This is a genomic window from Loigolactobacillus rennini DSM 20253 (assembly GCF_001436505.1).
Lineage (GTDB): Bacteria > Bacillota > Bacilli > Lactobacillales > Lactobacillaceae > Loigolactobacillus > Loigolactobacillus rennini.
On sequence record NZ_AYYI01000044.1, the window covers coordinates 1 to 43,975 of the forward strand.

A 43,975-nucleotide genomic window follows, 5' to 3' on the forward strand; every position below is an offset into this window, starting at 1 on the left:
TCTATACAATTCAGAAATCTTTTATGCATTTACACAAAATATTTTACGCTCTCAGTAATCTACTTTAACAAAGTACATATTCGCCGATACGGCAGAACCAGTCAAGGATGTCGTCTGGTTTTGAAAGGGTTGCGTATAAGATTTTAATGGTGCTGCTTGGACTGTGGTTTGCCACCAAAATAATCCTGCCAACATGCCTAAAACGAGAATTAACTTATTGATAACGCTTGGTTTTATACCAACGTGCTTGCTGATGAAAGACTTGTTCACGAATATACCCCACCATTCCATAAACCGCCACTGCTAACCACATTTGACTATATGTAATGTACATTAAAATAATAATCAATAAATTACTGAAACTCATCTCACCTTTTTCAGTAGTGATGGTGATATAAGTACTAACAATAAACAAAATAATCGCTAATAACCATAACCAGTTGCTAAAACCTTTTAGATCAGAATGCACGTAACCGGCAACGGATAACACGAACACAGTATCCGACAAGACTAGTGATGTCATCAACAAAAAATAAATCGACAAAAAGTACAACAAATCAAAGCGAATCGGCCGACCTACTTTTTTAAACAACAACTTTGTGTTTTTCAAAATGACATAAATATTGCCCTTAACCCAGCGTGTGCGCTGATGAAACCAGACTCCCAATGTTTGAGGCTCCTGTTCCCAAGTGACCGCTTTAGGCTGAAATTTAATCCGATAACCACGCATGTAAACTCGAAAGCTAATTTCGGTATCTTCAGCTAACGCTTTTACATCCCAACCACCAACTTTTTCAAGCAAAGAGCGACGAATCACATAATTTGTTCCGGGAATTGTACACAAATGAAATAATTTTTGCCGCCCAGCTTGTGCCATCCACTGAAAGGAAGTGTTTCGATATTGATGAACCGGGTCAACAGCGTGGCATTTTTGTTTCGCGTCCGGAATTTGCCAATTACAGCGCCTAATTGCGGATCTGCCATCAATTCACCTACCAAAACCCGTAAAGCAGGTTTTTCTGGTGTATTATCCGCATCATAAATCGAAATAATATCCCCTTTAGCATGCGTCAATCCAATGTTTAACGCATTAGATTTACCCTTACCACCATTAGTTTTATCTGTGTTAACCACTTTTAAATGCCGGTTAGGGTGTTTAGCCTGTAACTGCGCCAGCAATTCTGCTGAATTATCATCTGAGTTATCGTTGATCACAATGATTTCATAATGATCGTGGGGATAATCAAACCTTAACAAGGCTTCCACTGTTTTAACGATAACCACACCTTCATTATGCGCAGGTACCATAATCGACACAAATGGCACCTTTTTTGGTAACGGACGGGGTAAGCGGTCTACTTGTTGTAAGTAACCGATATACCCGGCGATAACCAAAATAACATTCACCACTAAAATTAACCAGATTGCAATAATTGAAATGAATAATGCAAGATCTAACACTCCCATAACGCACCTCCTCAACACATACTCATTTTATTTACGGCGAAACATATTACGGTATACACGTCGGCCAATGAAAAAGAAGACCACTAATATGACCAGCACAATAATAATAAAAACGATTAATACCTGACTTTGAAAGTCAAAGAAACCATTCATTGCTGCTTTATAAGGCTTGGGTTGTGACTGTTTCTTTTGCTCAACTTGCATAGCAGGAATTACAATTTGCTGATTATTTACAAAATAAGAACCACTTTGATAGCGAAAGGCTTGGTTACCAATCTGCAAATTAGTTTTAAAATTAGCCGTTGCTGGATTATACCAATTCCAACGTGTCCGCTTAATTTGTCGCTTTAAACTGGCCACTCCCTTTTTTGTACTAGGTAAGCTAATTGTTACCGCTGTAGGAACATTAAATTGTAGCTCAGATTGTTGTGTCAAATCCGTCCCACTTTTTACTGTTGCTAAAGACCGCGCCGGCAGTGCGTAATAAGCACGGTGGTAAACACCACCAGTATTGCTTTGCCGCGCATAGACTTTGGCTTTTGCTTTAGGATTGGCCAATAACAGTACATAATCACTAAAATCTAGTGCCCGAGCACGGTACACATCATCTTGATTCCAATAATTCACCGTGCTAATCCCCACTGGAATCACCTGATGACGCGTTAAATCCGTTAATTGGCGGTACATAACTTTGCCTAATTTAGGCCCTGTTTTTTTAGTCGTATCGTAAATTTCTGGTGTTTGCAAAAAAATAATGCCATTGCGGTTTTCAATTTTTTGTAATGCCCGCATATAGCGATTAAAGGCTGGCATATCTGTGTTCACTTGAATACTAGTCGCACTTACCGCAAAAGGAATTCCTTGCTGATATAAAAATTGACTCACTTGATTCAGATACTTTAACTTGCTTACAGGTGTCACATGTGTCAATGTCAGCAATGGTGCCTGCTGGCCAGCTTGTTCACCAAACAATTCGCTGATTAACTGACTAGCCGCCAAAAAGCTTAATCCTTTGCGTTGATAAAAAGGCAAAAAACCGTTGTGACCATTTAAAACACCATAAGGGTACTGAGACTGCTGCGTTGGTATCTGGGTTTTTAACGTTCCAATAGCTCGCCCTTGATTTTTTTGTGTGACTACTTGTATGGAATCGCTAAAGGGTAATAACTGCTGGTGCCGGTTAGCCGTTAAATAAAATTGCTGGTGGTGGACCGTTTTAACCTGCACATCTAAAGCCTGTTGCTCATCTGCAACTAATTGCGGACCAATATGTAATTTAACACCAGCAAATTGTTGCCGGTCTTTCACAAAATGATGACTGGAAAATTTCATCTGCGGCCAATTAATCATGGTGATGACACCTTGAAAATCATAACGAGCTAAGTCACCTTTATGGTACTGATCAATCGCAATGGTATGCACTTCAAGATTTAAACTGGTCAATAAACGCTGAACTGAATCAACTTTCCGTTCTGCCTGTTCATTAATATTTTGACTATCGTAGGCTAAAAGTACTTTAGGCGTTACCGCTGCTTGCGCTGGCACTACCCATAACAACCCTAATATTAAAAGTAATCCGATCAAAAATCGACGCAAATTCTCACTTCCACTTCAGCGTGCTTTCCCAGTTTGTTAAGAAGACACAATCGGCTGCCACAAACGATGATTGGCAATATCACTACCCAATAATAATAACAGCAAATCACTTGTAATAGCGACCATAAATACATGCTTGGCCAGATCGGCATCACCATCACCAACAATTGCAACCACCATCACACCTAAAATAATTGTGGTGGCGGCTACTACAAAACTAAAACGCATGATCATCTCTGGCTGGTGTTCTTTAAAACCTTGATAGGCACTAAACGCATAAACTAAAATCAAAGTAAAAGTGTAAAGAACATAAAACGCAAATTTACGCGGGAAAAAAGCGCCCATCATAGTACTGTACAAAGTGAAATAATGCGTTTGTGCGCCTTTAGGCTGACCAGATGCCGCAACATAATCGCCTACTGCTTTAACTTGAGTTAACTGACCATCTTTAGCAACCAGATTTAACATTGTACTAAATTCATCTGGATGACGTAAATAATGCTTTAATACCCAGGTGAAATTATAGCGCTGAATTAAATTCTTTTGCATGTAAGCGGAACGCGTCGATAGTGGCATATAATTTTGATAATAAGTTGTGCCTTTCAGCAACGCAAACTGGCGGTCAATACCGCCTTCACTTAACGCTTTTTCAGGATTTTTAGATTTTAACAAAACACCGCGAGTCATAGTTTGATAACCATTGATATCATTAAAATCCTTGGTAATCAGCATGTAAGTTGCCACACCAGATCCTAACACCAACAACGTTGCTAAATAAATGAATAAACGGTTATGCCGTTTTTGGACTAGCGCGAGCAACGCCAGTGACATAATGGCGAAACTTAATGCTAAAGGTGCATTTTGCTGTTTTACTGTGATCAATAAAATAACACTGACGAAAAAAGTCAACATTAAGGGCCACCTGCGGCGATAACGTCCACGTGCAAGTAATAGAAATGCAGAGAATGCATAAAGCATTCCCAACAACATCACTGGCTCTGCAAATAAGGAATTAAAATATAAAGTCAGAGATGAATCCGCAAAAACAAAAACTACGGCCAAAGCAACTAAATAATTTTGGGACCGTTTAGCCGGAAAAGTTAACGCCTCAGTTAATAAATAAAGCGCACCTAAGTAAAACAAATAATAAACTAACCCAAGAAAACGGATGTCGAAAATAGTCCGACTATAAAACAACTTATTCAAACCAATGGCCAACTGCACAAACAACGGTTGCGAGGAGAACAGCGTGGCTTGATGTTCGTTAAAATAACGCATAATCCCGTAAGTTTGCACCACATAAGCATTATGGTTATAAGCTTGACCTAAACGATGGTACAACCCATTACTGTACATGACCCGATAAAAATCACCATTATCAGCATAACCGTGAATTGGGGGCACAAATAACAACCAGCCAATAATTAACGCCGCTAAAATCACGGCGAACTGTGCTGGTGAAATGTGACGAGCAAACCAAGAATAGCCCAGTTTTAATTTACTTTTAAACTGCTGAATTACCATCTTGTCTCCTCACCTATAAACCCATTACCGTTAAATTAATATGATGATTGAGCTAAATCATAAGCCACTAATGCGGTTAAATTATCAAACGAATACGCCTGCTTAGTCGCCGCATCACCTAAACCACCAAAGAGCGGGGAAGACTTGGACGTCACCTGAAAAGTTGCCACGTGTTGTAGTGCTGAACGATAAAGCTTAGCGTTGCCGGTGGTTTTACCGATCATCGCTGCCAACGCATACCCACCAGCAGATTGATCCGTCGTCAATGCTTGCCCATTTTGATCATAACGATTATATAACTTACCTGCACTTACTTGCTGCTGCACCCAATTTTCACTGGCTGCAGGTAGTTGTTTCACCTGCGCTAAATGTAGCATGGTCAGCAATGATTCCACAACATTCAGTTTCTTACTGGCAACATACCGCTTTTTAGCATAGCTAAATCGCGTTTTATAAAGTGGTACTTGTGCGCCCAGGTAGCCCTTTTTAACCAGTCGCAATTGCTGTTTGAACTGTCGGTTTCCTTTGCGTCCACGTGCAAAATGCTGTAATGTCTCTAAATCCAAGTAACACAAGGTAATTGTCTTTGCGTGCTGGCCAGTTTTGCCATCGGCATAATCATATAAGCGACCGTCTACTAAACTATTTCGTTTAAGGCCGCGATATAAAGCATTGGCTGTTTTTTTATACCGTTTACTGTGGAATTTCTGATTATATAGCAATAAACTATTAATAATCCGCAAGTCATCGACACTGGCATTGACTGGTGAACGTTTTTTTGTTTTAGGATCGTAGCGGTAGCTAAATTGATGATGGGCATAAAACGTCTTTTTAGTTTGCTGGTAAAAGCGCCGGAATTTCTTCTTTTTCCCGGTCAATGCAAGATGCTGCAAATAAAGTCCTGCAGATTCACTCAACATTTCATGGCCACTAGCTGTGTCTGCACGCTGATCAGTTTCTAAGTAATTGGTATAGATGCCCTTTTTTGCCACTAAACGCTGTTTAACAAAGTGCTGCAGCTGCTGTTGCTGTTTCACTTGATTGCCAGTTAATTTTGCTGCCCTTACTGTTGGGCCTGGCAGTACCAAAGTGAAACTAAATAAAATGGTTAAAAGTAACCCAATTCTTTTAAACATCACATCATCCCTTTACTCACTTACTTAAATGCTTCTGCCGGCTGGGTTAGTGCGTTTGAAGTAATAACGCAGCGCCGCTAAAATCCGTTCTGCCGCTTGTCCGTCACCATAAGGATTTTTAGCCTGTGCCATTTTCTGATAAGCGTCAGTATCATCCAATAACTGCGTCATTGCCGCTTTGACTGTTGATGCCGTTGTGCCCACTAAACGCAGTGTCCCTGCTGTCACACCTTCAGGTCGTTCAGTAGTGTCACGTAAAACTAACACTGGCTTACCTAACGAAGGGGCCTCCTCTTGCACACCTCCCGAATCAGTCATCAAAAAATAACACCGAGCAGCTAAATTATGAAAATCAACCACATCTAACGGTGCAATCAAATGAATGCGCGGCTGATTGCCTAAAATTGCTTGAGCAGCTTCTTGCACCACCGGATTCAAATGAACTGGATAAACTAGTTCAACATCTGGGTGGGCAGCCACTACTTCTCGCATTGCTTTAAATACACGCTGCATCGGTGCGCCTTGATTCTCATGCCGGTGCATCGTCACTAAAATCATGCGTTGCTGGGGTGCAATTTTTTGCAAAACTTGGTGGTGATAATCCGGGTCAACGGTTTGTTTTAACGCATCAATTGCCGTATTACCAGTGACAAAAATGGTTTTTTCTGGATGGTTTTCCTGTAATAAATTGGCTTTGCTCTGCGGTGTGGGCGCAAAATACAAATCACTTAGCACATCCGTTAATTGCCGGTTCATCTCTTCTGGATAAGGTGAATATTTTTGCCAAGTGCGCAAACCTGCTTCAACGTGCCCCAATGGTACCTGATGGTAAAAGGCACTGATGCTGGCTGCAAAAGTTGTGGTAGTATCGCCGTGAACCAAGATAACATCTGGCTTAGTTGTTGTGATGACTTGATCTAAATGTGTCAATACCCGGGTGGTAATATCACTTAAAGTTTGCCGCTGCTTCATAATGGCTAGATCATAATCTGGTTTAATCTTAAACACGTTGAGTACTTGATCCAACATTTGGCGGTGCTGCGCTGTGACTACCGTGACCGGCTCAAATTCACTTGATTGTTTAGCTAACGCTTTAACCAGTGGTGCCATTTTAATGGCTTCTGGTCGGGTACCAAAAACTAACATGACTTTTAATTTTTTCATCGCTAAAATTCCTTTTTATAGGTTAGGCATTAATATCTAATTATAACGAAATTAACCTGAAATGCCAGCACCGGATCGCTTTCACCAGAGTAATTCCAACAACACTTTTAAAAAAGGTTGCGACGATTCTCTATTGCCGCAGCCTTTTTTGAAAGTGTCATCAAGCTAAATGATTAAATAGCACTTACCGTAATTAATGATTTAATCGCCTGACGCTGATCCATAGCCTGATAGGCTTCTTCAATGTGATCCAAGTCAAAACGTTGCGTAAAGACTTTGCCCGGATTGATTTTACCACTTAAAACTGCTTCTAACAAAACCGCGCGGTCATGAGTGGTTACCGCTGCAATTCCACCACGAAGCCCAATGTTGCGTGAAAAAAGATAATCCGTATCGACTTCAGCATTTTGTGGTAATCCCACTCGGCCGACGACTGCACCTGCATGGCCAACCCGAATTGCGGTATCAATTGATTGTTTAGAACCCACGCATTCTAAAACAGCATCTGCGCCACGTTGATCTGTCAAAGCCATTACCCGTTCAACTGCTGCATCATCACGCTCCGGTACAATATCAGTTGCACCAAATTCGCGGGCTAACTTTTGTCGTTGTTCATGGCGGCTCATCGCAATAATGCGCTTGGCTCCCAATAAATTAGCGGCAATGACGCCACACAATCCTACAGCACCATCACCCATGACAACTACTGTTGACCCAGGCTTCACTTCTGCACTGATAGCTGCATGGTACCCTGTTGCCATCACATCAGCCAAGGTTAATAGTGAGTTTAATTGCGCATCTGAATAGCTTTTCGGGTCCCCCGGGATTTTAACTAACGCCCAGTTTGCGTTGGTATATCTCAGGTATTCTCCTTGGTACCCGCCATTACTACCAGATTCTTTGTTTAAACAATCACCGTCAAAACCAGCTAAGCAAGCTGAACAGTGCCCACAACCATGCGTAAACGGTACGATGACAAAATCACCTGGTTTAACTTGGTCCACTGCCGAACCTACTGTTTCCACAATGCCAATTGCTTCATGTCCAATTAGTGAGTTTGGTTCACGTTCAGTAATTCCTCGGTACCACCAAAGGTCTGAACCACACACACAAGCACGTACAATCCGAATAATCGCATCAGTTGGTTTTTGAATCTGTGGCTTAGCCACTTCTCGAACATCAACCTTTCCCGGTTCGATAAAAACAGCTGCTTTCAAGACATCATCTCCTAAAAAATTTAATGGTCCATCTACCTTTAAGGATATCATTTTAAGTGCTTAAAAGTTTGCTTTTCTGATTAATTAAAGGTCACTGCGCATAAAAAAGTGCGGGCCAATTTGTGATTAACAAATCGGCTCGCACGTGATTTAAACTGACTTTACCATTATTTAATCAATTAAAATTTTGCCAAATATGACTTATCTAATTTTTTAATTGTTCAGCACTTTGACTCAGCGCAGTTGCTAATTCCGCACTATATGCCTGGCCAATCACTTTTTCATAGGCTGCATGTAAAGCACGCCACGCTGCCTCAACTTCAGCCGCCTTTTGAATGCCAGTTTGCGTTAAGTAAACTTTGGCTAAACGACCTTGGCTTTTAACGGTTACTAAATTTTGATACTTTAGTCTTTCTACAAAGCGGGCAATTGTTGATGGCGCAGTTGCTAAAGTTTCTGCGATATTTTTTTGTGCTTGCCCATCCTTTTCCCTTAGTACAAGTAAAATAAAGCCATAGGTAGGGGCCAAACCAACCGATTTAAAAGCTTGTTCAGCGTATTTATTCAACACTCGGTCTAGCTTCTTAACGGAAAAGAATAAACAGTGATTCAGCTGCGTTTTAATCGACTGCCCCACCTTGGCCATCTCCTTCAAAATCCAACGCTAAACCTTGTTGGTGCAAAACGGTCACGATTTCATCCCGTTTAAGCCAACCTTTAGCTAATTTTTTACCATTAATCTGATGCGTGAAGGAATCGATCCGCCGATTAGCATCACGTAAATCATAATAGGTACGAACAACTTTGTCATAAGCTTTTAAATCCGTTGCCTTAAAGCCAGTTTGGTAGGTATTTTCAAACGTTGTAAATGCCAAAGGTAACCGAGGTTTTAACTGTGGTTTCTGTGCTGGCACACCAACCTGTAAACCTAGCACTGGTAAGGTTAGCGGCGGCAAATTCAACAAGCGTACCATTTTTTGCGGATCATCATTGATTTTGCCCAAAATAACCCCACCTAACCCCATGCTTTCTGCTGCATTTAAGGTGTTTTGAACAGCAAGGACAGTATCCTGTAAAGCTTGGAAGAAAATATCCGTGGTGTGTAACCGACCATCATCGTTGCCAGATTGTTGTCGAATTTGTTGATTCCGATATAGATCTAACACAAAAATAAACAAATCACCGTTGCCACCAGCATAATTCAAAGCAGTGACATCTTGAATTGCTTGCCGCTTTTTAGCATCCGTAATGTGTACAATACTAAACTGTTGCATGAACATACTAGTAGAAGTATGCCGCGCAACTTCTAATAACGTCGTTAATTGTTCTTCAGACAGTGACACATCCTTAAATGCCCGGATGCTTTTGTGATTCAATTGATGTTTAATCGTTTCATTTTCAATCATCAAAACTTACCCCTTTCATTAAAACACATACCAAGTATCAGTTATAGCCTAGCATTAATTGCATGTACACACAATTAAACGACTAAAAAATTAATTAAATAACCTAAGCCGTTTTAATTTTAAAGTAACGAAAGTAACTAAAATTGCTTTAAGGCAGTCGCCTGGAATAAAAATTAAACTGCCTAGCAATGCTGCTTTTAAATTAACTGCTGTCACAAAAGTTAGATAGATTGCGCCACAAAAATTCACCCATAAAATACCGCCTAAAATATTACTGCCTAACAACCACCAAAAATTTAATCCGTGACCGCCAAGCTCACTTAAATAGCCAATGATAAAAGCAGCCACTGGCCAAGCTAAAAAAATAGCCCCCCGTCGGCCCCAGTAAAACAGCCCAGCCACCACGACCACCGGCCAAAAATGGCAACCCTAATAGCACTAAAATCGCCACAACGCTCACACTAAGCGTGCCATCTCGCTTACCTAACAAACTGCCTGCCAGCATAATGCCCATGGACTGTAATGTAATCGGTACTGGAATAAACGGTAAAGTCAGTGGCGGCATTAAACCTAACACAATGATAATTGCCGCGACTAGTGCTGCATACACAATTGAACGTGTCTTCATAAACAATTACACTCCGATTTTCAATTAGGATAATTGTTATTTTATAGGAATGTGCTTTTTACTGCAATGTGTTCCTTGCGGTTCAATAATAGTTGGAATAAAATGTACCGTCTAATGTACCGTCTGTAAATCCAGTTTGATACTTTTTAATCCATTTAGTTTAAAAATAAAACAGTCCTGTACTAACCTTTTAAAAGGTTAGTACAGGACTGAACTGGTTTAAAATCCTTTTATTCTATTCCCATTCAATCGTGGACGGTGGCTTAGAGGTTATATCGTACACAACGCGGTTAACGTGGTCGACTTCATTAACAATCCGGACTGAAATCTTTTGCAGCACGTCCCAAGGAATCCGAGCAAAATCAGCAGTCATGCCATCAATCGAGTTAACTGCTCGAATTCCGATAGTGTAATCATAAGTGCGGCCATCGCCCATAACCCCGACACTGCGGAAACCGGGCAAAACGGTGAAATATTGCCAGATGTCACGCATTAAACCGGCTTTTTTAATTTCATCGCGTAAAATAAAATCACTGTCGCGAACAATTTTTAATTTGTCCGGCGTAATTTCGCCAATAACACGAATACCTAAACCAGGACCTGGGAAAGGTTGACGCCAAACTAAGGTTTCTGGCATGCCTAATTTTTCGCCTAATTCTCGGGCTTCATCTTTAAATAATGTCCGTAAAGGTTCAATCAGTTTAAAGTGCATGTCTTTAGGTAACCCCCCCACATTGTGGTGTGATTTAATGGTTTGCGCAGTATCGGTACCACTTTCAATCACGTCGGTGTACAAGGTACCTTGCGCTAAAAAGTCGATGTCTTTTAGTTTAATGGCTTCGTCATTGAAAACTTGAATAAATTCATTCCCAATAATTTTCCGTTTCTTTTCTGGTTCGGAGACACCGGCTAGTTTATCCAAAAAGCGTTTTTGGGCATCAACTTTGATGATATTCAGACCAAATTTACCAACCAAGCTGTCCATGACTTGCTTGGCTTCACCTTTACGCAACAGGCCATGATCGACAAAAATACAAGTCAACTGTTTGCCAATCGCTTTGTGCAGTAAAACACCGACAACGGAACTATCAACACCACCGGAAAGTCCTAATAACACTTTACGAGAGCCTACTTCTTGGCGGATTTTCTCAATTTGCATCTCAATAAAATCATCCATGGTCCAATTGCTCCGTGCACCGGCAATGTCAAACGCAAAGTGGCGTAAAATCTCCCGGCCGTATTCCGTATTGCGGACTTCTGTATGAAATTGTAGTCCGTACAACTTATGTTTTGCATCTGCCATCCCAGCAATTGGACAATTTTTACTGGTTGCAGTCTGAACGAAACCATCCGGTACTTTAGTGACCAAATCACCATGACTCATCCACACCGTCTGATCAGCTGGAAGGTCTTTAAAAATTGGTGTACTTGAATTTGTTACATGGATATCAGCGTGGCCGTATTCCCGACTAGCTGCAGACTCTACCACACCACCAGGTAAAATTTGTGCCATTAGCTGCATGCCATAACAAATACCTAAAATCGGAATGCCTAAATTAAAGATTTCAGGATCGACCCGAAACGCGTCTTTGTCGTAGACACTATTTGGCCCACCAGAAAAAATAATGCCTTTAGGCTGCATCGCTTTGACTTTAGCTGCTGATATATTGTGTGACAGCAGTTCTGAATACACGCCAAACTCACGAATACGTCGTGTAATTAATTGATTATATTGACTACCAAAATCAAGGACGATAATTTTGTCAAAATCTTGCATTTTTGTCGTTGCCACCGAAGCCACCTCACTATAGAATTATTGTACTAATTGAACTTTCATATTATTTTCAATAAACACATTCTACTGATTACCATTGAGTTGGTCAACAGTTTACCCTAAAACTGTGTATAAAAAATGCTTGACATTAGAATTTGCGTAAATAAATTTGATTGATTCGATGATTCTCCGTTTTATGTAAAATTACATCTGCCCGACTGCGGGTAGGTAAAATGTAGTCGCGTAAATTAGGCAAATCATTAGTTCGCCAAACCCGTTTTGCCATCGCTAAAGCCGCACTGCGATCACCAATAGCATAAGGATAATAATAATTTGATGGATCGGTAAACGCGGTATCCAGCAACAATTTAAACCGATCTAAATACCATTTTTCAATTAAAGCGGGATCAGCGTCAACATAAATCGAAAAATCAAAGAAATCACTGACATAGATCTGTTGATTACTAGGTAATTGTAAAACGTTGATCCCTTCCACAATTAAAATGTCTGGGGAATCAATAATATCATAATCGTCCGGCAACACATCATAACTTTGATGCGAATATTTAGGGGCTTTAATCGGGCCTAAGTTATTTTTCACTTCATTCATAAAAGTGATTAAATGTTCCATATTATAACTTTCTGGAAACCCTTTGCGTGCCATTAATCCGCGCCGCTTTAACTCAGCGTTTGAATATAAAAAACCATCTGTGGTAATATTTTGGATTGTTTTTGTAGGGTAAGCCCGCGTCAGCAGAATTTCCAACAAACGGGCCGTTGTACTCTTTCCCACCGCAACGCTACCGGCAATTCCCACAATAAAAGGCGTTTTATGTAAATGCAGCCTTAAAAAGTTCGCGCGGTTTTGTTGCTGATTTTGGTACTGATTGTAATAAACATGAATTAAATGTCGTAAAGGCAAGTAAATTTCTTTCACATCAGCTAATGAAATCCGGTCATTTAATGACTTGGCCTGGTTTAATTCAGCTTGTGATAGTGGTGCCATGCCATTACGATAGAATCTCTTCCACTCTTTCCGATCAATCTTGTAATAATTCATTTCATTTTGCAAAACTAACTTCCCCCGATATGACCCCGGTTTTCCATAATTGTTTTAATGTAAGCATTATCAAAATTATAGCACAGCCGCACCATAAAATTAATCCTAAATCAGAACTAACTGTCTTAAAACATTTGCTAAATTTTCAAGCCGGTAATATCGCAATTTACACCATTTAAGCGTAAAATAAACCTACAAAATTGTTTACTTATCTATCCAACAAACAACACAAGTGAAAGGTAAAAGGGAGTTCATTATGAAAATTGCTGTGGTTACTGATAGTGCCAGTTACCTGACAAAAGAGCAGGCAGCGGCTAATCAGATTACTGTCGTTCCAATCACTGTCATTTTTGGTCAGCAGACTTATAAAGAAAATATCGATATCACCAATAAAGAATTTTATGAAAAATTAGCAAGTGAAAAAGAATTGCCCACGACAACACAAATTTCGTTGGGTCAAATTCAAGCAGTTTATGACCAATTGGCTGCCCAAGGTTATGAAGCGGTAATCAGTATTCATTTATCCAGCGGTATCACCAGCTTTATCAATAATTTACAAGCCTATCTCCCCAACATCACGAACATTAAAGTTTACCCTTTTGATTCTAAATTAACCAGTGCTGCTGAAGCCAATCAAGCGTTATTAGCTGCTAAATTAGTAAAAGCAGGTAAATCAGTCACTGAAATTTTAGCAGCCTTAACTGACTTACGGGCAACTCAGCACGTTGATTTTGTAGTGGACGATCTTAGCCATCTGGTCAGAACTGGCCGTTTAAATAATGCGTCTGCGTTTTTAGGTAATATGTTGCGGATTAAACCGATTTTAAGTTTTAATAAAGCAGGCCAAATCGTCGCGGTGGCCAAAGAACGTACCACACATCGGGCGTTTAACCACATCAAAAAAGACATCACTGATTTTATGCAAAAGGCCACTTATCCTGTACGACTTGATGTGGTTGATGGGGATAACCAAGCGACTAGTGCACAGTGGGTAGCCGATCTTAAAAAGAACTTTCCAAACGCTACCATCGATACTAGTAGCTTAGGACCAGTGGTTGGCGTCCATACTGGCCGCAAAGTGATGGCTGTGGTTTGGTCTCGCGATTATCAATCAATTAATTAAAAGCATCTGAAAGCAATTGTGCTATCAGATAGTGGCTTTCGTATAGTAATAAACATGGGGTGATTCATCGTGAATCACCCCATGTTTTCAACTATTAAGAAGTAACTAGCCATCTATTTGGTACACTTTTATATTTAACCTTTGAACATAACGCAAGTTATCATTAAAAAGCTCAGCCAATCCGAAATTCTTGTTCAAATTTAGTATCAACCACCGTCTCACCATCAACCACGTGAGTAGGCACACTGTACAGTAATTGTTTATCCATTAGATAGCGGGTGAAAACTTGCCGTTTAGGAACATTGAGAATATCGGTATTTTGTGGCTGTGCAAAACTAACTTTAACTAATTGATATTGACGTTTAAGACTTAAAATGACCTGTTCAATCGCACGTAGCGCAACTTCACCGCTTTGCAACAATAATGGTGGTGTTGCTTGCCGGTTAAATACAGTCTCACCAGAAAATAAAATTTGCCGCTGACCATTTAACGCTGTTTGTACGGCAGTGTAGCCGATAGTGACAGTATTTGCTCTAATTTTATTTTTAAAGTTAATTTGATACTTCTCCATAATTCCCAACCCCTATATAATCCTAGCTATATTTTAGCATATTATAGCAATTAGGCAGACAGCTTGGTTAGAATTACTACCGATTAATCATCCAACTGATAAGTTGTGTATGGCACTTTAGTTAGCAAAGGAGAGAGTGTCCCTTGCACTAATAAAGTTAATCGGTGCATCGCCCGTGAAGTAATGGTATATAGCAGCTGTCGTTCATCTTCCGCATGGTAATTATCAGCATTGACTTGCCAAGCAATGACTGCATCAAATTCTAGTCCCTTTGCCAAATACGACGGCACAATGATTGTACCACTGGCCAAGCGTTGGTTTTCTGATTGAATTAAAGTTGTTTTAATCCCTTGTGCTCGCAGTTTTTCGTAGAGCGCACGACTTTCAGGTAATGTTTTGGTAATGATTGCAGTGGCCTTATTAGCAGTCGTATTGGCCGTTAATTGCTTCTTCAGTGCCGTCAGCAAAGCGCGCTCTTGTTGGCGTACCACAATGTTTGGCAACGGTCCTTGCCGTTTAAAAGCATTCACTGCTTCGCCATTGCGTAAAATTGCTTTAGTAAAAGCGGTAATCTGTTCGGTAGACCGGTATGATTGCGTTAACTGTACAACACGTGTGTCTTCCGGCTGAAACATTGTTGCCAATTCCTTTAGTAAACTATGACTACTTTCCTGCGTAAAAATAGCTTGGTTTAAATCTCCCAATAGTGTAAAGCGCGCCTTTGGAAAGCTAAACTTCAGAAAACTTAATTGATACGGTGTGTAATCTTGAATTTCATCAATGAACAAATAGCGAATGTCACGGTCCCCATGTTTACCGGTCATTAAGTCATATAAATATAAATATGGCGTGACATCGGCCATCGCTAATTTTTTAGCACGCAATCGTTCTAGCACCTGATTAACATGCAATTGCCAATCATTTTCTGTTAAACTAAACTTTTGCAACTCAAGATACTGCGGTACTTGCCGTAAGAAATCAATGTACTGTGCTTTAATGTTTAAAAAGCGATTGCGGACAATTCCCCGCCGAACACTGTTAAAAGCCGCGGTCACAACTCGACGCGCTAAAAAGCGGAATTCTTTATCGCCATTTTCAAAATTGTGCGGATGATTACCATACCATTTACGTAAGCCTTCATCATCTAAATCTTCAATAAAATCGCTGACCCATTTTGTCTTCATTTCAGAATTGATCCGACGACCTAAATATTTCAGCAATTCTTCTTTAGTTGCTGTTAGACGATTACCTAGATGATAATTAGCATTATATTTATAGTAATTTTTTACAATCCGCGCTTGATCAATAAACACTTCATGCCGTAATTTAATGTCACGGAAACGCATACCCTGTTTTTCCAAACTATGTGCATACTGTTGAGTCGCTTGTGCAAATGCCAGACTACCTTTTAATTGGTCAATCCGTTTATCTAGTTTAGACTCAGCTTTTTCAAAACGAGTAAATAAATTTTCAACCGTTATGTTAGGCAAACGCCGTGCTGCGTATTGATAATAAGTGAGTTGAACCATATTTTGTTCGCCTAATTCCGGCAATACGCCACCAACATAGTCATTAAAAAGTTGATTTGGTGAAAACATGATGACCTGACTAGAATTTAAATTACCGCGGTAACGGTACAGCAAATAAGCCACGCGCTGCATAATCGCTGATGTTTTCCCGGAACCAGCCGCACCTTGAACAAACAGTAATTTTGCTTTTGTGTCACGGATAATTTGATTTTGTTCGCGCTGAATGGTTGTAACAATGCTCTTCATTTTTGTGTCGGCTTGTTCACCTAATACTTCCATTAGCATTTGGTCGCCAATAGTTTCTTGAGTGTCGAACATGGTTTGAATTTGGCCGTCATGAATAATAAACTGACGTTTGAGCTTCACATCGACTGCCTGCTGACCATCTGGTGTTTGGTAAGTGACTCGTCCCAAATTACCGTCATAATAAATCGATGAAATCGGTGCCCGCCAATCATAAATTAAAAAGTGATTGTGTTGATCCGTAAATGAACTTAACCCAATATAAATCGTTTCTGGCTTAGTTTCCCTGTCTTCCTGAAAATCAATTCGAGCAAAATAAGGCGTTTTTTCCAGCCGTTGCAAAACATCTAGGTGCTGCGCAGAATGCTGCCAACTGTTGTTTCGCTCATTGAGCATTTGTTGTTGCTGTCGGATAGATAAAGCAGTATCCATTAACGATTCATACGAGCCTACGTTGATTCGAACGTCATTATAAAAATTATTGTTGATCTGTTTCTCGTCACTTTTAGCAGCAGTAATTTTCTGTTTTAGATCAGATTCCGTCTGCTTGATTTTTCTAATGACATCATCAACCCGTGCCTGTTCTTGTTGCTTGTTTGTGTCAGCCATATTACGCTAACCTCCCACTTTTAACCATCATTAAAACCATGTTAACAAAATATTTTCGGATAAATAATTGTAGCACTTCAATCATGGTGAAACAACTTTAGTGGCAGCCACTAAAGTTTAAAATCAGTTAAAAACCGGACAGAAAGCTAGCAGGAATTAGTCCTAGAGCGTAAACTAAAAGTATTGTTAGCTAAAAGCAAGCGAGGGATTAATGATGTTGCACACCATTTTCTATGCGATAACCCATTTAGAAAGTTTATTGTTGCCAATTTTTCAATATTTCGATTATTGGAGTTACGCCATTTTATTTTTAATTATTTTTGTTGAAACCGGCTTAGTGGTGTTCCCATTTTTACCTGGTGAATCCATTATTTTCATCAGCAGTACGCTGGCAGCACGGGACAGCTTTTTTCTAGACATCCGCTTATTATTTTTGGTCTTTTTCTTTGCTGCATTGATTGGTGATACCGTTGATTTTGAAATCGGCCGTCACCTAGGCCATTGGCGTTTCATTAAACGCCACATTCCTGAGGAACGGTTACAGCATGCCACTAATTTTTTTGTACGCCATGGCGGTAAAACAGTTATTTTTGGCCGGTTTATTCCAATGATCCGCACTTTTGTGCCACTGATTGCGGGCATGTTTAAAATGGGGCATCCCCGCTTTGCAATCTACAACTTCATCGGCGTTTTATTATGGGTTGGTACAGGAAGCTTTTGTGGTTATTATTTAGGGGCATTGCCTTTCGTTCAGGAACATTTTTCATTAATTTTACTCAGTATTGTATTAATTGCACTCATCCCGAGTTTTAGTGCCGGTTTATTCAATTTAATGAAAAAGAAAGCATAAGATGTTAAACTAAGCGCATTCTACAAATGCGGAGGAACTTTTATGGCACAATTATCTTTACTCATCGTTTTACTAGCTGCCTTAATGACACCTTTAGTGATGGCTCGCTTTAAAATTGCAGTGGTTCCCACTGCAGTCGCTGAAATTATTGTGGGCATTGTTTTAGGTAAAAGCTTATTGAACGTAATCCAACTCACGCCAGAATTAAATCAGCTATCCACCCTAGGTGTAATTATTTTAATCTTTTTATCAGGCATGGAGATTGATTTTGATTTATTCAAGCCGCACAAAAATACCGCTAAAGGCACAGCAAGTAAATGGCCACCACTAAAATTAGCCAGCAGTGCTTATGCGAGTATCTTATTGACTGCCGGTTTATTAGGTTGGTTATTACACGCTACTGGGCTGTTTAATGATGTTTTATTGACAACCATTTTATTTTCAACCATCGCTTTGGGCGTTGTGATTGCTGCCTTAACGGAAAAAGAATTACTCAGTAAGCCTTTTGGACAAACAATTTTGTTAACTGCTGTTTTAGGTGAAATCATCCCATTGTTAGCTTTGACCGCCTATTCTGCCCTCAATGGTGGTCATTCTGCCAGTTTGTGGTTAGTGCTACTGATCTTTTTGGCAGCAATTATTTTATTGTTACGTTTTCGCAGTATTCATCGCTTTTTTGAAAAAATTGACAAAACGACTACACAATTAGATATCCGACTAGCCTTCTTTTTAATTTTCACGCTAGTACTCATTGCCGAAAAAGTCGGAGCGGAAAATATTTTAGGCGCTTTTTTAGCTGGTATTGTGATGAAGCTGCTACAGCCTAGTCAGGCGACTCGGGATAAACTGACCTCAATTGGTTATGGCTTTTTTATCCCCATCTTCTTTATCACTACCGGTGCCAAACTTAATTTACGGACCTTGCTGGCTGACCGCGACTCACTAGCATTAATTCCCATCTTATTCATTTGTTTTATCTTGGCTAAGGCCATTCCGGTTATCTTATTTCGCCAACGGTTTACCATCAAAAATGCTATTGCTGGTAGTTTTCTTGCAACAACCACCATTACGCTAGTTTTGCCGACGTTACAAGTTGCACAAAACTTGAACGTCATTACTAGTCAACAAGCTGGCGCTTTTATCTTAGCTGCTGTTTTAACTTGTGTCATCTCTCCGATTATTTTTAATAAATTGTACCAACCAGAAAAAGCCGATCTAGTTAAAACCCGCGTCACATTTATTGGTGCTAACATTTTAACCATTCCAGTTGCACAGCGACTCTCAAAGGGCTGGTATCAAATTCGGATGTTAACCGATCAAGTTAAAAATTACCGCACCTATAATAGTGAAGCACACAATGTTATCCTGCTCAATAATCTTGCGGAGAATTCGTTGCAGCAAGCTAACGCCTTTGATACTGACATTTTAGTATTGGGCCACTTCGATCACGAAGTCAATGTCCGCTTAGCTAAAGCTGCGGTTCGCCACGGTGTGCCCCGCATCATTGCGCGTTTTGAAAGCCGAGATGTTGCAGATGATCGCTATGATGTTTTAGCCGCACAAGGGGTAGAGATTTATAATAGTTTTGACATCAATATTAGTATGTTACGCAAAACGATTGAATCACCATCGACTTTAAAATTACTGACAGACAAAGATGCTGGGCTTTACGAAGTTACGGTCCGCAACCGACGCTTTGCTAACCGCGAACTCAAATCATTGCCGTTTATTGAAAGCATCACAATTAGCCGAATTTACCGCAATGGTCAGTTCATCCCGCCGCACGGGGATACTTTTATCGAACAAAACGACCACCTTATTTTTACTGGCGATAAAACAGCTGTCCCCCGCATCCGGCGCTTACTCAGCATTCGTAATTAAAGAAGGCCATTAATTTGCAATTCAAACGTCCCCTATTTTTATTTTTTGTTATGCTGTTACTAGCTGGTTGTGGCATTGTTGAGCCAAATACCACCCCTAAATCAACTTTTCCACAAACGCATACGCAAGATATTTTCACAGCAACAGTTTCAGCTAAAGAAGCAGTTAAATTAGTTAAACAACAAGTTCCTCATGCTACATTATTAACGCTAAAATTAAAAAAATCGCACCATCACTACCGCTACCAAATTCAATTGCGCCACCAACAATATGATTACCAATTTACTGTTAGTGCAACTAAACCAATTGTTTTAGATAAACAGCAAAAAAGATTAACTAAACAAAATGCACACCGCGAACCGCTTAAATTGACCAAGTTAAAATCGTTACCAGCAATCAAGCAAGTGGCTATCAGCGAAATTAATGACGGTCGCATTGTGAGTTACACTTTAGCTAAGCGGCAGCAAATTACCTACTATGACTTATTAATTCACAGTCGTGCCCACCATACTGTTCGACTCCGAATTGATGCACAACAAGGTAACATTTTAGAACGACAGCAAGTATAAATTGATAAATCATTTGTCTTAACAAAAACGACCACTTCACAAATGTGTAAAGTGGTCGTTTTTTAATTTAAATTCTTTTAATGCGGTTGTTCATCTGCACCGTAGTAACTTGGCGGCGTCACTTGTACAGGATGTTGTTTTAGCCAGCGCGCAACTTGCTGTCCCAAAATTTTAGCCTTAGTACTAGCCATGTCTATCTGCCGTTGCGAAATCTGATTAACGTGGACGCCAGCTGTAATGGTACAAGTACCTTTAAGCATAGGCTGAATTTGCTTAGCCAACACCTTTGCTAACAACCCATCTTTATGCAAACGCCCATCATGACTAGGAAAGCGGATAGTCTGTGCAGCTGATTGTGGACTTAAAGTGGTGACTGTGCCAACATGCGGATGGTCACCACCAGTAATGACTAGCAGCAAATCTGGCCCAATTTGCTGTAATTGAACCTTGATTAGATAGCCAGCCTGTGTGTCAGTAAACGTGGCTTTCATTGTGTCACCCCATTTCCTTGCCATCTAGGTGCAGCATGATTAGCGATCGCTAGCGCGTCTAACAGCTTCATTGTCTGGTGGTTGACTAAATCTTGAATCTCAGTGGGATGATCATAAAAAGATGGAATTGGTGGTATGATTTGTACCCCTAGACGAGCTAATTTAGTCAGGTTTTCTAAATGTAGGACACTCAAGGGCGTTTCGCGAGGCACTATAATTAGCTTACGTTGCTCTTTTAATGCAACATCTGCCGCTCGGGAAATTAAATTGTCTCCATAGCCACTAGCAATCCCAGCGACCGTTTTCATACTGGCCGGGACAATTACCATGCCATCATTTAAAAATGAACCACTGGCAATGGCTGCACCTAGGTCATTATTATGGTAAGTAACAGTTGCCAATTTTTTTACTTGTGTCAAAGTTAAAGTTGTTTCTAAAGCTAAGTTTTGCTTTGCCCATTGACTTAAAACTAGATGCGTTTCAACATCTGGGATTGCCGCTAATTTTTTTAATAAATCAATAGCATAAATTGTCCCAGAAGCACCAGTGACGCCGACAATAATCCGTTGCATAAAATCTGCCTCCAAATGGTTAGCTGGTTTTAGTTTATCAGTGGTGAGTAATTGTAAACAAATCGTATTTGGCTTATTATGATGCCAAATAGGACTATTGAAAGGAAATAAACATGAACTTGGAAGACTTACAGGCATTCATTCAAATCTACCACACGAAAAATATTTCGCACGCTGCCGTTCAATTAAACATGACACAATCTGCACTGTCTAAACGATTAAAAAGTTTACAACGTAGTGCTGGTATTGAACTTATCAACACGCAAAACCACCGTCAACTAAAAATTACGGATGCCGGCGAATCCTTTTACCATTATGCCAAATTAATCACGACACAGTATGATTTGATGCAAGATGATATGCAAGCTTACCAAACATTGAAACGTGGGAGTTTAGTGATCGGAACTGTCCCTGTATTAGCACAATATGGACTCACTCAAGCTTTTACAGACTTTATGACAGCTTATCCGCAAATTAACTTGCGCTTACAAGAAAGTGAAGGTAACACCCTCATCGAACAATTGCAGACAAATCAGCTTGATTTAGCCATTGCACGCGATTTACAAACGGACCAACTAGCAGGCAAAAGCTACCAGCAAGAGACCATTTGTCATGATCAACTCATGGTTATTTTAGCCGCTAATCATCCCTTAGCACATTATCCAAGCGTTACTTTAAACCAATTAGCCGCTTACGATTTTACGTTGCTACCACCTGGTTCTGGCATTTACGAGCGAATCAGTACACTCTGCGCTCAAGCAGGATTCACCCCAAATATCCGTTTTGAAAGTACCCACATTGAAACAATTTTAAGCGTTGTTGCGCATTCACAGCAAGTCACACTACTATTCAGGCAATCAACATCGCCATTCATGACAACAAAATTATGTTTAAAACCTTTAGCACAGCCAATTTATAGTAATTTAAAATTAATCACACCCCGCCACCCACAAAATGCCGCGATAATCCAAATGCGACGTTATTTAAAACAAACATATTAATGGGACTTAAAAAGCACTATCAGCATTTTTTACGCTTATAGTGCTCCTTAAGTTTTATTTTTCTAACGGATTAACTGCCACTAGCTTGCCGGTGACACCCACTTGAATGCCTTGTGCAATTTTATCTTTTCTAGTCGCATGGACAACTTGAAATTTGTTTTGCTTAACGATCAGTGGATTAGTTGATTTAAAGTTAGCTGGTAAAGGCTGATTAGTGCCTTTAATCACCATAACAATAAATTTAAAACCTGTGGGATGCACTTTGCACGGACTATAGTGTAATGTGTCGCTGTAAAATTCCACGACAGTTCCTCGTGGCACAAAAAATAATTTTGCTTTTTGATCAGCAGCAAATTCTCCTGCAACAAAATCACTGCGTTTTCCTAAAACCATTACCACATCAGTTTGGAAAACATTAACTTCACTACCTTGATGAAACTCAACTGCAGATAGGCTAGTACTTTGACCGACACACTCGCCAGCTTGAATTGGCATACCAGCATAAATATCACGGCCAATTTTTTGCAGTTCAGGGATAGCTTCTAATTCTGAATTGCTAGTACGATAAAAATTTTTATCCTGGGGAATAGTAATGCGTTTGTCCATGTAAGCATTGATTGCTGTTAAATCATATTGTGAATAAACTTGCCCATAACGCGCAAATTCTGGTGCTGTTAACGTCTGAATTTGATATTGCGGATTTATCCGTTGAATTGCGGCTAATGTTACTTTTTCATCTTTTTGCATGCTTTAATCCCCTTAAATTGCTTGCACGTTAACTTTTGCAAAGTATTGATCAAATAAATTAGGGTTAATGAAACCAGTCGGTGCCTCCATAGTGTTTAACATGCCAGTTGTCATTCCAGTTTGTAAGACTTGTTGATCTGGCTTCTTAGCCTCAAGCGCCATGGCCAACCCTGCTAATGTCGAATCTCCTGAACCGACTGGACTAACCACTTTAATTTTAGGAATTGTGGCTTGATAATAATGATCACCGTGTTTAGCCACTGCACCAGCAGCACCTAATGAAACCACAATCCAATCAACGCCTGTAAAAATTGGTGCCTGGAGCGCTTGTTTTAAGCTAGCTAAATCATGGCCATCAACTTGCTGCCCCAATAATTGACTGATTTCTGCTTCATTTGGCTTAATTAAATTCGGTTTAGCATCACTTTCTAAGGCTGCCTTTAGCGAAGCACCAGAAGTATCTAACAAAACAGCTACACCCGCTTGATGTGCCAATTGAATCATTTTAGCGTAAAAATCAGGTTCTAAACCACCAGGCAAACTACCAGACATAGTGACTAATGAAACTTGCGTTAATAATTTTTGATAATGCTTCAAAAAGTTAGTCGCGTCAGTTGATGTTAAAGTGGGGCCCGCTTCTAATATTTCAGTTTGATTACCCCCATCATGTAAAATCGCAATCGAATTCCGTGATTCCTGATCAATGTGAGAAAAATCATGTTTGATTTGATCATCATCTAATCGTGCTTCAATATAAGCACCAAAATGCCCGCCTAAAATACCAGTTGCCAGCAAATCTCGGCCCATCAAGGAAATGACACGAGAAACGTTTAATCCCTTGCCACCAGCTGTTTTATGCACTTCTTTGACACGATTAACCGTATCAATTGCTAAATGCTTTAATGGATAAGACATATCGATCGATGGGTTCATAGTTACCGTTAGTATCAAAATAACACTCCTTTATCTTTTAACAATAAGATTGGTTGCGCGTGTGTAAAATAAAATTCCCCGTCTAATAACAAACAGCGAATAATCCACTGCGTGAATCATTCGCTGTTTTAGACTGCATTTTAATGCCAGCCCTTTAACACACTTACACCAACTTGACGCAGCTTGTAGTGTGCTTATTTAATTACTTAGTTGCAACTTTATCTTTCCAAGAAGACGCTGTGTCAGCTAAGACTTTGTTTAACCGTTCGATGTTGGCTTTGCCTTGATCGCGTAACCATTTCCGGCCAGCTTCATCGCCTTGAGCCGCGTAAGGTTCAACGCCTGGTTTCCAAGTTGCCCGACCACAGAGAACACCATTAAAGGTGGAGCCAGCACTTTTAGCTAATTTTAATTCTGCCAAGAACATTTCGTTAGTCACACCTGCACTCAAGAAGATAAATGGCAGGTCGGTAGCATCACTTTGTTCTTTGAAGTAAGCAGCTGCCTGTTCTTTAGAGTAAACTGGTTCAACGCCAGCTTCAGTATAGCTGGCAACATATGCCATGTTAACTGGCACTTCAACTTTTAATACGGTAACGCCATATTTAGGTTGTGAAAATTCTTTAGTTGTTTCAATAACTTTATGCGGTTTAACTTTAGCGTACTCAGCTGACTTAACGCTATCCATTTTGCCATCATAAGTGACTAATTCCAAAAATAGTGGTAAATCAACAGCAGCAGCTTCCGCACCAACCCGTTCTACAAATGCTTGCTTACGATCGATGATATCTTGGCTTTCATCTGGATCGTAATACAGTAAGAATTTAACAGCATCTGCACCAGCTTCTTTGAGCCGCCGTGCAGACCAGTGCTCTAATAAATCAGGGAAACGTCCCGGTTCAGTTGTGTCATACCCAGTTTTTTCATAGGCTAACAGCAAACCAGCATTTTTATCCCGAACCTTTGAAGCTGGTAGGCCATATTCTGGATCTAACAAGATTGAAGAAGCATAAGGCGTTAATTCTTCTGCAATTGCTTCTTTAAAATGAACGATTTCAGTCTCATTAGCTGGTTGGTTAGCAGCTTTGGCAATCATCTTTTTCAACGAACCACGTTGGTCAATTGCTAAAGCACTGATTACACCTGCTGAATTAGATAAACGGTTCAAAGCGGCGTTAACGCCAGGAGTTAATTGAAGTGTCATAATGAATGGTTACTTCCTTTCAGTTGAATAAAATCACTAAACAGTTAAGCCCAAATATGCTTAGTCGTGATAATAGCCTTCTGCCCACTTTTTATTTTCTTCATCAAAGAAGTGTGCATTATCTTTTTGTTCTGGATTTGGTTTGGCAATTTGATCAATCTTAGCAATAATCGCTTTATTTTCAGGTGTTTCTTGGTATTTAGCTGCTAAGAAAGCCTTCACAATATCTTCAGCTAAATGTTTGCCAACTGTGGCGCCACCAAATGCAACAACATTTGCGTTTAAATATTCTTTGGCGTACTCAGCTTGAGCAACATTGTCGACTAAAGCAGAACGAATTCCTTCATTTTTGTCAGCTGCAGTGCCAATACCAACACCGGTTCCGCATAAAACAACACCAAGATCAGCACGACCATCCGCAACATCTTCAGCAACTTTTTTACCAAAAATTGGGTAATGTGTCCGTGTGGTATCATAGGTACCTTCGTCAATAACTTGATGCCCCATCGCTTTTAACATATTGGAAATGTGGATTTTAATGTCGGTCACAATGTGATCGTTACCAAGTGAAATAATCATAATCTCATGATCTCCTTCTTCATTGTAATGAAATAATGCGCTTTAACTTTACTGTTATAAATTGCCATCAACTAAATCATTTTTTCCAGCATATCTAAACGAATCTGGTGCCGGCCGCCAGCATATTCAGTGTCCAGATAATGTTGCACAATACTGTAAGCTAAGTCTTCTGCAATAATTCCTGAACCTAAGGCAATTGCTTTAGCACCATTATGCATTGCAGTCATATGAGCAGTATTTTCTTCAGTTACATTAGCAGTAACCATGCCCTTTACTTTATTGCTGGCCATCATTGAGCCAACACCGTAGCGATCGAACATAACTGCTTTATGTGCTTTGCCACTCAATACTTGGTCAGTAACAGCTAAGGACGAATCAACAAAATCTGCTGCTGGTTCTGGCGTAACATCAATCACATCATAATCATGCTTTTGTAAATAAGACTTTACTTTTTCTTTTAATGCAAAGCCGTCTTTGTCTGCACCTAAAACAACTTTCATGAATGAGATCCCCTTTATTTATAATTTGTAATAACATTGGTATACATTTGATAGTGCCGCCGATCACGATCGGTGACGGCTGGATCAGTAATTAAACCGGTTACCATATCTAGTTGGTAAAAATTGTAGAAATCTTCAAAGTTTAACTTGTAATGATCTGCAACAATGTAGGTTTCATGTGAATTTTGTAAAGCAATCCTTTGCGTCTGTCCTTCTTCTGGCGAAGCATTAGTCGCTTGATTGTTTAACACACCATTTACACTAACGAAAGCTTTACTCATGCGCAGCTTTGCCAAGAATTCATTGGTTAAGCTTCCAATAAATGCACCGCTATGTGGCCGGTAAGTCCCACCAACCAAACATAAATCATAATTATGATGATGGGCTTCAAAAGATTCAAAAACCGGTAAGCTGTTAGTGACGATTCGAACATTTGCCACATTTAAATGGGTTGCAACCAATTCGTTAGTTGTACCTGGCCCTAAAAAAATGGTCTCATTATTTTGAATCTTAGCTGCCACAATGCGGGCAATTTGTTGTTTTTCAGCAACATGTAACTGCTGCTTTTCACTGCGGGATAATTCCTTATCCTTCACATAATGTAAACTTTGTGCACCACCATGAATCCGGATCAAGCGATTTTCCTTTGCTAACTCATCCAAATCACGGCGAACCGTCATATTTGAAACGGCAAGCCGCCTCACAATTTCTCTAACTGTAACGATACCCTTTTGATCCGTTAGTTGACTGATAGTCATTAACCGTTCTTTTTTTAGCACGCTCACCACCTCATGTTCGTTTTTGTTTCATTTAGTTCACTTTGCTCTACAAATCGTATTTTAGCCCGGTAACGGTTGCATGTCAATATAAATAGCTCATTTTGTAATAAATAAAAAATGCCTAAATTAGCGGTTGACATTTGAAAGCGATTGCCTATAATAGGAATTGTTAGCGAATGAAACAAAAACAAACATTTTGTAACGTGAGGTGGTTTATGAATATGACAAGTACAACGCAAGATTCGTTGTTCAGCCCGGAAGCGGTTTATATTTCCAGCGCAACTAGCCAAGATGAGCTATTTTCAGAAATTGCAGCTAAATTATTAGCACGTGATTTTGTTAAGCCAGCCTTCTTAGATAATCTCATGCAGCGCGAAAAGGATTACCCAACCGGTGTTGATATGTCTGTCGTTAGTGCAGACTACCCTAACATTGCCATCCCGCATACAGAAGGCGAGTTTGTCAATGTTCGCAAGATTGTCCCTATTAAGTTACTGACGCCAATTGATTTTGGTAATATGATTGACCCTAGTCAAAAATTTCCGGTTTCCTTCTTATTTATGATTTTAAATAATGATCCTGAAGGTCAAGCCAATGTGCTAGCACAAATTATGGACTTTTTAACCACAACTAATCATAACCAATTGTTAGCTTTCTTTAAGAGCAAAGATACTAACGCTGTTTATCAATTTTTGAATAGTAACTTTAATAAATAAACATCCTATAGGAGGGAATTTTTATGATTAAAATTTTAGCTGCATGTGGTGCCGGAGTTAACTCCAGTCATCAAATCAAGGACGCATTGGAAAAAGAAATGGGCAACCGTGGTTACGAGGTTAAAGCTGACGCTGTAATGGTCAAAGACATCAACGAAGATATGTTAAAGAATTATGATATCTTCACACCAATTGCTAAAACTGATTTAGGCTTTGAACCTAGCATTCCAGTTGTTGATGCTGGCCCAATCCTTTACCGGATGCCTGCAATGGCAAAGCCAGTTTACGATGCAGTCGAAAAGATTATTAAAGAAAAAGGCCTTAGCTAAGGCTTTAAAATGAAATGGCGGAATATTTGTCGACATCATACTGACATTTATTCCGCTTACATATGGACTGGAAAATATTGCTTCCAGTTCAAAAAATATAAAGGAGTGAAAACTTCATGCAAACCATCATTCATTTCGCCAATCTGATCTTTAAACCGATCATTGACTTGGGTGCGCCGCCAATTATGTTAATTGTCTTAACATTAATTGCTTGGGCTATCGGGGTTAAATTTTCCCGTGCCCTCGAAGGTGGTATTAAACTAGCGATTGCATTGACTGCGATTAGTGACATTATTAATTTGCTAACCACACAATATCAATCCGCATTAAATGCTTTCGTTAAATCAACCAACATCGTTAACTGTTACCGATGTTGGTTGGGCACCACTTGCAACCATCACATGGGGTTCGCCTTATACCTTATTCTTTCTAGCCATTATGATTATTGTTAACTTAGTCATGTTATTCTGGAATAAGACAAACACCCTAGATGTAGATATCTTTGATATTTGGCACATGTCTTTCACCGGCCTGATGGCTATCTTCTTCGGTGCTAACTTATTTGTTGCGACTTTATTAGTTGTCTTTATCGGAGTTTTAAAGATTTTGAACTCTGATGTCATGAAACCAACCTTTAACGATTTACTAGACAACTGGGATAATCCAATGACAACAACGCATCTAAACTACATGATGAACCCTGTCATTATGGTATTCGATAAGTTGTTCGATAAGATTTTCCCTTGGTTAGACAAATTCGACTTCGATGCTGCAACCTTAAACCGTAAAATTGGTTTCTGGGGTAGCCGTTTCGCAATTGGGATGTACTTAGGTATCTTTATTGGGATTTTGGCACAACAAGATATTAAATCAATCTTTACATTATCCTTTACTGCTGCAGTCTGCTTGGAGTTATTCTCTTTAATCGGTTCATGGTTCATCGCAGCCGTAGAACCATTATCACAAGGGGTTACAGACTTTGCTAACAAACGTTTAGGTGGTCGTAAATTAAATGTCGGACTTGACTGGCCATTTATTGCCGGCCGTGCCGAAATTTGGGCTGCTGCTAACGTTTTAGCACCAATTATGTTGTTAGAATCATTAGTTTTGCCAGGTAACAAGATTTTACCTTTAGGCGGTATCATCGCCATGGGGGTTACACCAGCATTATTAGTTGTCACACGTGGCCGGATTATCCGGATGATCGTTATCGGTGCAATTGAATTACCAATTTTCCTTTGGGCTGGTACGTTGTCCGCACCATTCATCACAAGCACTGCCAAATCAATCGGTGCATTACCAACTGGTTTAGCTAAAGGTGCGCAAATCGCTGCGTCAACTAAAGAAGGACCGTTGGAACAATTTATGGCAATTATCATTGGTAAAGCTTCTAAAGGCGATATGATGATGTTGTTGTATGCTGTACTTGCAATTGCTGCTTACTTAGCATTATTCTTCTGGTACCGTCATGAAATGAAGAAACGGAATCAGAAGTACTCTGATGATGGTAAAGAAGTTGCAGATGATGCTAAATTAATTCCTGATCACGGTGCAGAAGCTGCTAAATAAGAAATTTAAGAAACAAAAAAACGACTGGAAAATTCCAGTCGCTTTTTTGTTTCTCAGTATCACTCACTTACGATAACGTAATGAGCCATCAAATTTTAAGACTTTAAATAAGGCGTAAACCGTAATTAACAATGCAATAATGGTGAAAAACCAATTGTCAAAAATGGCCCGCACAATGTGGGCAATAATCACAATCACTGCCCAAAATAATAAATTCTTTCTTCGCGGTGTCATACTTACCTCCAATGGTATTAATGGGAAACTACTGAATATACACTATTCTACACACTTCTAATACAAGTTGAAATTTATAAACGAATAGTCACGATAATTACTCAGCAGTCGGTACATCATTACTATCAATAACATCATACAACAAATGTGTCTCAGGTGCCTCTGCTGCAATAACTGGTGCTTGTTGGGCCAATTTAGCTGCAGCTTGGGCATCAGTTTGATCACTATAGATTGTCATCAGATTTTCCCCTGCTTTTACAGGTGCGCCAATTTTCTTATCCAAAATGAAACCAACGCCAGCAGTACTTCCTAATTGTTGTTGCAACTGAGCTAGCTGGGCCATATCCCAAGCGGCAATGTAGCCTGTTTGCGGTGCACGCACCATGGTTTTATTAGGCGCAGCAGGTAATAACTCTGGTTTGCTAATAAAATCCAGATTAGCCTTTTGTGCTGTGAGCCAATCCTTAAACTTAGCTAAAGCTTGCCCATTTTCCAAGCTTGCCGTTAGCTGTGTGCGCGCGTCAGCAGCAGTACCTTGATAGCCACCTAATAAAGCTAGCTGGGCGCCTAAAGAAAGTGCCAATTCACGTAAATCAGCAGGTCCATGTCCCTGCAGTGTTTCCACTACTTCGCGAATTTCCCAACTGGCACCAATCGCTGCGCCAACCGGTTGATTTAAATCCGAAATCACAGCTAATGTTCGCCGGCCGACCTCTGATCCTACAGTCACTACCTGCTGCGCTAATTGCCGCGCCTGATTTAAATTCAAACCGTGATTTCCAGTCTTGATATCTAAAACCAATGCATCTGCGCCTGCAGCAATAGGTAAACTTAACAGCCGACTAGTCATCAATGCAGATAAAGTTGCTGTACCAGTTTCTACTTCCAACTTAGTTAATTGTTGCTGTAAAGGTGCCAGTTCACTGACAGGAGTAGCTGCTACCAGCCCTACTTGCTGCAATGTTGTAACAAATTCATTTGCCGATAAATTAATTTTTAATTCCGGCACCGCTGCCAATTTCTTCAATAAGGTTGTTGATTGTTTTAACGGCGCCATCATTTGAAAAATCGGAATGCCTAAACTTGCAACCAGCGGAAGCACAACTAAAGCTGTTTTATCTCCTAAGCCACCAGTTGATAGACAAGCGACTTTAACTCCTGGCAACTGGCTTAAATCATAAATACCGCCTGAATAAGCCAGTGCCATGGTTAAATCCGTTAATTCTGTGGTACTAGACATTTCATGATCATTAAACGTATCCAAAAAAGCACCAATTTGCGCTACAGACATTTTTTTAGTCACCATTGCTTTGGTGATGAATTTAATTTCTGCTGTGGTTAACTTTTCAGCGCGGCGCCGTTTATTAATTAAATCAATTAACTGCAATGACATGATCCTTCCTTTCTAACCTACCATTAACAAATTTATAGCCGCATGTTATCCTGTTTGCAGTATAACATTTTCAACCAATAATTTCCGCTCCTTACTTATCAGTATTCAAAAATAAGCGTATACTAGCATATATACTTATGTCGAATATCATGAGTGAGCAGTTTTGTTACGAGAGGAAGGATTAGTTTCAATGCTTGAAAAAACATTTTATAAAACACTTTTTAGCCATTCATTCAACATCCCAGTTAAAGTAAACTATTGGGATGGTAAAAGTGCTGTCTATGGTGATGGCGAACCGGAAATCACTATTACCATGAATGATGAGATTCCGATGAAAGCTATCTTAAACAATGCGTCATTAGCACTTGGTGAAGCTTACATGGATGGTAAAATTGAAGTGACTGGTGCACCCAACAGCATTCAAAAGTTACTGACATCTGCTTATGAGAATGCAGACAGTTTTATGCGTAATAACAAATACATCCGCTTCTTGCCTAAGCAATCACACAATGAAAAACACAGCAAACAAGATGTACAAAGCCATTATGATGTCGGCAATGATTTTTACCAATTATGGCTAGATGCCACCATGACTTATTCTTGCGCTTACTTCAAATCCCCTGATGATACACTAGAACAAGCACAGATGAATAAAGTGCATCACATTATTCATAAGCTCGATCCACAAGCTGGTCGTACATTACTTGATATTGGTTGTGGCTGGGGAACTTTGATGTTAACTGCAGCCGAAGAATATGGCCTTAAAGTAACCGGCATTACGTTAAGTCAAGAACAATATGATTATGTAAAACAACAAATTTCGGAGCGCCATTTAGAAGACGTCGCCGATATCCAATTGACTGATTACCGTGAGTTAAAACATGAACCATTTGATTACGCCACATCTGTGGGAATGTTCGAGCACGTTGGTAAAGAAAACTTAGCTTTATATTTTAATACAGTTGCTAAATACTTAAAAGATGACGGTGTTGCGCTTATTCATGGCATTACCCGGCAGCAAGGTGGCGCTACTAATGCTTGGCTGACTAAGTACATTTTCCCTGGTGGCTATGTACCTGGTTTAGTAGAAAACTTACAGCACATCATCGATTCTGGACTACAAGTTGCCGACGTTGAACCTTTACGGCGTCACTACCAGCACACACTTGAAATTTGGGATAAAAACTTTAACCAGCAACGTGAAAAGGTCGCAAAATTACAGGACGAACGTTTTATCCGGATGTGGGATCTTTATCTACAGGCTGCCGCAGCTTCATTCGAATCCGGCAACATTGATGTGATGCAATATTTAATTTCTAAAGGTGCCTCTGCAAAGTACTTGCCGATGACCCGGGATTATATTTACGAAAAAGAACTCAACGATAAAGCTTAGTCATTAACGATTAAGTAAAAATACGGCTGTAGAGCTAAAAAACACGAGGTAATTCACAAATGAATTACCTCGCGTTTTTGTCTATTAATTAAAAGCAACTGATTGACAGTATGCCACCACTCAATTCTCACATTAATATCTTCTTGTTGACACAGTGAATTTTGACTTGCTATTTAGCAACAAACGCCCTACACTAAGCCTTATTTTTCTGGTATTTTGTGGCTAATGCTAAGGTACGTTCTGCCATAATCGATTGTGAATCTGCCACCGGATATTGATGGTTAGGTGCTAACTCCTGCGCAAGCGATAGCTCTGTGCAACCTAAAATAATCACATCCACTTTAAGCTGTTGCATCATATCTGCCAATATTTCATGATAAAGCGGTGCATCGACAGCACCCCGTTCTTCTTTAATCGACTTATAAATCAACCGATTGATTTTTTCTTGAATGGCTGGAGTGGGATCAACTTCATCAAGACCGGCTTGGTAAATGTATTGCTGATAAACACCACTAGAAATTGTTCCCTCAGTTGCCGCAAGTCCAACCCGCTTAGCCCGTGGATAATGTTGCTTTAATGACTTAACCGTTTCTTGTGGCATGTTTAAAAACGGAACATCACTAGCTGCTGCCAACTGATCATAAAAATAATGTGCTGTATTACAAACCATTACCATAAAATCTGGTTTAAGCAAATTTTGCTGTTTAACGTCTGCCAATAAATCAGGTAAAAAATTAGGTTGACTGTGATCTAGCAAATAGCTTGTCCGGTCCGGAACCGTCGCATGGTTAACCAAAATGTAATTTAAGTAATCTTGATCACGTTTGGCAGGTGTTCGTTGGTTTAAAATTCGAATAAAACTTTCAGTGGCCATGGTACCCATACCACCTAGAATGGAAAAGAAGTGTCGCATTACATGTCCCCCTTATTTTCTTTGAAATAAGATTTGAACCGGCCATTGTAAAGGTAAAACGCATATTTTTGTAAAGCATAACGTTTAAGGTTAAAGTCTTGCTTAAAGAAAACTGTTGTGCCAAAGCGTTTTGCAGCTAATAACTCTAACGCACGTTTTTTATCTGCATTATTCTGGGCATAAGTTTTAAAGACCTTTACTGGTACCCCAAGCCATAATTGATGCCGCTTGGGATCTTGATTACCATAAACAGTCGGTTTGTCCTTTAAAGTACCGGTAATATAATCTTCCACAGGATATTGAGCTAAATTATAACCATTTAAAGTGACAAAAAAGCTACTGCGTCCTTGCCGCAAATTGATTTCAAATAATTTAAAGGTTTTGTCGCGCCGATCATATTTCATATCAAAATTGCAATAACCTGTATAATGGATGGCTTCTAAGAAATGTTGAATTTGCTGGTAAACTTTTTGATTATATTCTGGCAAAATTGCGACATAATTGCCGATATCAGCTGGTGTTGGATCTTCTAATAGTGGGTGGCCTAAACACATCAATTTAACCTGATGATGCTGGTCAACATAGCAATTCAACGTCCGCATATTGCTATCGTCGCCAGGAATGAAATCTTGTAGAATCAAATCCGCCGTGTAGCCATTATCATAGATCTTAGCCACAATGTCATCAAATTCTGCCCGGCTTTTAATCCGAAAGGCTTTTTTACGGCCAGCAAATTTAATTTCTAACCATTCCACCGCATCTGAAGGCTTTAGTGCCACTGGAAAGTCATACGGCACCTCAATGTTAGCCACACCATTTTGGTAATCTGCTTTAGTAATAATTTTAGTTGCTGGGTGTGGCAGCTGATATTGATCCGCAATTTTATAAAAAGCTTCTTTACTAATTAATTTTTGCACTAATGTATAATCAATATAAGGCACGACAAAAGTTTTTTGTAAAAATGATTTATGCTTGGATACTAATTCAACGTATCCATCACCACAGGCAATTAAGATTGCTTTTTTATTCAAATTTTTATAGCGCTTAGCAATTTTAGTCATATTTTCAATGAAGCCTGGATCTTCATTGAAACCAGGAAAAGTTTCGACGTCGACAATTTTACTATATTTAGTTGGTGCAAATTGAACACTTGCATAAGCTGTGGACTTTACCCCATACCGCTCATAAAATGCCCGTGCCATACCATAAACATTAATATCGCTTCCCAAAAGTACCGGGATAAAATTTACTTCTTTCTCCATATTATGCTTGCAACCCTCTCACTATTTCTTTTGCAATTACCATATCTGTCGGATAAGGCGTATCAACGCCCTTGATTTTTTGAAAGGCATCATCGCCTTTACCAGCTAAAACAACAATATCATTTGGCCCAGCACTTGCAATTGCAGCCTGAATCGCCTTTTTACGGTCAATTTCGATAGTCACGGCCACTTTATCATGATCAATGTGTGCGTCAATTTCTTGCGCAATCTTTAATGGGCTTTCAAAACCAGGATCATCTGCCGTTAAAAAAGCTTGATCAGCATATTGCGTTAGTGCTTTGCCAAAACCAGCTCGCCTTGAAACACCTTTATTACCTGGACTTCCTACAACAACAATTACCTTTGCATGCGGCTGTTGACCTTCTAAAAAACTTAATAAGGCCTTCATGCTGGCATAATTATGAGCATAATCAACGTATAAAGTACCGTGTTGCTCAGTTTTTAAAGATTCCATCCGACCAGGCACCCATGCCTTTGCTAACCCAGCTTTTATTTCATCCTTTTTAGCACCACCTAAACCAGCTGTCAGTGCCGCTGCTACCGCGTTGCTTTCATTAAACGTGCCTGGGAGTTGCAACTGATATTGACCATCAATAGCCAATTGGCGGGCCTTATCGGTCCGTGAATACAACATGAATCGACTAGCCGTTAAATCTGCTTCTTGACTTTGATAGCGAAAGTCAATGGTTGGAATCGGTGCTGTCGGTTGAAAATCGCGCCGTGCAAATAAATAAATATCTTGTGGTTGACTGGTACCATGCGCAACTTGATAGATTTCATTTAGATGTTTGGTTTGTGCATTAATGACACAAATCCGGGAATTAACTAACAACTGAGATTTACAATGTAAATAATCTGCGAAATTTGGATGCTCATTTGGCCCGATATGATCTGGTGTAATATTTAAAAAAACACCGACATCAAATTTTAGACCATAAACCCGATTTTTTTTGTAAGCTTGCGAGGATACTTCCATCACTAGATGCGTCATACCAGAATCAACTGCAACCCGCATATCATGAAATAAATCTAGTGATTCCGGTGTTGTTAAATGTGATTTAAATTCCTGTTGCGGTTTTGGTCCTACAATCCGATCAATCGTCGAAAATAAAGCAGTCTGATTACTTGTCGCCTGCTTTAAAACTTGATGAGTAAAATAACTCGACGTTGTCTTACCTTTAGTTCCTGTATAAGCGATGATAAATAACTGGTTTTGGGGAAAACCATAAAAAGCCGCACTGATCAGCGCCATCGCCTTTTGAATGTTCCGGACAATAAAAGCAGCCATACCAGTACCAACCGCAATTTCACTCTCAGCCATATAAGCTCGTGCACCTTTTTTTTGTGCCGCCGTTAAATAGGCTGGTTTAAACGCACCTTTGCAGAAAAATAGCGAAGCGGTAGTACTTTTACGCGAATCATACGCAATTGCACTCACTTGTGGTGGAACGGTTGGGGGTAATATGGTTTTAATCAATAAATGATGTTCATTAAGTAAGTTAATGATTTCAGCAAATTGTAATTGCATATGATCAACTGCCTCTTTCTCATTGATAATTAATAAATTCATGTGCCTAAAATAACGCTAATTTCTGAAATTGCCTTTTAATTATAGCACAATCGTTTTGTTACTAAACCAAGAAAAACGGTCTCCGCCACCAGTTAAGTTTAAGGTTAAAATAGACTACTTAACTGTGCCTTAAATAGATCAAAACCGCTTAATTTAGTCACTGCAGCTTGCGTCTTTATTGTCGTTTTTTTAGGTTGCTGCCCCGGCAAATAGTGTACAGTGTCTGGTAACTTTAATTTAGCGTACCCCACTTTAGTTCCTGCTTTGACTGGTGCAGCTAATGAGGCGTTCGCATATAAATGATAATTAAGTTTCGGCCCTGTTTGAGCTTTAGGTAACCAGACGCCAACTGCTTTAGCTAAACCAACTTTAACGCGGCGCTGCGTACCATATTTTACAGCTAATTGGTCCCTTTTACCTGGCAAACTCCCCTTAGCAACTTGATGATAATTTTGTCGTTCATAAACTTGATTCATCATTTTAGCTGTTTCAGTAAAACGCGCTTTTTCATCAGTATCGCCCTGATTAGCGTGCATGACCACACTAATGATTCGCCGACCGTGCTTTTTAACAGTACCAGTAAAACAAGCTCCAGCTAGTTCAGTGGTCCCAGTTTTCAGTCCATCAACAGGCAGCTTTGCGTCCGCTGCGGCCTCCCCAGGAAGCATAAAATTCCAAGTTTTTAACGTTGTCGCCGTACTTGTACCGCTAGCAAAGGGCAAACTACTTTTTTTAGTGGTCTTTAACACATTAGGAAATGCCTTAAGTAGATGTTGCGCAACAATAGCCATATCTTGTGCAGAAAGCTTATTTTCGTCATTTTCCTTCGAACCCGGGTAAATCTGTCCATCTAAATAACTATTATTCAAGCCACTAGTATTGACAATTTCTGCATGTTTAATCCCCCACGACTTTAATTGTTGCCGCATTTGATCAACAGCAGCGGTTTGTGACCCTGCAAAAGCATCACCTAATAACATGGCTGCTGAATTTGCCGATTGAATTAAAGCGGCATGGTATAAATCACGTACTGTATAATGCCCATCCTTTTTTAAAGGAACATTAGTTAATTCTGTATCTTTAGTGAGCTCATAAGCCAAATTGGTTACTGGCACTTGAGTATCCCAATTGATCTTACCCTGTTTAACAGCCTTTAACGTCATGTATACCGTCAATAATTTTGTCATCGAGCCAATGGGCAAAACTTTATCACTTGCTTGATCAAATAAAATTTGACCACTTTGTGCATCAACCACTAAACCAGCTTTAGCGTCAATCGTATCCGCAGCTAAAGCTGGAACTTGCCCTAAAGTACCAAACACTAAACTGATAATCAACGTTAACTGGATAACAATTTTTTTAAACATAAAACTCCTCTTATTCTGCTAATTGCTGTGGTGAATGGTGCTTAACTAACTTTGTCCCATGCTTTTTAGGCAAGCGAATAATGAAACTAGTTAATTTTTGTTCCGACGTGGCGTAAATTTCTCCACCATGCAAAGCGACAATACTTTGCGCGATTGCTAAACCTAGCCCGGTGCCGCCAGTTGCTTTAGAACGTGATTCTTCAACCCGGTAAAAGCGCTCAAACAGTTGATTTAATGCTGATTTAGGAATTGGCTTACCATCATTGGCGACTTTAATAATCACCTCTTGGCCATGGGCAATAGCAGATAAATAAATGTGATGCCCGCCAGCGCCATATTTTAACGCATTACCGATTAAATTATTAAATACACGGCTGAGCTTTTCGGCATCTGCAGTCATCATTAACGGATCAGGCCGGTAAGTAACACTAATTTGCATCTGTTTTTTCTTGGCCTCTAGTTCAAAGCTTGCTGCAACCTGCTCTAACATTTGTCCCATATCTAATTTTGTAATTGTGAGCGGTGTTGTCGTTTGCCGCACTTTAGTGTACTCAAATAAATCTTCCACTAAACTCTGCATTTGCCGAGCTTTTTCAAAGGCAATGTGGGCGTACTGTAACACTTGTTTATGCTCTTTAAATTGATGATCTTCAATTAAGCCTAAATAGCCAATAATCGATGTTAACGGTGTCCGAATATCGTGGCTGACATTGGTAATCAACTCATCCTTTGAGTTTTCGATTTTACGTTCTTCATTCATCGATTGTACCGTTGAATCAACTAACGCATTGATACTTAAAATCACCCGTTGGAGATCGCCACTTAATTTAAACGGAATCCGATGCTCAAAATGTCCATCGGCGATATAATGAAGTTCTGCAATGACATGGCTTAACTGCATTTGGTGATAACGCCGGATCAGCCGCCAATAAACCACTGCAGCATCAAATACCAGCATGAAAAAGGTGAAGACATTCTGCCAACTCATTAAATGAAAATCGCCAGGTCCAATGGTAATCGCATTTTTAATTTGAAAAATCCCGTCATTTAGCGCTTGATTATTTTGAATGGCTTGATTAGCAATTACAATTACTGATAAATTTAATAATAATAATAAAATCACAGTCACAACGCCTTCAATAAACAAGGCGCTTTTTTCACGACCGGTTAATTTCAATTTAGTTTCCGCCTCCATTAGCAATCCTAATGTGACTCAACTTTGTAGCCGACACCCCAAACTGTTTGAATCACCTTTTCGCCATCGGTGGCTTCTTCAATCTTGTCACGTAAATGACTAACATGAACCATGACAGTTTTTGCCGACACAATACTTTCTTGGCGCCAAACTCGCTCAAAAATTTCATCTGCGGAAAAAACCCGATTAGGATGGCTGGCCAATAAGTATAAAATGCCAAATTCCAATGCCGTTAGTTGAATTTGTTGACCCGCAATGGTGGTTACTTCATGTGAGTCTTTTTTAATTTCTAACGGTCCAACTTCTAAGACATCGGGCGTATCATCGGTAACTTGCTGCTGACTACGACGTAATAGTGACTTAACGCGTGCCATTACTTCTAATGGATTAAACGGTTTAGCCACATAATCGTCCGCACCACTGATCAGCCCTTGGATTTTATCCATATCTGCTGTTTTTGCCGATAACATTAAAATCGGAATCTGAGAATCTTTTCGCACTTCACGAACGACTTCCATCCCATCCATGTTAGGCATCATTATGTCTAAAATCATTAAAGCTATATCAGGATTAGTCGCTAATTTTGTGATTGCTTCTTTTCCATCGTAAGCTTTAATCGCTTCATAACCTTCGTTTTGAATGTAAATGCTCAATAGTTCAACAATATCCTTATCGTCATCAACGACTAAAATTTTCATCAGTCTACCTCCACTAATTATTTAGGTAAATGGCTCCTTACGAGATATAACCCGAAATTGTTGCCGATTTTAAAACAAATACTGAATACTAGCAACTTCTCAATGCTCACAATAACCTGTAACAATGTTATTGCAGGCTAACACAGGTCAACTGTTCTTAGTGTAGCAAAATAAACTTGATTTTTCTTTAAATTCCCTAGAAAATCGTAAGAAAAACCGATCAATTTTCAGCAAATTAATTATCAGCCATAACATTAACTGAACAAAAATCCTTGCTGTGCCGGTTGCTAATTGGAAAAACAAATTTTATTGCTTAAATAAATAGTACACGATAATTATATAAAAACTTAATGGTTATCGCTTGACTAATTGACAATTCGTTTTATAATTGGACTATACCAATAAAACGCAATCTTTTTAAAAAAGGGGCTAATATGATGAAGGTAACGATTGTTAAAGACTCAGTTGAAGGCAGTCAAAAAGCAACTGAACTAGTACTAAAAGCAGTTAAAAACGGTGCAAAAGTTTTAGGCCTAGCAACTGGTAGCACACCAGAAGGACTATATAAAAATTTAGTTAACAGTGACGTTGATTTCACAAAAATGGTGTCAGTTAACTTAGATGAATACGTTGGTTTAGCACCTGAAAATGACCAAAGTTACCATTATTTCATGGCTAAGCATCTCTTTGACGCAAAACCATTTTCTAAAAGTTATGTTCCTAATGGGTTGGCAAAAGATGCTGCCACTGAGGTTGCACGCTACAATAAAATCATTGCTGACAATCCAATTGATCTACAAATCTTAGGTCTCGGTCGCAACGGCCATATTGGATTCAATGAACCTGGTTCTCCATTTGATGGCCAGACCCGTAAAGTGGCGTTAACTGAATCTACTATTGAAGCAAATTCTCGTAACTTTGCTCATGAAACAGACGTACCTAAATATGCCTATTCAATGGGAATTGGTTCAATTATGAAATCACATCACATTATTTTAATGGCCTGGGGTAAAGAAAAAGCCGATGCTGTCAAGGCCATGATTGAAGGCCCAGTTACTGAAGATTGCCCGGCTAGCATTTTACAAAAGAAACACAACGTGACGATCATTATCGATCAAGCGGCTGCAGCCAAATTAGATAAACAATATTAAGCCACACATTATTTTATAAAAGTTCAAAAATGCGTACCTGCGACATTATTATGTTGTTACTTGTGGACTAGCCACTAACAAATAATTATCGCTTGGTGCGCATTTTAATATTCAATAATAGATTAATCCTAAAATTAAATGGCTAATAGCCAATAAATTGTTGCTGCAGACGGTTAGCCTTTGTCGTAAATGCCGCTTCGTCTAAATTCACGAGCTTGCCTTCTTTAACCACTACTTTACCATTCACAATGGTATAAGCAACTGGCCCAGGAAACCCTACTGTCCCTAGCAATGCTTTAGGATCTTGCAACGTACCAACCAAAGCTAAATCACGCGTATCTAACATAAAGAGATCCCCTGCCTTACCAACTGACAACGATCCCAGATCTGATCTCCCTAATAGTTTTGCACTACCACGCGTTGCCATTTTCAAAAATTGGTAACCTGTAGGTGCCTGATTACTATATTTCAATCGTTGCAACAAAAAGCCAACTCGTAAGTCTTCTAGCAAGTTAGAAGCATCATTACTGGCGCTACCATCAACCCCCAACCCAACTGGAATTCCCAATTTAAGCATCTGTGCAACTTGACAGATGCCAGAAGCTAATTTCATATTCGAAATTGGGCAGTGAGCAACCCCAGTTTGCGTTTTTGCAAGATGAGCGAGTTCTTCTTGATTAAAGTGAATGCCATGTGCATACCAGACATCGGGACCAGTCCACCCCAATGTTGCCATATATGCTAAGGGCCGCATGCCAAAGTGAGTTTGAACAAATGTTTCTTCATCCTTAGTTTCAGCTAAATGTGTGTGTAGCCGCACGTGATAGCTTCTAGCTAAATCGGCTGTTTCGCGCATCAATGTCCCAGAGACACTGAATGGCGAGCACGGTGCCAAAACAATTTGTCGCATTGAAAACTGGCTAGGATCATGAAATTGTTGAATTAACCGTTCAGAATCCTTTAAAATTGTCGTAACATCTTGGACTACACTATCCGGTGGCAAACCACCATCCTTCTCGCTTAAGCTCATACTACCACGAGCCGCATGCAAGCGAATCCCCAATTGTTCAGCCGCATCAAACTCAGCTTCTAATAAACCTGTCTCTGCTTTTTTGGGAAAAACATAGTGGTGGTCAAAAGCAGTGGTACAGCCACTTTTTAATAGCTCACCTAATCCAGTTACAGCACTGTCATACATCACTTCTTGATCTAGATTTTGCCACATACCATAAAGCGTTTTTAGCCAATCAAATAATTCCATGTTTTGAACTTCAGGTAAATTACGTGTAAATATTTGGTATAAATGGTGATGAGCGTTGACGAGTCCTGGATAAACTAAATGATGACTGGCATCTATGGTTTGATCAGCCTGTTTTGCTTCAGGTCCAATATAAGCAATCACACCATTTTTAATCAGCAAATTGACCTGTTTTAATACCCGGTCCTGATCATCGCAAGTGATCACTGCCTTTGCGTTTTTGAGCAATAAAGTTGGCAAAGTTACACCTCCTTAAAAATGCATTGCTTAATTAGCTGCTGCTGTTACTTTTTTAGAATCTGGGAAAATTAAATTCGCAATAATTCCGACTAATGTAGTTGCAGCAATACTATCTTCAAAAATAAACCGCAGCCAAGTTGGTAAACCAGCAATGGCGTCTGCATGGCCAGCTAAACCAATCCCCAGTGCAAACGTAATCCCTAATACCATGGTGTTACGCCCATTGAAGCCTGCCTGTGCTAACATTTTAACCCCATTAATCATAATCATCGCAAAAACAGAAATCAAAGCACCACCTAAAACTGGTTCTGGAATCGAAGCAAAAACAGAACCTAATTTAGGTAAGAAACCACAGACTACTAACACAATTGCACCTAAACTGATACACCATTTATTGATCACTTTAGTCATTGATACAATTCCTACGTTTTGACCAAAAGCCGTATTCGGCATTGCACCGAACAAAGAAGCAACCGCACAGCCGATCGCGTCAGCCAAAACTGAACCAGAGGTCTCCTTTTCTGTCGCTTCACGATCAAAAACGGCAACAGTGATCCCAGATGTATTGCCAATTGTTTCCATGGAGACTGTGATGTAAATAATTAAAAAGCTAATGGCAGTTTTTAAGTTAAACGTCGGCATAAAATGAAGTGGTAGTGGCACCGTAGCCCAAGAAGCACTGCCAACAGCACTTAAATCAACCTTGCCAAAGGCTAACGCAATGAAGTAGCCAATAATGAGACCGAATAATAATGCCGCGGTTTTAACCACACCTTTACCCAAACGCTGCAATAAAATAACAATTAAAAAGGTGGAAAAAGCGATGGTTAAATTTTGCCATGAGCCATAATCTTTTGCACCAGCACCGCCCGCAAAATAATCACGACCAACGCCTAACAAATTGATACCAATTGCAATTAACGTACTGCCAATTACTAATGGGGTGAAGAAACGTTTAAGGTGCTTATAAAATAAACCAATGATTCCTTCACCTAAACTACCAATTAAGGAACCGCCCAAAACGGCTGGGATCCCACCAGCCAGTGCTGCTGCAGAAGCAGTTGGCACAAAGGCAAAGCTGGTCCCCATAACAATCGGTAGTCCTGAACCAATCTGTAAACGACCAATTTTAATTGGGTATAACTGCAAAAAAGTCGCCAAACCAGAAATTAGCATGCCAGCTTGAATCATGACAACCGTGTCATGCGGACTCGCCTTTGCAATTGTCGCAATAATTAACATTGGCGCTAAGTTACCCGCAAACATGGCTAAAACGTGTTGCAATCCTAGCGGAAAAGCAATTGAGAATTTAGGTCGTCCATCTAGTTGGTAAAGCATGTCCTCATCTGTGATAGTCGTTTTTTCCTTTTGATTTGTAGATTTCATAAGACTTCTCCATTTCTTTGCACTTGACCTAACTGACAATCAACTAGTTAGCTTCAATATTATTTTTATACTTTGGCAGATTGCAAGAAATAACTTGAACAAATTTAGTAACGCAGATTACGCAAAA

Annotated in this window: 40 protein-coding genes and 2 pseudogenes; 10 read left to right on the forward strand and 32 right to left on the reverse strand. The window is 39.6% G+C overall.

The features are described from left to right. Positions 1-214: 214 nt before the first annotated feature. The 12 genes and pseudogenes from FC24_RS06980 to coaA form a co-directional block, all read right to left on the reverse strand. Positions 215-1,467, reverse strand: a pseudogene (locus tag FC24_RS06980) (glycosyltransferase family 2 protein). A gap of 27 nt (positions 1,468-1,494) precedes the next feature. Then, on the reverse strand, positions 1,495-3,063 hold the full coding sequence (locus FC24_RS06985; protein WP_057874176.1) for a hypothetical protein: 1,569 nt from the start codon (positions 3,061-3,063) through the stop codon (positions 1,495-1,497). Between the two features lie 36 nt (positions 3,064-3,099). Beyond that, the gene (wsfD, locus tag FC24_RS06990; RefSeq protein WP_057874177.1) at positions 3,100-4,587 is read right to left on the reverse strand and encodes a glycan biosynthesis hexose transferase WsfD; all 1,488 of its coding nucleotides are present in this window, start codon (positions 4,585-4,587) and stop codon (positions 3,100-3,102) included. 35 nt (positions 4,588-4,622) lie between these two features. Beyond that, complete coding sequence (locus FC24_RS06995; protein WP_057874178.1) at positions 4,623-5,723, reverse strand: glycosyl hydrolase family 8; 1,101 nt, start codon at positions 5,721-5,723, stop codon at positions 4,623-4,625. A gap of 24 nt (positions 5,724-5,747) precedes the next feature. Then, complete coding sequence (gene wecB / locus FC24_RS07000) at positions 5,748-6,887, reverse strand: non-hydrolyzing UDP-N-acetylglucosamine 2-epimerase (RefSeq protein ID WP_057874179.1); 1,140 nt, start codon at positions 6,885-6,887, stop codon at positions 5,748-5,750. 173 nt (positions 6,888-7,060) lie between these two features. After that, the gene (locus FC24_RS07005) at positions 7,061-8,104 is read right to left on the reverse strand and encodes a zinc-dependent alcohol dehydrogenase family protein (RefSeq protein ID WP_057874180.1); all 1,044 of its coding nucleotides are present in this window, start codon (positions 8,102-8,104) and stop codon (positions 7,061-7,063) included. 205 nt (positions 8,105-8,309) lie between these two features. Continuing rightward, the gene (locus FC24_RS07010) at positions 8,310-8,741 is read right to left on the reverse strand and encodes a MarR family winged helix-turn-helix transcriptional regulator (protein WP_057874181.1); all 432 of its coding nucleotides are present in this window, start codon (positions 8,739-8,741) and stop codon (positions 8,310-8,312) included. Further along, positions 8,725-9,510 carry a nitroreductase family protein gene (locus FC24_RS07015; RefSeq protein ID WP_057874182.1) on the reverse strand — a complete coding sequence of 262 codons (786 nt, stop codon included), beginning with the start codon at positions 9,508-9,510 and terminating at the stop codon, positions 8,725-8,727. Before FC24_RS07015 ends, FC24_RS07010 begins: the two co-directional genes overlap by 17 nt. Positions 9,511-9,600: 90 nt before the next feature. Further along, complete coding sequence (locus tag FC24_RS11760; protein ID WP_235807338.1) at positions 9,601-9,858, reverse strand: biotin transporter BioY; 258 nt, start codon at positions 9,856-9,858, stop codon at positions 9,601-9,603. After that, positions 9,827-10,138, reverse strand: a complete 312-nt coding sequence (locus FC24_RS11765) for a biotin transporter BioY (protein WP_235807339.1) — start codon at positions 10,136-10,138, stop codon at positions 9,827-9,829. Before FC24_RS11765 ends, FC24_RS11760 begins: the two co-directional genes overlap by 32 nt. Before the next feature lie 235 nt (positions 10,139-10,373). Further along, positions 10,374-11,915 (reverse strand): glutamine-hydrolyzing GMP synthase, encoded by a 1,542-nt coding sequence (guaA, locus tag FC24_RS07025; protein ID WP_157059097.1) that lies wholly within the window; start codon positions 11,913-11,915, stop codon positions 10,374-10,376. 145 nt (positions 11,916-12,060) lie between these two features. Continuing rightward, complete coding sequence (coaA, locus tag FC24_RS07030; protein ID WP_057874184.1) at positions 12,061-12,984, reverse strand: type I pantothenate kinase; 924 nt, start codon at positions 12,982-12,984, stop codon at positions 12,061-12,063. A gap of 244 nt (positions 12,985-13,228) precedes the next feature. Between coaA and FC24_RS07035 the strand changes: the two genes are divergently transcribed. Then, complete coding sequence (locus FC24_RS07035) at positions 13,229-14,095, forward strand: DegV family protein (RefSeq protein WP_057874185.1); 867 nt, start codon at positions 13,229-13,231, stop codon at positions 14,093-14,095. Between the two features lie 172 nt (positions 14,096-14,267). On the opposite strand, the gene FC24_RS07040 is transcribed toward FC24_RS07035, so the two are convergent. Together FC24_RS07040 and helD are read right to left on the reverse strand one after the other, a co-directional pair. Then, positions 14,268-14,666 (reverse strand): hypothetical protein, encoded by a 399-nt coding sequence (locus FC24_RS07040; protein ID WP_057874186.1) that lies wholly within the window; start codon positions 14,664-14,666, stop codon positions 14,268-14,270. 83 nt (positions 14,667-14,749) lie between these two features. Continuing rightward, entirely contained in the window at positions 14,750-17,047 is a 2,298-nt protein-coding gene (gene helD / locus FC24_RS07045; protein ID WP_057874187.1) for an RNA polymerase recycling motor HelD, read from the reverse strand. A 214-nt stretch (positions 17,048-17,261) separates the two neighbouring features. Here helD and FC24_RS07050 point away from each other — a divergent pair, with 214 nt between their 5' ends. The 3 genes from FC24_RS07050 to FC24_RS07060 are packed head-to-tail and all read left to right on the forward strand — an operon-like array spanning position 17,262 to position 20,347. Next, entirely contained in the window at positions 17,262-17,897 is a 636-nt protein-coding gene (locus FC24_RS07050) for a VTT domain-containing protein (protein ID WP_057874188.1), read from the forward strand. Between the two features lie 42 nt (positions 17,898-17,939). Beyond that, a complete protein-coding gene (locus tag FC24_RS07055; protein ID WP_057874189.1) occupies positions 17,940-19,778 on the forward strand; it encodes a monovalent cation:proton antiporter family protein in 1,839 nt (612 codons plus the stop codon). Positions 19,779-19,792: 14 nt separating this feature from the next. Beyond that, positions 19,793-20,347 carry a hypothetical protein gene (locus FC24_RS07060; protein ID WP_057874190.1) on the forward strand — a complete coding sequence of 185 codons (555 nt, stop codon included), beginning with the start codon at positions 19,793-19,795 and terminating at the stop codon, positions 20,345-20,347. Positions 20,348-20,424: 77 nt separating this feature from the next. On the opposite strand, the gene lpdD is transcribed toward FC24_RS07060, so the two are convergent. Next, positions 20,425-20,838, reverse strand: a complete 414-nt coding sequence (gene lpdD, locus FC24_RS07065; protein WP_057874191.1) for a prenylated flavin chaperone LpdD — start codon at positions 20,836-20,838, stop codon at positions 20,425-20,427. Then, positions 20,835-21,410, reverse strand: coding sequence for a UbiX family flavin prenyltransferase (locus tag FC24_RS07070; RefSeq protein ID WP_057874192.1), 576 nt, complete (start codon positions 21,408-21,410; stop codon positions 20,835-20,837). Before FC24_RS07070 ends, lpdD begins: the two co-directional genes overlap by 4 nt. Before the next feature lie 113 nt (positions 21,411-21,523). Between FC24_RS07070 and FC24_RS07075 the strand changes: the two genes are divergently transcribed. Further along, positions 21,524-22,411, forward strand: coding sequence for a LysR family transcriptional regulator (locus tag FC24_RS07075; RefSeq protein WP_057874193.1), 888 nt, complete (start codon positions 21,524-21,526; stop codon positions 22,409-22,411). Positions 22,412-22,465: 54 nt separating this feature from the next. Here FC24_RS07075 and FC24_RS07080 read toward each other — a convergent pair whose 3' ends face one another. From FC24_RS07080 to FC24_RS07105, 6 genes are all read right to left on the reverse strand, one after another. Then, a complete protein-coding gene (locus tag FC24_RS07080; protein ID WP_057874194.1) occupies positions 22,466-23,158 on the reverse strand; it encodes a DUF4867 family protein in 693 nt (230 codons plus the stop codon). A 12-nt stretch (positions 23,159-23,170) separates the two neighbouring features. Further along, positions 23,171-24,109, reverse strand: coding sequence for a tagatose-6-phosphate kinase (lacC, locus tag FC24_RS07085; protein ID WP_057874195.1), 939 nt, complete (start codon positions 24,107-24,109; stop codon positions 23,171-23,173). 184 nt (positions 24,110-24,293) lie between these two features. Then, positions 24,294-25,295: a tagatose-bisphosphate aldolase gene (gene lacD, locus FC24_RS07090; RefSeq protein WP_057874196.1), complete on the reverse strand. Its 1,002-nt coding sequence runs from the start codon at positions 25,293-25,295 to the stop codon at positions 24,294-24,296. 60 nt (positions 25,296-25,355) lie between these two features. After that, positions 25,356-25,874, reverse strand: a complete 519-nt coding sequence (gene lacB / locus FC24_RS07095) for a galactose-6-phosphate isomerase subunit LacB (protein ID WP_057874197.1) — start codon at positions 25,872-25,874, stop codon at positions 25,356-25,358. A 71-nt stretch (positions 25,875-25,945) separates the two neighbouring features. Beyond that, positions 25,946-26,374 (reverse strand): galactose-6-phosphate isomerase subunit LacA, encoded by a 429-nt coding sequence (gene lacA, locus FC24_RS07100; RefSeq protein ID WP_057874198.1) that lies wholly within the window; start codon positions 26,372-26,374, stop codon positions 25,946-25,948. A 14-nt stretch (positions 26,375-26,388) separates the two neighbouring features. Beyond that, entirely contained in the window at positions 26,389-27,153 is a 765-nt protein-coding gene (locus FC24_RS07105) for a DeoR/GlpR family DNA-binding transcription regulator (RefSeq protein ID WP_057874199.1), read from the reverse strand. A gap of 221 nt (positions 27,154-27,374) precedes the next feature. On the opposite strand from FC24_RS07105, the gene FC24_RS07110 reads away from it, so the two are divergent. The 3 genes and pseudogenes from FC24_RS07110 to FC24_RS07120 all read left to right on the forward strand — a co-directional run bounded on the left by FC24_RS07110 (position 27,375) and on the right by FC24_RS07120 (position 29,767). Beyond that, entirely contained in the window at positions 27,375-27,869 is a 495-nt protein-coding gene (locus FC24_RS07110) for a PTS sugar transporter subunit IIA (protein ID WP_057874200.1), read from the forward strand. 23 nt (positions 27,870-27,892) lie between these two features. After that, on the forward strand, positions 27,893-28,198 hold the full coding sequence (locus FC24_RS07115) for a PTS sugar transporter subunit IIB (RefSeq protein WP_057874201.1): 306 nt from the start codon (positions 27,893-27,895) through the stop codon (positions 28,196-28,198). 116 nt (positions 28,199-28,314) lie between these two features. Then, positions 28,315-29,767, forward strand: a pseudogene (locus FC24_RS07120) (PTS galactitol transporter subunit IIC). Between the two features lie 63 nt (positions 29,768-29,830). On the opposite strand, the gene FC24_RS11485 reads toward FC24_RS07120, so the two are convergent. Continuing rightward, complete coding sequence (locus FC24_RS11485; RefSeq protein ID WP_157059096.1) at positions 29,831-30,001, reverse strand: hypothetical protein; 171 nt, start codon at positions 29,999-30,001, stop codon at positions 29,831-29,833. Positions 30,002-30,098: 97 nt separating this feature from the next. After that, entirely contained in the window at positions 30,099-31,394 is a 1,296-nt protein-coding gene (locus FC24_RS07125; RefSeq protein WP_235807340.1) for a pyrimidine-nucleoside phosphorylase, read from the reverse strand. A gap of 190 nt (positions 31,395-31,584) precedes the next feature. On the opposite strand from FC24_RS07125, the gene FC24_RS07130 reads away from it, so the two are divergent. After that, entirely contained in the window at positions 31,585-32,787 is a 1,203-nt protein-coding gene (locus FC24_RS07130) for an SAM-dependent methyltransferase (protein WP_057874202.1), read from the forward strand. Between the two features lie 193 nt (positions 32,788-32,980). Here the strand turns inward: FC24_RS07130 and FC24_RS07135 are convergent, their stop codons facing one another. From FC24_RS07135 to croR, 6 genes are all read right to left on the reverse strand, one after another. Next, complete coding sequence (locus tag FC24_RS07135; RefSeq protein WP_057874203.1) at positions 32,981-33,700, reverse strand: amino acid racemase; 720 nt, start codon at positions 33,698-33,700, stop codon at positions 32,981-32,983. Next, positions 33,700-34,962, reverse strand: coding sequence for a carboxylate--amine ligase (locus FC24_RS07140; protein ID WP_057874204.1), 1,263 nt, complete (start codon positions 34,960-34,962; stop codon positions 33,700-33,702). Before FC24_RS07140 ends, FC24_RS07135 begins: the two co-directional genes overlap by 1 nt. Position 34,963: 1 nt before the next feature. Beyond that, positions 34,964-36,511: a UDP-N-acetylmuramoyl-L-alanyl-D-glutamate--2,6-diaminopimelate ligase gene (locus tag FC24_RS07145; RefSeq protein WP_057874205.1), complete on the reverse strand. Its 1,548-nt coding sequence runs from the start codon at positions 36,509-36,511 to the stop codon at positions 34,964-34,966. Between the two features lie 146 nt (positions 36,512-36,657). Further along, the gene (locus FC24_RS07150; RefSeq protein ID WP_057874206.1) at positions 36,658-37,920 is read right to left on the reverse strand and encodes a serine hydrolase; all 1,263 of its coding nucleotides are present in this window, start codon (positions 37,918-37,920) and stop codon (positions 36,658-36,660) included. Positions 37,921-37,930: 10 nt separating this feature from the next. Continuing rightward, positions 37,931-39,097: a sensor histidine kinase gene (locus FC24_RS07155; RefSeq protein WP_057874207.1), complete on the reverse strand. Its 1,167-nt coding sequence runs from the start codon at positions 39,095-39,097 to the stop codon at positions 37,931-37,933. Between the two features lie 26 nt (positions 39,098-39,123). Then, positions 39,124-39,813 carry a response regulator transcription factor CroR gene (croR, locus tag FC24_RS07160; RefSeq protein ID WP_057874208.1) on the reverse strand — a complete coding sequence of 230 codons (690 nt, stop codon included), beginning with the start codon at positions 39,811-39,813 and terminating at the stop codon, positions 39,124-39,126. Positions 39,814-40,250: 437 nt separating this feature from the next. Here croR and FC24_RS07165 point away from each other — a divergent pair, with 437 nt between their 5' ends. Further along, positions 40,251-40,964: a glucosamine-6-phosphate deaminase gene (locus FC24_RS07165; protein ID WP_057874209.1), complete on the forward strand. Its 714-nt coding sequence runs from the start codon at positions 40,251-40,253 to the stop codon at positions 40,962-40,964. Positions 40,965-41,106: 142 nt separating this feature from the next. Here FC24_RS07165 and FC24_RS07170 read toward each other — a convergent pair whose 3' ends face one another. After that, the gene (locus FC24_RS07170; protein WP_057874210.1) at positions 41,107-42,462 is read right to left on the reverse strand and encodes an 8-oxoguanine deaminase; all 1,356 of its coding nucleotides are present in this window, start codon (positions 42,460-42,462) and stop codon (positions 41,107-41,109) included. A 27-nt stretch (positions 42,463-42,489) separates the two neighbouring features. Further along, the gene (locus FC24_RS07175; RefSeq protein ID WP_057874211.1) at positions 42,490-43,848 is read right to left on the reverse strand and encodes a uracil-xanthine permease family protein; all 1,359 of its coding nucleotides are present in this window, start codon (positions 43,846-43,848) and stop codon (positions 42,490-42,492) included. Between the last annotated feature and the right edge of the window lie 127 nt (positions 43,849-43,975).

Coding starts and splice junctions, on each gene's coding strand:
- FC24_RS07015 (WP_057874182.1), bottom strand. CDS start 9,510: ATGATTGAAAATGAAACGATTAAACATCAATTGAATCACAAAAGCATC.
- helD (WP_057874187.1), bottom strand. CDS start 17,047: ATGGCTGACACAAACAAGCAACAAGAACAGGCACGGGTTGATGATGTC.
- lacB (WP_057874197.1), bottom strand. CDS start 25,874: ATGATTATTTCACTTGGTAACGATCACATTGTGACCGACATTAAAATC.
- FC24_RS07075 (WP_057874193.1), top strand. CDS start 21,524: ATGAACTTGGAAGACTTACAGGCATTCATTCAAATCTACCACACGAAA.
- croR (WP_057874208.1), bottom strand. CDS start 39,813: ATGAAAATTTTAGTCGTTGATGACGATAAGGATATTGTTGAACTATTG.
- FC24_RS07070 (WP_057874192.1), bottom strand. CDS start 21,410: ATGCAACGGATTATTGTCGGCGTCACTGGTGCTTCTGGGACAATTTAT.
- FC24_RS07135 (WP_057874203.1), bottom strand. CDS start 33,700: ATGCGACACTTCTTTTCCATTCTAGGTGGTATGGGTACCATGGCCACT.
- wecB (WP_057874179.1), bottom strand. CDS start 6,887: ATGAAAAAATTAAAAGTCATGTTAGTTTTTGGTACCCGACCAGAAGCC.
- lacA (WP_057874198.1), bottom strand. CDS start 26,374: ATGAAAGTTGTTTTAGGTGCAGACAAAGACGGCTTTGCATTAAAAGAA.
- FC24_RS07125 (WP_235807340.1), bottom strand. CDS start 31,394: ATGTCATTGCAGTTAATTGATTTAATTAATAAACGGCGCCGCGCTGAA.
- FC24_RS07175 (WP_057874211.1), bottom strand. CDS start 43,848: ATGAAATCTACAAATCAAAAGGAAAAAACGACTATCACAGATGAGGAC.
- guaA (WP_157059097.1), bottom strand. CDS start 11,915: ATGCAAGATTTTGACAAAATTATCGTCCTTGATTTTGGTAGTCAATAT.
- lacD (WP_057874196.1), bottom strand. CDS start 25,295: ATGACACTTCAATTAACTCCTGGCGTTAACGCCGCTTTGAACCGTTTA.
- FC24_RS07035 (WP_057874185.1), top strand. CDS start 13,229: ATGAAAATTGCTGTGGTTACTGATAGTGCCAGTTACCTGACAAAAGAG.
- FC24_RS06995 (WP_057874178.1), bottom strand. CDS start 5,723: ATGTTTAAAAGAATTGGGTTACTTTTAACCATTTTATTTAGTTTCACT.
- FC24_RS07040 (WP_057874186.1), bottom strand. CDS start 14,666: ATGGAGAAGTATCAAATTAACTTTAAAAATAAAATTAGAGCAAATACT.
- FC24_RS11485 (WP_157059096.1), bottom strand. CDS start 30,001: ATGACACCGCGAAGAAAGAATTTATTATTTTGGGCAGTGATTGTGATT.
- FC24_RS07140 (WP_057874204.1), bottom strand. CDS start 34,962: ATGGAGAAAGAAGTAAATTTTATCCCGGTACTTTTGGGAAGCGATATT.
- FC24_RS07115 (WP_057874201.1), top strand. CDS start 27,893: ATGATTAAAATTTTAGCTGCATGTGGTGCCGGAGTTAACTCCAGTCAT.
- FC24_RS07055 (WP_057874189.1), top strand. CDS start 17,940: ATGGCACAATTATCTTTACTCATCGTTTTACTAGCTGCCTTAATGACA.
- FC24_RS11765 (WP_235807339.1), bottom strand. CDS start 10,138: ATGAAGACACGTTCAATTGTGTATGCAGCACTAGTCGCGGCAATTATC.
- FC24_RS07110 (WP_057874200.1), top strand. CDS start 27,375: ATGACAAGTACAACGCAAGATTCGTTGTTCAGCCCGGAAGCGGTTTAT.
- FC24_RS07080 (WP_057874194.1), bottom strand. CDS start 23,158: ATGCAAAAAGATGAAAAAGTAACATTAGCCGCAATTCAACGGATAAAT.
- wsfD (WP_057874177.1), bottom strand. CDS start 4,587: ATGGTAATTCAGCAGTTTAAAAGTAAATTAAAACTGGGCTATTCTTGG.
- FC24_RS07145 (WP_057874205.1), bottom strand. CDS start 36,511: ATGCAATTACAATTTGCTGAAATCATTAACTTACTTAATGAACATCAT.
- FC24_RS07165 (WP_057874209.1), top strand. CDS start 40,251: ATGAAGGTAACGATTGTTAAAGACTCAGTTGAAGGCAGTCAAAAAGCA.
- FC24_RS07150 (WP_057874206.1), bottom strand. CDS start 37,920: ATGTTTAAAAAAATTGTTATCCAGTTAACGTTGATTATCAGTTTAGTG.
- lpdD (WP_057874191.1), bottom strand. CDS start 20,838: ATGAAAGCCACGTTTACTGACACACAGGCTGGCTATCTAATCAAGGTT.
- FC24_RS07130 (WP_057874202.1), top strand. CDS start 31,585: ATGCTTGAAAAAACATTTTATAAAACACTTTTTAGCCATTCATTCAAC.
- FC24_RS07050 (WP_057874188.1), top strand. CDS start 17,262: ATGTTGCACACCATTTTCTATGCGATAACCCATTTAGAAAGTTTATTG.